Source organism: Paenarthrobacter sp. 10L420 (genome assembly GCF_056395385.1).
Genome location: NZ_JBFTJK010000016.1, coordinates 56,856 through 105,876 on the forward strand (window position 1 = coordinate 56,856; position 49,021 = coordinate 105,876).

43 protein-coding genes (1 of these 43 running past the window's edge) are annotated in these 49,021 nt (G+C 60.5%); 24 read left to right on the forward strand and 19 right to left on the reverse strand.

The genetic code is table 11. The features are described 5' to 3' along the window. A protein-coding gene (locus tag AC1DD5_RS19980) for a universal stress protein (protein ID WP_477522528.1) crosses the window boundary here: on the forward strand, positions 1-506 show its 3' portion. It extends 358 nt beyond the left edge of the window; 506 of the gene's 864 nt are visible here — the last part of the coding sequence; its start codon lies beyond the left edge, outside the window; it ends in the stop codon at positions 504-506. Here the strand turns inward: AC1DD5_RS19980 and AC1DD5_RS19985 are convergent. From AC1DD5_RS19985 to AC1DD5_RS19995, 3 genes are all read right to left on the reverse strand, one after another. Next, positions 490-723, reverse strand: coding sequence for a flavodoxin family protein (locus AC1DD5_RS19985; protein ID WP_477522529.1), 234 nt, complete (start codon positions 721-723; stop codon positions 490-492). The two genes, AC1DD5_RS19980 and AC1DD5_RS19985, sit on opposite strands and share 17 nt — an antisense overlap. Before the next feature lie 2 nt (positions 724-725). Next, complete coding sequence (locus AC1DD5_RS19990) at positions 726-1,190, reverse strand: universal stress protein (RefSeq protein WP_477522530.1); 465 nt, start codon at positions 1,188-1,190, stop codon at positions 726-728. An 86-nt stretch (positions 1,191-1,276) separates the two neighbouring features. Further along, positions 1,277-2,590, reverse strand: a complete 1,314-nt coding sequence (locus AC1DD5_RS19995) for a GAF domain-containing protein (protein ID WP_477522531.1) — start codon at positions 2,588-2,590, stop codon at positions 1,277-1,279. Positions 2,591-2,838: 248 nt separating this feature from the next. On the opposite strand from AC1DD5_RS19995, the gene AC1DD5_RS20000 reads away from it, so the two are divergent. Next, complete coding sequence (locus AC1DD5_RS20000) at positions 2,839-3,126, forward strand: DUF3040 domain-containing protein (protein ID WP_477522532.1); 288 nt, start codon at positions 2,839-2,841, stop codon at positions 3,124-3,126. Further along, positions 3,126-3,572: a universal stress protein gene (locus AC1DD5_RS20005; RefSeq protein WP_477522566.1), complete on the forward strand. Its 447-nt coding sequence runs from the start codon at positions 3,126-3,128 to the stop codon at positions 3,570-3,572. The genes AC1DD5_RS20000 and AC1DD5_RS20005 overlap by 1 nt, the downstream gene beginning before the upstream one ends. Positions 3,573-3,695: 123 nt before the next feature. Here AC1DD5_RS20005 and mgtA read toward each other — a convergent pair whose 3' ends face one another. Further along, a complete protein-coding gene (gene mgtA / locus AC1DD5_RS20010; RefSeq protein WP_477522533.1) occupies positions 3,696-6,371 on the reverse strand; it encodes a magnesium-translocating P-type ATPase in 2,676 nt (891 codons plus the stop codon). Positions 6,372-6,717: 346 nt separating this feature from the next. Here mgtA and AC1DD5_RS20015 point away from each other — a divergent pair, with 346 nt between their 5' ends. The 3 genes from AC1DD5_RS20015 to AC1DD5_RS20025 all read left to right on the forward strand — a co-directional run bounded on the left by AC1DD5_RS20015 (position 6,718) and on the right by AC1DD5_RS20025 (position 8,794). Beyond that, positions 6,718-7,434 carry a glycosyltransferase family 2 protein gene (locus AC1DD5_RS20015; RefSeq protein ID WP_477522534.1) on the forward strand — a complete coding sequence of 239 codons (717 nt, stop codon included), beginning with the start codon at positions 6,718-6,720 and terminating at the stop codon, positions 7,432-7,434. Continuing rightward, on the forward strand, positions 7,431-8,081 hold the full coding sequence (locus tag AC1DD5_RS20020; RefSeq protein ID WP_477522535.1) for a TIGR04282 family arsenosugar biosynthesis glycosyltransferase: 651 nt from the start codon (positions 7,431-7,433) through the stop codon (positions 8,079-8,081). The genes AC1DD5_RS20015 and AC1DD5_RS20020 overlap by 4 nt, the downstream gene beginning before the upstream one ends. 116 nt (positions 8,082-8,197) lie before the next feature. Next, entirely contained in the window at positions 8,198-8,794 is a 597-nt protein-coding gene (locus tag AC1DD5_RS20025; protein WP_477522567.1) for a class I SAM-dependent methyltransferase, read from the forward strand. On the opposite strand, the gene AC1DD5_RS20030 is transcribed toward AC1DD5_RS20025, so the two are convergent. Together AC1DD5_RS20030 and AC1DD5_RS20035 are read right to left on the reverse strand one after the other, a co-directional pair. Beyond that, positions 8,740-9,231 (reverse strand): hypothetical protein, encoded by a 492-nt coding sequence (locus tag AC1DD5_RS20030; protein WP_477522536.1) that lies wholly within the window; start codon positions 9,229-9,231, stop codon positions 8,740-8,742. The two genes, AC1DD5_RS20025 and AC1DD5_RS20030, sit on opposite strands and share 55 nt — an antisense overlap. Then, a complete protein-coding gene (locus AC1DD5_RS20035; protein WP_477522537.1) occupies positions 9,228-10,394 on the reverse strand; it encodes a molybdopterin-dependent oxidoreductase in 1,167 nt (388 codons plus the stop codon). Before AC1DD5_RS20035 ends, AC1DD5_RS20030 begins: the two co-directional genes overlap by 4 nt. A 123-nt stretch (positions 10,395-10,517) precedes the next feature. On the opposite strand from AC1DD5_RS20035, the gene AC1DD5_RS20040 reads away from it, so the two are divergent. From AC1DD5_RS20040 to AC1DD5_RS20050, 3 genes are read left to right on the forward strand one after another with little or no spacing between them, the layout of a single operon-like run. After that, complete coding sequence (locus tag AC1DD5_RS20040) at positions 10,518-11,945, forward strand: glycosyltransferase 87 family protein (RefSeq protein ID WP_477522538.1); 1,428 nt, start codon at positions 10,518-10,520, stop codon at positions 11,943-11,945. A gap of 13 nt (positions 11,946-11,958) precedes the next feature. Continuing rightward, complete coding sequence (locus AC1DD5_RS20045; RefSeq protein ID WP_477522539.1) at positions 11,959-12,837, forward strand: MTAP family purine nucleoside phosphorylase; 879 nt, start codon at positions 11,959-11,961, stop codon at positions 12,835-12,837. Then, positions 12,834-13,895 carry an NAD-dependent epimerase/dehydratase family protein gene (locus tag AC1DD5_RS20050; protein ID WP_477522540.1) on the forward strand — a complete coding sequence of 354 codons (1,062 nt, stop codon included), beginning with the start codon at positions 12,834-12,836 and terminating at the stop codon, positions 13,893-13,895. Before AC1DD5_RS20045 ends, AC1DD5_RS20050 begins: the two co-directional genes overlap by 4 nt. A 96-nt stretch (positions 13,896-13,991) precedes the next feature. Here the strand turns inward: AC1DD5_RS20050 and AC1DD5_RS20055 are convergent, their stop codons facing one another. Together AC1DD5_RS20055 and AC1DD5_RS20060 are read right to left on the reverse strand one after the other, a co-directional pair. Then, positions 13,992-14,792: an SMP-30/gluconolactonase/LRE family protein gene (locus tag AC1DD5_RS20055; RefSeq protein ID WP_477522541.1), complete on the reverse strand. Its 801-nt coding sequence runs from the start codon at positions 14,790-14,792 to the stop codon at positions 13,992-13,994. Then, the gene (locus AC1DD5_RS20060; protein ID WP_477522542.1) at positions 14,789-16,594 is read right to left on the reverse strand and encodes a flavin-containing monooxygenase; all 1,806 of its coding nucleotides are present in this window, start codon (positions 16,592-16,594) and stop codon (positions 14,789-14,791) included. Before AC1DD5_RS20060 ends, AC1DD5_RS20055 begins: the two co-directional genes overlap by 4 nt. A gap of 198 nt (positions 16,595-16,792) precedes the next feature. Here AC1DD5_RS20060 and AC1DD5_RS20065 point away from each other — a divergent pair, with 198 nt between their 5' ends. Then, complete coding sequence (locus AC1DD5_RS20065) at positions 16,793-17,245, forward strand: MarR family winged helix-turn-helix transcriptional regulator (protein WP_477522543.1); 453 nt, start codon at positions 16,793-16,795, stop codon at positions 17,243-17,245. A 67-nt stretch (positions 17,246-17,312) separates the two neighbouring features. Here AC1DD5_RS20065 and AC1DD5_RS20070 read toward each other — a convergent pair whose 3' ends face one another. Next, positions 17,313-17,942 carry a TetR/AcrR family transcriptional regulator gene (locus AC1DD5_RS20070; protein ID WP_477522544.1) on the reverse strand — a complete coding sequence of 210 codons (630 nt, stop codon included), beginning with the start codon at positions 17,940-17,942 and terminating at the stop codon, positions 17,313-17,315. Between the two features lie 185 nt (positions 17,943-18,127). Here AC1DD5_RS20070 and AC1DD5_RS20075 point away from each other — a divergent pair, with 185 nt between their 5' ends. The 13 genes from AC1DD5_RS20075 (at position 18,128) to AC1DD5_RS20135 (ending at position 35,542) form a co-directional block, all read left to right on the forward strand. Then, a complete protein-coding gene (locus AC1DD5_RS20075) occupies positions 18,128-19,480 on the forward strand; it encodes an MFS transporter (protein ID WP_477522545.1) in 1,353 nt (450 codons plus the stop codon). A gap of 32 nt (positions 19,481-19,512) precedes the next feature. Continuing rightward, the gene (locus AC1DD5_RS20080) at positions 19,513-22,179 is read left to right on the forward strand and encodes a family 78 glycoside hydrolase catalytic domain (protein WP_477522546.1); all 2,667 of its coding nucleotides are present in this window, start codon (positions 19,513-19,515) and stop codon (positions 22,177-22,179) included. A 54-nt stretch (positions 22,180-22,233) separates the two neighbouring features. After that, positions 22,234-23,466 carry a glycoside hydrolase family 1 protein gene (locus tag AC1DD5_RS20085; RefSeq protein ID WP_477522547.1) on the forward strand — a complete coding sequence of 411 codons (1,233 nt, stop codon included), beginning with the start codon at positions 22,234-22,236 and terminating at the stop codon, positions 23,464-23,466. Beyond that, positions 23,463-24,281, forward strand: coding sequence for an SDR family NAD(P)-dependent oxidoreductase (locus tag AC1DD5_RS20090; RefSeq protein ID WP_477522548.1), 819 nt, complete (start codon positions 23,463-23,465; stop codon positions 24,279-24,281). The genes AC1DD5_RS20085 and AC1DD5_RS20090 overlap by 4 nt, the downstream gene beginning before the upstream one ends. 120 nt (positions 24,282-24,401) lie before the next feature. Then, complete coding sequence (locus AC1DD5_RS20095) at positions 24,402-25,427, forward strand: LacI family DNA-binding transcriptional regulator (protein ID WP_477522549.1); 1,026 nt, start codon at positions 24,402-24,404, stop codon at positions 25,425-25,427. A 110-nt stretch (positions 25,428-25,537) separates the two neighbouring features. Then, a complete protein-coding gene (locus AC1DD5_RS20100) occupies positions 25,538-26,188 on the forward strand; it encodes a TetR/AcrR family transcriptional regulator (protein ID WP_477522550.1) in 651 nt (216 codons plus the stop codon). Between the two features lie 280 nt (positions 26,189-26,468). Beyond that, positions 26,469-28,025, forward strand: coding sequence for an ABC transporter substrate-binding protein (locus AC1DD5_RS20105; protein ID WP_477522551.1), 1,557 nt, complete (start codon positions 26,469-26,471; stop codon positions 28,023-28,025). 11 nt (positions 28,026-28,036) lie between these two features. Next, positions 28,037-28,978 (forward strand): ABC transporter permease, encoded by a 942-nt coding sequence (locus AC1DD5_RS20110; protein ID WP_477522552.1) that lies wholly within the window; start codon positions 28,037-28,039, stop codon positions 28,976-28,978. Then, positions 28,975-30,771, forward strand: coding sequence for a dipeptide/oligopeptide/nickel ABC transporter permease/ATP-binding protein (locus AC1DD5_RS20115; protein ID WP_477522553.1), 1,797 nt, complete (start codon positions 28,975-28,977; stop codon positions 30,769-30,771). Before AC1DD5_RS20110 ends, AC1DD5_RS20115 begins: the two co-directional genes overlap by 4 nt. Continuing rightward, positions 30,771-31,634 (forward strand): ATP-binding cassette domain-containing protein, encoded by an 864-nt coding sequence (locus tag AC1DD5_RS20120; RefSeq protein WP_477522554.1) that lies wholly within the window; start codon positions 30,771-30,773, stop codon positions 31,632-31,634. The genes AC1DD5_RS20115 and AC1DD5_RS20120 overlap by 1 nt, the downstream gene beginning before the upstream one ends. Next, a complete protein-coding gene (locus AC1DD5_RS20125) occupies positions 31,631-32,641 on the forward strand; it encodes a Gfo/Idh/MocA family protein (RefSeq protein ID WP_477522555.1) in 1,011 nt (336 codons plus the stop codon). The genes AC1DD5_RS20120 and AC1DD5_RS20125 overlap by 4 nt, the downstream gene beginning before the upstream one ends. Positions 32,642-32,663: 22 nt before the next feature. Beyond that, a complete protein-coding gene (uidA, locus tag AC1DD5_RS20130) occupies positions 32,664-34,520 on the forward strand; it encodes a beta-glucuronidase (protein WP_477522556.1) in 1,857 nt (618 codons plus the stop codon). Further along, complete coding sequence (locus AC1DD5_RS20135; protein WP_477520116.1) at positions 34,517-35,542, forward strand: SDR family NAD(P)-dependent oxidoreductase; 1,026 nt, start codon at positions 34,517-34,519, stop codon at positions 35,540-35,542. The genes uidA and AC1DD5_RS20135 overlap by 4 nt, the downstream gene beginning before the upstream one ends. Positions 35,543-35,595: 53 nt before the next feature. Here the strand turns inward: AC1DD5_RS20135 and AC1DD5_RS20140 are convergent, their stop codons facing one another. Genes AC1DD5_RS20140 through AC1DD5_RS20165 form a run of 6 tightly spaced genes read right to left on the reverse strand, consistent with a single transcriptional unit; the run spans position 35,596 to position 43,796 of the window. Continuing rightward, complete coding sequence (locus tag AC1DD5_RS20140) at positions 35,596-37,905, reverse strand: beta-L-arabinofuranosidase domain-containing protein (RefSeq protein ID WP_477522557.1); 2,310 nt, start codon at positions 37,903-37,905, stop codon at positions 35,596-35,598. 7 nt (positions 37,906-37,912) lie between these two features. Then, a complete protein-coding gene (locus AC1DD5_RS20145) occupies positions 37,913-39,511 on the reverse strand; it encodes an alpha-N-arabinofuranosidase (protein WP_442005541.1) in 1,599 nt (532 codons plus the stop codon). Between the two features lie 31 nt (positions 39,512-39,542). Next, positions 39,543-40,562: a LacI family DNA-binding transcriptional regulator gene (locus tag AC1DD5_RS20150; RefSeq protein ID WP_442005542.1), complete on the reverse strand. Its 1,020-nt coding sequence runs from the start codon at positions 40,560-40,562 to the stop codon at positions 39,543-39,545. Positions 40,563-40,573: 11 nt separating this feature from the next. Beyond that, complete coding sequence (locus AC1DD5_RS20155; protein WP_477522558.1) at positions 40,574-41,488, reverse strand: carbohydrate ABC transporter permease; 915 nt, start codon at positions 41,486-41,488, stop codon at positions 40,574-40,576. After that, on the reverse strand, positions 41,489-42,403 hold the full coding sequence (locus tag AC1DD5_RS20160) for a carbohydrate ABC transporter permease (protein ID WP_477522559.1): 915 nt from the start codon (positions 42,401-42,403) through the stop codon (positions 41,489-41,491). A 49-nt stretch (positions 42,404-42,452) separates the two neighbouring features. Continuing rightward, positions 42,453-43,796, reverse strand: a complete 1,344-nt coding sequence (locus AC1DD5_RS20165) for an extracellular solute-binding protein (RefSeq protein ID WP_477522560.1) — start codon at positions 43,794-43,796, stop codon at positions 42,453-42,455. A gap of 332 nt (positions 43,797-44,128) precedes the next feature. Here AC1DD5_RS20165 and AC1DD5_RS20170 point away from each other — a divergent pair, with 332 nt between their 5' ends. Further along, a complete protein-coding gene (locus AC1DD5_RS20170; protein WP_477522561.1) occupies positions 44,129-45,100 on the forward strand; it encodes an AraC family transcriptional regulator in 972 nt (323 codons plus the stop codon). Positions 45,101-45,195: 95 nt separating this feature from the next. On the opposite strand, the gene AC1DD5_RS20175 is transcribed toward AC1DD5_RS20170, so the two are convergent. The 4 genes from AC1DD5_RS20175 to AC1DD5_RS20190 all read right to left on the reverse strand — a co-directional run. Further along, complete coding sequence (locus AC1DD5_RS20175) at positions 45,196-46,680, reverse strand: carboxylesterase/lipase family protein (RefSeq protein ID WP_477522562.1); 1,485 nt, start codon at positions 46,678-46,680, stop codon at positions 45,196-45,198. 38 nt (positions 46,681-46,718) lie between these two features. Then, positions 46,719-47,444: an alpha/beta fold hydrolase gene (locus AC1DD5_RS20180; protein WP_477522563.1), complete on the reverse strand. Its 726-nt coding sequence runs from the start codon at positions 47,442-47,444 to the stop codon at positions 46,719-46,721. 140 nt (positions 47,445-47,584) lie between these two features. Beyond that, entirely contained in the window at positions 47,585-48,151 is a 567-nt protein-coding gene (locus tag AC1DD5_RS20185) for a cysteine hydrolase family protein (protein WP_477522564.1), read from the reverse strand. A 15-nt stretch (positions 48,152-48,166) separates the two neighbouring features. After that, on the reverse strand, positions 48,167-49,021 hold an 855-nt coding region (locus tag AC1DD5_RS20190), incomplete at its 5' end, for an aldehyde dehydrogenase family protein (RefSeq protein ID WP_477522565.1).

Sequence of the window (49,021 nt, forward strand, 5' to 3'; positions counted from 1 at the left end):
AGGTTGCCGCAGTGGCGAAGTGCCCCGTAGCTGTGATCGGTGAACATGATATGACCAGTCGACGCGGCGTTCTGGTCGGAGTCGATGGTTCCGAAGAGTCCACTCAGGCCGTGGCATTTGCTGCCGCAGAGGCAGACCGTGAAGGCCAGGAGCTAACCGTCCTGCACGCTTTCCGGACACCGGATCCATGGGTAGATCGTGGAGTGCCCCACGGCAATTTCTTTGAACTCGTGACCGAGGAGGAACGGGTGGTTCTTGCGGAAACGGTCGCGGGCTTGGCGGATAAATATCCGGATCTTGTTGTGCACCAGAACTTGGAGACCCACATGCGTCCTGCCGAGGCGCTGGTAAATGCCGCCGCAACAGCCAGCCTCCTGGTCGTCGGCAGCAGGGGCCGTGGCGGCTTCAAACGTCTACTCATGGGATCTACGGCCCACGCAGTCCTTACCAAACTGCCGTGCCCCACAATCATCACCAGGATCCAGCCGGTCAAGCATTCCAAGTAAGTAGCGAGCAGCAGGCCTGGAGCCCAGTGGCTCCCAGGGCCTGCTGCGTTGGTCCTCCGACGATCAGCAGGGCACAATTATCCAAGTCATCGGCGACGACTTCGGCAACGGGAACCGCTCTGGCCCCTGGCTCGCCATCAAAGCCGCTGGCAATTGCTTCAGCTACCCTGCGGGTATTTCCGTACATTGTTTCGTAGACCACCAAGATTTCCATCATGGTCACCCTTTATTGGCTTCGTTCGAGTGGTCCTCACGTACGTGGACCACGAGAACCGGACAGTGGGCATGAGCTACGCACGCTGAGGTGACTGATCCCAGCAGCATCCCACCGAAACCACCGTGTCCACGTCGCCCCACAACAATCATGTCTGCCTTCCGGCTCGCTTCGATCAGTCCTTGTCTGGGATGACCCTGAACAAGGCGGGAATGGACGTTGTCGGGCTGGGTCGGGCCGAAGGCCGTTTCCACGGACTGCTTCAGGATTCGCCCGGCGGCTTCCTCAAAACCGGTGATGCCCATCGCCACATAGCCCTCGTACACGGCGGGATATTCCCAGAAAGCCGTGGCAATCACGTCAGCGCCCAAGGGCTTCGCCAACAATTGGGCTTCTTGGAGTGCAGCTATGGACGCATCGGAGCCATCGACTCCGACAATGATTTCTCCCGTTGAGCCGACTTTGTCCATGACTTCTCCTGCCAAATGAAAGCTTCGATCCCTCCAGAATGGCGCTGGGGAGCGTCCTTAGACAGGGTCCAAAGTCACGGAGAGGCCTATTGCATGGGCGGCGATTCCTCGGAACGGAGGTCTTCGATTGTCTTTCTAAGAGTGCGGATGGTGTCATCCAATTCCGACGTGACGTGCATCATCCGCTCAACGGCTGCAGGTTCCACCAGGAATCGCTTCAAGTTCTGCGTTCCTAAGCCGGCCGCAAATATACGCTGAATGACCAGGTCATGAAGGTCGCGGGCTATGCGCTCCCTGTCTGAGAGCAACAAGGCCTGCTCACGGAGAGCGCTTACTTCCGCAAGATCCAGTGCGAGGCCGATCCTGCTGCCAAACAACGCACTGGATTCCAGATCAGAACGGGTATAGGCCGGGCCGCCAACGGCCCGGGCCATCAGCAGAACTCCGTTTCCCCTCCCCCTGTGGCCCAGGGCCGCTATCAACACAGTGCCCAGCTTCTCCGAAACCTCGGGACCGAGAACTTGGGTAGCATCCTGCACGAGGCGGGAGTCGCCAGTGGCAAGCACTGATGCTACTACTTCGGAGCCCGGCAGTTGCTGGCCCGTGTTCAAGCCCTGCACTCCGACCGCCGATCTGCAACGGACCTCTCCTCCAGGCGTTGGCATGGCAACGACACCGAGGATGGAGCCGGAAGCACGGACGGCCGCCTCCGCCACAAGATCCAGGTTGCCGGAGTCGTCGTCGGGCTTGCTTGCAATGAGGCGGCTGCCAAGCTCCATACCCGCTTCCAACCATCGCTGCCGGCGATTGCTTTCGTCGAACAGGCGCGCATTTTGGATGGCGACGCCGGCTGCTGCCGCCAGTGCGATGGCAAGCTCCTGATCATCTTGGCTGAAGTCCTTCCCGTCCCGCTTCTCGGTGAGGTACAGGTTGCCAAAAACAATATCTCGGACCCGAATTGGTACTCCGAGAAACGACTTCATGGGAGGGTGGTTTGCCGGGAAGCCCACAGCCATTGGGTGAGCGGTGAGATCGTGAAGACGGAGTGGTTCGGGTTCGCGGATCAGGTGTCCCAGGACACCATGCCCGGTGGGAAGATCGCCGATGGATCCAATGGCGTCCTCATCCATGCCGACCGTAATGAAGTGGCTGAGCTGCTGATCCTCTCCGATGACACCAAGAGCTCCGTATCGGGCGTCAACCAATTCGCATGCCGACCTGACGACCCGGTCCAGGACAGCTTCCAGGCTGAGGTTCTCGGCAATGGAAATTACCGCTGAGAGCAACCCGTTCATTTGTTCCTGTGCATGGATCATCTCATCCGCACGCTGCACGAACTCGCGGAGGAGTGTTTCAACGCGCCCCTTCAGCGGGGAGCGCCAAGGGTGATCCGTACCCATAGGCCTTTGCCTCCCTGAACTGCTATGGACTGCCTCTCCCGAGTCTAGGTGAGTCGTCGGATTACGGGTACAGATCCGGGGGCAAGGGCCCGAACACCTCCAGGGCATGACCTTCGACCCCACACCCGCAACAATGAGACCGGGATGATGCCCAATACACGCGGCTATGTTGTGACCACTGTGACTTTTGGCCCTGTTTCATTACATGACGGCCGCCCATGCTTGACAGGAGAGCAGGAGGCAAAGCCGTGGAACTCTCCAACTTTGAAAAGCTGGCATTGGACAAGATTGCTCGGGGTCTCGAAGAAGAGGATCCCAAGCTGGCCACCCTAATGAGCCTGGAAGATCTTGGACGAATCCGCTGGAAGCATGCCCTCCGGGGTGCCTTTGTTGGCCTGGCGGGACTCGGTTTGCTGCTGGCCGGAGTGGCGATGGGGGACCCAGTGCTCGGCATAACGGGCTTCATGCTGATGGGCTGCGGCACCTACTGGGCGACTCTCTTCATGAACGCGCGTTCAACCAAGAGGAGTCCATGATGGCCGGTCGCTTGAACCCCAGCAAGATCATCGTTGGCGTCGATGGGTCCAAGGCGTCAGTGGAGGCGCTGCGCCAAGGCCAACACCTGGCGATGGCCCTCAATGCGCCCTTGGAGGCGTGGGGCTGTTGGGAGCTTCCGCTCGGATACGAAGGATATCTGGCGATGGGCATCGATGGCTTCGCCCATGATGCAGAGCGGCACGTGAAGGACGCCCTTGAGGAGGCATTCGGAGCCCATCTGCCAAACAACGTCAGCACACGACTTGTCCAAGGCTCAGCAAGGGCTGCCTTGGTGGAGGGCAGCCAGCATGCAGCACTCGTCGTCGTCGGCCGCCGCGGACATGGTGGCTTTGGTGGCCTCCTTCTGGGTTCAGTGAGTTCGGCAGTCGTAGCTCACGCCCACTGTCCCGTCGTCGTCGTCCATTCGCCCGAAACCGCTCCCTGAGATGGACCGGGCCAGCAGACGCGCCTTCCAGTCCAAGAGCTAACGGATCGGGACGCAGCCAGCCCAGGTTGGCGGACTTCTGGACGAACTGGTCCAGGATTTATTGGGCTTGACGGGGGCTTCTCAGGGGCCGGGGGTTTTCTCTACTGGCCCGGATAGTTTTGCGGCGATGCTGAAGCGGGAGGCCCGCCTGCTGATGTGGTGGCTTGCCCGACGCCGGGGAATAGGTAACGCTGCGGCAAGGGATTGTTGCTTGGCCCGGGAGAAGAACCATTTTTTGGCTATCTCGACCAGTATCAGGTAGACGATAACCATGCCCAGGAGGGCCAGGAAGAACGGTGCCGGTAGTGGATCGAAACCTAACCACGGTCCTATCGGTGACAGGGGCAAGGCCACCCCGACGGCGACTACCGTCAAGGACGCGACGACGAGCCCGGCCGAGGGCCTGCTGCGAAGGAACGGCACCTTGCGGGTCCGGATGACGAAGATGATCAGGGTTTGGGTGGCGATTGATTCGATAAACCATCCGGCACGGAACTCCCCGGGCACAGCATGGAACACTGTCAGCATCAGGGCGAAGGTGGCGAAGTCAAAGATTGAGCTGATGGGCCCGAAGAGGAACATGAATCGTCGGATGAAGGCGATATTCCAGTGGGCAGGGGCACGGAGTTGTTCGTTGTCGACTCTGTCGCTGGGAATGGCCAGTTGACCGGCGTCATAGAGCAGGTTATTGAGCAGGATCTGGCCCGGGAGCATGGGCAGGAAGCTCAACACCACTGAGGCAGTCGCGGCACTGAACATGTTTCCGAAATTGCTTGATGTTCCCATCAGGACGTATTTGATCGTGTTCGCGAAGATCCGGCGGCCCTCCCTGACGCCATCGGCAAGGACGCCGAGGTCTTTGTCGAGCAAGATGACGTCGGCCGCATCCTTGGCGACGTCGGTGGCCGTATCCACCGAGATGCCTATGTCGGCTTTGTGTAGGGCCAGGGCGTCGTTTACCCCATCTCCCAGGAACCCCACGGAGCCGCCGCTCTGACGCAGAGCAGTGATGATTCGTGCTTTTTGTTCCGGCGAAACGCGGGCAAAAATTGAGGCCGTGTGGGCTGCGGGAACAAGTTCCGCATCCGACATCCCTTCGATGTCGGCCCCTGTGAGCGTGCCCCCGGACAGCACGCCGATGTCGGCACAAACTTTCTCGGCTACCTTGGCATTGTCTCCAGTGGCAATCTTTACCGTGATCTGCAGGGCTTCCAGCTGGTCCAGTGACGCTTTTACATTGGCTTTGGGCTGGTCCAGGAAGATCAGAAAGCCCGCGAAGGTGAGGTCGTGTTCGTCGGCTTCAGTAACTTCGACCAGTCCTGGGACCTCACTGTAGGCGACCGCCACGACCCGGGATCCTGCCTGGAACTGTTCATTCAGCGTGGCCAGCACCGCGGGTGGTGGCGGCCCGCAGAGGGTGAGGACTTCTTCCGGGGCGCCCTTGGTGATCAGCAGCCTCCGGCCTGCGTTTTCTTGGACCAGCACGGTGGTACGCCGACGTTCGTGGTCAAAGCTGATCAGGTCCAGGCGTTTAAAACGTTCAGGGTCAAGCTTGGCCGCTTGAGGGCTGGCCCAAAGGGCGGCATCCAGTGGGTTCTGTCCGGCAGTTGAATACTTGGCAGTGGTGTAATCCGACTCCGTGGACAGCAACCCCAATGTGAGCAGATAATCCTTTGAAATCGGCGAGGTCGCTGGAAGCGTGTCGGTGAAACTGATCCTGCCTTCTGTCAGCGTGCCGGTCTTGTCGGTGACCAGGATGTCCATGTCGCCCAGGTCTTCGATGCAGACGAGCCGTTTGACGAGTACCTTCCGTTTGGCCAGCAACCGTGTGCCGGTGGCCAAACTGGTGCTGACGACAGCCGGGAGAAGTTGGGGAGTGATACCGACGGCGATGGCCAGTGAGAACAGCAGGGATTCGATGATCGGTCGTTGGAGCAGCAGGTTGGCTATGAAAATCAAGGTGGTCAGGCCGATGGCGACCTGCAGCAGGAGGAATGAGAAACGCCTAAGCCCGATCTGGAACTCCGTCTGCGGCTGACGTTCTCCCAGTCCGGAGGCGATGCGGCCAAATTCGGTGCCGCTCCCGGTGGCCACCACCACGCCGGTTCCACCGCCGGAGTGTACGACCGTGCCCATAAACGCGCACGATGCCAGATCTCCCAGGGCTGCGTTATCCACTGCGGGAGACGGGTCTTTCAACGCCGGTAGGGACTCCCCCGTGAGAATGCTCTCATCGCACAGCAGATTGTTCGTTTCCAGCAGCCGAATGTCCGCAGGAATGATTGTTCCCAGTCCCAGCTGAACGATATCGCCAGGGACGATGTCCGTCACGTCCACTGGAAGGGTCCTGCCATCCCGAAGTACCAAAGCCTGATGGGTGATCTGTGAGTGCAGGGCTTCCGATGCACGTTCAGCCCGGAATTCACTGCTGAAACCCAGACCAACGCTGGCCAGCAGAATTGCACCAATCACTATCGAGTTGGCCACGTCCCCCAAGAACATCGATACGGATGCTGTGACGAGCAGCAAGATCAGGATTGGGCTGGCGAGCTGACGTCCAAGCACGGCCCAACCGTTGGCCTTATGTGACAGGACAGCGTTGGGCCCCACTATGGCTAGTCGGGACGCGGATTCCTGATCCGATAGTCCTGTCATGCCCGAATCAAGCTGGTTCAGGACCTGATCAGCGTCCAATCTGGCCGCGCCCACAACGGGAAGCTGAAGGAAGCTCTTCTCCCGACCATCAACAGAGGTCACGTCAGGTCCGTTCCGTTCGTGGCAGTCGTATTGCAGACAAGACCCGGCTCTCTTGGAGGAAAACGCCGATGCAGCCCCAGGCGCGACTGCAGTCATAGCAGGAGTCTGCCACGACGTCGGGATCCTGGAAACAACAGGCCGCCGGCTTAGTCCCCAGCCCCGATCGAACCTCTGTGACCTTTAGCCCTGATGTGGGTCGCATGCGGTGCAGGCTGTTGAGGAATTCGGTGGCTTGAACATTGTGGAAGTGCCGCCGCACCTCAGATGAGGACCCCAGCAATTTTCCGTCCACATACCGTAAGGATTTAGCCGCCTTCAGGCGGTCCATGATCCGTAGCCTTGGAGCATGTTTGAAGCGACAGAGCCACACGTTGATGTAGTTCTCCCCTGTTTGAATGAGGTCGGCGCCCTACCGTGGGTACTGTCAAGGCTTCCGTCGGGATTTCGTGCCATCGTCGTCGACAACGGATCCACGGATGGTTCGGCCGAAACGGCGGCCAGGCTCGGCGCGAAGGTCATCACGGAGCCCCGTCAGGGTTTCGGAGCGGCTGCCCACGCAGGGCTCCTCGCAGCAACAGCCGACTTTGTCGCCTTCTGCGACTGCGACGGATCACTTGACCCGGCCCAGCTGCCGAGGCTCCTGGCGCCGATCCTGGAGGGCAAAGCCGATCTGGTGCTCGGCAGCCGGCGACCTCGACGAGGATCCTGGCCCCTCCACGCGCGCCTGGCCAACAAGGCCTTGGCGTGGCGGCTGCGGCGCCTGACCGGACACCGGGTGACGGACCTTGGGCCGTTGCGTATTGCCCGCCGCACCAGTCTGCTGTCCCTGGGGTTGGAGGACCGGCGAAGCGGCTACCCGCTGGAAATGTTCCTCAAAGCAAGCCTCCGCGGATGGCAGATCATGGAGCTTCCTGTTGGCTATTTGCCCAGGACCGGGAAGTCCAAAGTCACAGGCACCCTGAAGGGAACGCTGACCGCTGTGAAAGACATGTCCGCCCAACTCAAGGAGGCCGTCGCAGCGGCGCAGCCCCACGGGGCCCCATCCAAGGAACAAACCAGATGAGCGCGATCTGGGATCTCACCATTGCCGTCATCGCCAAGGAATGCCTCCCCGGGAAGGTGAAAACCCGGTTGAGTCCTCCGTTGTCGCCGAGGGAAGCAGCCATGCTGGCGCAGGTCAGCCTAAGCCAAACGCTGGACACGGTCCGGCACCTGCCCGTGAGGGAGCGGTGGCTGGTTATGGACGGAACGCCATCAGCTTCCGATGCCAAGGACTTTGTCGTGTTGCCGCAAGCCTCCGGAGGGTTGGATGAACGGTTGGCCGCTGTCTGCGATGCCGTGACTGGACCCTTGCTCATCGTCGGGATGGACACGCCCCAGTTCTCTTCGGACCATCTGGCCGCCGTGTTCCGTGACTGGGCAACGGAAAACAGACAACATGCGGCCTGGTTTGGCCCGGCCGCAGACGGTGGCTTCTGGGCACTTGCCCTGGCCAACCCCCGTGCTGCGTTGATCCGTGGGGTGCGAATGTCGAGAGATACCACCGGGGAGGAACAGCTCGCCCGGTTGACTTCCGCAGGCCTTTCCGTGGGAATGCTTCCGGAATTGCGGGACATGGATTTCCTCCACGACGCCGTACATATTGCCGCCGAAATTCCCGGGAGCGCTTTTGCCGGGGCAGTTACCGGTCTCAGGAACACGTTGCCATGACGGGAACAATAACAGCGCCCACAACCCACTTCGGCGAGGGAGACAGCGAGCCATATGCCCGTGCACTGAGGACGGGATCAGGGACGCTGACCCTGCGGCCCGAGACCAACCCAGCCATGGCAGGGCCCGTCCAATTTGATGTCAGCTCCTGGTGTTCCGACGCGAATTTGTTGGAGAGATCCTTACTGTGCAGCCTTCAGGGGCCGCTCTTGGATGTTGGGTGTGGACCGGGGCGGATGCTGGCGGCAGCACGCTCAGTGGGGATGTCCGCCCTCGGCATCGACACCAGTTCCGAGGCGGTCAGCCGGGCGAGGGGGCAGGGTGGCCGCGCCATTCAACAGTCCGTTTTCGCTGCGGTACCGCACACGGGTCAGTGGCAGAGCCTGCTGTTGCTGGATGGCAACATCGGCATCGGCGGGAGCATCAGCTCGTTGCTTCGCCGCTGCCGGCAACTGGTCGCTCCCACCGGGGTCCTCATGGTCGAGGTGGAAGCTGACATGGATCTGGATACTTCCTATACGGCCGTCATTGAGGATGAGGAGGGAAACCGGAGCGACGCCTTCGGCTGGGCCCGAACGGGCAGCACAGGACTGGAGTCGCGGACAAAGTCCTCAGGTTGGACGGTATCAGCCAAACAGCATGTTCAAGGCCGCGTCTTCTACCGGCTCGTCCCACGGCTGGAACCGCGCCGGTACCCGCGTTCGATCGTATAGATCAGGCCCGATGCCACGGTGAGCAGGACAGCCCAGAACCACATCAGGTTGATGGCATAATCGCCTTCGAGGGCGCTGGTGCTTCGAGCCACAGTCTGCGCTTTCAGCAACACACCAACGATGAGGGTTACCACGGCGCCGGCCATGAGGGATCCGCGCATCACGGCCGCAGACGCGGGACGAAGCCTGGATCCTGAGCGCCGAAGGCCAAAACCTGCCAGAGTGGACAGCGGGACGATGAGGCCATCATGAATCAGGATGGCGGCGGCCATCCACACCAACAGCCCCAGAAGCTGCGACGGTCCCAGCTGAGTGGGAAAGCCCATGGCTCCATAGCCCATGAGGGCCAGCCCCGCCGCTCCCAGCATAAAGCGAACAGCCCACGCCGTTCGTGTAGTTGCCGGCGTTCCTCCGTTGGATTTCACCGTGTCCTTCACAGCACCTCCATTGAACTCAGCCATTTGGTTTGCAGGACGCCCGGGCGCCCTGGCGCGATGATCCGGGCCGGATAGCCATGGTCCAGATCCAGGATTTGGCCGTTCAATTCCAGCGCCACCAAAGTCTGCTCGTCCTGGACATAGGCGGCGGGCATCAGCATGGTCCTGTAGGCGCCTTCCGGTTCCAGGCTAGTGACCCGCAGTTCGGCGGAAGGAGGGCCTCCTACCGCGCCCACGAGATCCCGGACCCGGACTCCGCGCCACGTGGCAGTTTGGCTCCAGCCCTCCACACAGGCAATGGGGAGTTCGTGCTCATGCTGTGGCAGGCCTTGGAGATCCGCCAGCGTGAACGGCCTGCTGATGCCCGCGTACGTGACGGTCAGGATCCAATCAGCTGCGCGGGCAAGGTCGGTCACCTTCGCTTCGGCCGCCGTGCGGTTCACCGGTACCGACTGTGGCCCAGTCCCCATGTTCCTGGGTGCGAAGAGATTAAGCGGGTCCAGCCAGGAAAACGACTGTCCCGCCGTCGTCAGCACTACCGCTCCGGTTGTTGTCCCGACGGCGGTAAGAAAGCTGCGCCGCGACCATCGCCCGGGTGCCGGGCCGGCTTCGTCCTGGGCCGCTTTCTGGGCACTGGCGGCGGATTCCGGGCGTCGGCTCCAATGTTCGAGGATTGGGGGGAGTTTGACCGCGATGTGCAGCAGCAGCGATCCCCAGATGACCCATGCCAGCCAGTAGTGCGTTTCGCGGAAAGGGAAGGGCCAGGGATACCACTTGTAAGTATTGATCAGGCCGGTAGTGAGTTGGATGAGTGACGAGGCGATGAATAAGGCAATAGTGCCCCGCTCCAGCGCATGCGGGAAGGACCTGATGGGGGGCCATTTCAGCAGTTCGGGATAGACAGACCACAGTTTCGCCAGGAGCAGCGGGATGGACGCGATTCCTGCTGTCACATGCAAGCCTTGGGACAGTTGATAGATCCAAACCGGTTGGGTAGGGAAAAACATCCATCCCGGCGGGTTCTGCAAGCCGTGACTCAGGAGGCCGGTCAGGAAACAGACAGTAAAGGTGACGCCCAGCCATCGCCCCAGCACTACGGTCAGCCGCGTGCTGCGCGTCGGCGAAGCAAACTTGCTTGCCAAGGCGTTGGTGAACTTTTCCATAGCTCGATCACACCACCAAACCGTGCTTGGGGGGTTGCCCCAGATCTTACGATTCCCGGAAGCCTCGCCCGTGGGGTTCGGAAGTGCCCCAAATAGCATTCGGCATGCGGCAGGATCGTTAGGGTGACCCCCACTGCACACGAGCTGGATGGATCCCGCCGAACCAAGCTCGTCATCGCCCTTCCGGCGGTGTTCCTTGCTTGCGCGGCTTTGCTGTGGTGGATGGTGTGGCCCGGGAACCCCGTTGACTCTGCGCCGTTCGTAGGATCGTGCCTCTGGTGGTTGGCGCTCCTGATGGTGGTTAAGCTCCTGGGAAATGTCCCGCGGCGCCGGTTGGGCGCGGTGATCATGGCAGGCTCGCTCCTTTTGGGACTGGTGGCAGTAAGCGCCCCGCCGCGGACCAGTAATGATTCAGCCCGGTATGCCTGGGACGGCATCGTCCAAAAAGCAGGAGTTTCCCCGTACTCCTACGTGCCAATTGACGAAACCCTCAGCAACATTCGGCCGGACTGGCTTTTTGCCCCTGGTGCCGCCGGGGCCGGCGGAAGTCCGGCATGCCCCCCGGAGCTGTTCGGCACGGAGTCCGTAGCGGCGACGGGGTTTCCTTCAGGGGACCCACTTTGTACTGCGATCAACCGCCCGAACGCACCCACCATCTATCCACCAACCGCCGAACTCTACTTCCTGGGCGTGCGAGCTGCCGTTCCGGACTCGCTTGGCTATCTTCCCTTGCAGCTTGGTGGCCTCCTCATCAGCTCGGCCGTGACACTCATGCTGTTGCGCGTGTTGGACAGGCGGAAGATGCCCTTGCAATTGGCCGTCGTGTGGGCCTGGAGTCCATTGGTCATGCTGGAGGCCGTTAACAACGCCCACGTGGATGTGCTGGGCGCCGCCCTGCTCCTGCTTGCCGGTATGTTTCTCGTGGCCGGAAAACCGCTTGGATCCGGGGTGGCTTTCGGTGCCGCTGTGGCCACAAAGTTCATACCGGTTATCGCAGCGCCGGCTCTCCTGTTTCGCCGGCCTGTCCGGTTCGTCGCAGCCGCGGTGGCAACGTTCCTGGCTCTCTACGTTCCGTACCTGGTGGTTGCCGGGCCGGCCGTCCTGGGCTTCCTGCCTGGGTACCTCAAAGAAGAGGGGTACAGCCAGGGCGGCGGCATCAGGTTCGGCCTCGCCCAACTCGTGTCTGTGGGCATATGGCCCGCGGTCCTGAGTGCGGCAGTGTTGGCCATCGTGGCTCTCCTGGTGCTGAAGCGGTCAAATGGGAGTTCGATGTGGCCCCAACAAACCGTGATGATCGGCCTCACGCTGCTGATCGTCAGCCCCAACTACCCGTGGTACTCCTTGATGCTGCTGCCGTTCATCATGCTCAGCCGCAAGTGGGAGTACCTGGCAGTAATCCTGGCCTTGGGCTTTATCTACATGGTGCCCAAACCCGGGCAATACAGCATTCCCATCAATCAAAGCGCCCTGCTTGCCGCTGCCGCCGTACTCATGGCCGCTGCGTGGCTGCGGCGCCGTCACGAGCTTGAACAGACCCTTCCGCACGAATGACAGGATGACAACCATGCCACAAACCCCCGGAACAACCCGCGCCCGCATCGCCATCATCGGAGGCTCCGGAACTTACCGCCTTCCCCGGGCCACTATCAAGGCGACGCTCGACGTCGAAACTCCCTACGGGCCGCCGTCGTCCGCTGTGACGTTGGCGGAGGTCGCCGGACGGACCGTTGCCTTCCTTCCCCGCCACGGCGGGAGCCACTCACTGCCACCCCAGAAAATCAACTACCGGGCCAACATGTGGGCGCTGAAGAGCCTCGGCGTGCAAGCGGTGATGTCCTCGTCAGCGGTTGGCGGCTTGCGGGAGGGCTACGGACCGGAGACGTTTGTGGTCACCGACCAATTGATCGACAGGACCTGGGGCCGGGCCGATACCTTCTTCGACGGTACGGTGATTGAGGGTATGGCCCCCGCCGGAGTACAGCACCTGCCAGGCTCAGAGCCGTTCTGCCCCACATTGCGCTCACACCTGACCAGCGCGCTGGCCGCCCGCCCGGTGAAGTTTGCACCGCAGGGAACTGTGGTGGTGGTCAACGGCCCCCGCTTCTCGACGAAAGCGGAATCGGCCTGGTATGTGGCCGGCGGTGCCGACATCATCAGCATGACCCAATACCCTGAGCCGGTTCTTGCCGCCGAACTCAACATGGGCTTCGGCAACCTGGCGTTCGTCACGGACTCGGATACAGGCCACGATGGCTCGGAGCCGGTGACCGCCGAGGCCGTATTCGCACGCATTAAGGACGCCCAAGCCAGTATTCTTTCCGTGCTTGAAGCCACCATTGCTTCGATTGGGGACAACTACGTTCCCCGGCAATTGATGAATCCCACCGCTGTTGAACGAATCATGGCCCTCCCCGTAGCCAGGCAGGCGGTGTCCGCCCTGTGAAAATCCTGGTGACCGGTGGGGCAGGTTTCATTGGTTCGCATATCGTGGATGCCGCCTTGGACAAGGGGTGGGAGGTCCGGATCCTGGACTCCCTGGACCCCGCCCTCCATTCCAGCCCGCCACCGGTGGACCCGCGTGTGGAATTGATCATGGGAGATGTCACTGATCCCGCTACCGTGGACCGTGCCCTGAAGGGCATCGAGTCCGTCTGCCACCAAAGTGCCAAAGTGGGGCTGGGTGTCAGCTTCGCCGATGCGCCGGACTACATCCGCAATAACGACTACGCCACGGCCGTCCTCTTGTCCGCAATGGAACGGCACACAATCCAGCGGCTCGTGCTGGCATCGTCCATGGTGGTTTACGGGGAGGGCGCCTACACGGACCCCTCCACCGGGCGTCCCGTCAGGCCGGGTCCGCGTGCCGAAGCTGATTTAAGGGCGGGCATTTTCGAGCCACGTAGTCCTGACTCCGGCACGCCACTCGAACCTGCCTTGGTCACGGAGGAGGCACCCCTTGACCCGCGGAACGTCTACGCCGCCTCCAAGGTGTGCCAGGAACACCTCGCCGCCTCGTGGGCACGAAGCACGGGAGGCAACGCGATAGCGCTGCGCTACCACAACGTGTACGGGCCCAGGATGCCGCGGGACACGCCCTACGCCGGCGTGGCGTCGCTGTTCCGTTCAGCGTTGGCCCGCGGAGAGGCGCCCCTGGTCTTCGAAGACGGCGGCCAGCGCCGCAGCTTCATTCACGTTCGCGACGTAGCGAGCGCAAATATCGCCGCCCTTCAGTCCCTTCCCCAAAGCCAGGAAGGATGTTTCCGCGCCTACAACGTGGGCGCCGACCAAGCCCACACGATAGGCGACGTCGCCAAAACCTTAAGTGCTTTGAGCCACGGGCCGGCACCGGTGGTCACCGGCCAGTACAGATCAGGCGACGTCCGGCACATCGCAGCGTCCTCGGAACTCATAAAATCCGAGCTTGGCTGGACTCCAACTATCAACTTTGAGGAGGGAATGCGGGAGTTCGCCTCGGCTCCCCTGCGCGGCGAAGCCCGCTGAGGCGCTAAGAATCGGCCCACTCAGCAGAAGGTTTCACACCTCATGTAGCCCTACCCGCCATTTGACTGCCTGATCCCCCCAGCAAGAGACCGAAACCTATAAATCCATCCGCCTTCTTTTCCGCTGACCGTTACGTAGGCATCGGTGGTTCACGTGAATCGCGGGGTGTGCGGTCTTCACTTCACGCCCGTCTTCGTTTAGCCGGATGTAGTCGATCCGGTTCGCTGTGTTGTGACTGACCCACAGCCCATCGAAGCCAGGCGTAAAGGCGAGCCCGTTGGGGGCAGGCAACCCGTAGGCCAGGACCGTTGCCTCCGCTGTTCGACCATCGATTCGAACCAGACGTCCTTGTGGCTTCCAGTACGGGTCCTGGGCCCCGGTTGAATCTGTGATGTAGAGGTTTCCAGCTTCGTCGAAACTGATGTCGTCCGGATTCATGGGTGCCCCGGCTATCGGACCAGCGAAGAAGACACGTGGATCTTTGCCGTCCGGCGTGATGCTCACGATGGAGCCGAGGAAGTCCGTCAGATACAGGCGTCCGTCGAGGGGGCTGAATTGGGCGGAGGTAAATGCGCTCGTGTCGTCTGTGTAGACGGACCGCTTTTCGCGGGACCCCGGATCGATTGCCATGACCTTTGGGGATCCTGCCGGTGCGGTTACGTCCACGATGTACAGGTCTCCATCCGGCCCCAGTGTGGGCCCTTCCAGTAACGTCATCCCGGTGGCTTCGTGGACCGACGTTGCCTGAAGGAGCTCCGTTGCCATCCCTTTGGATGGGACAGGGGCCTCAGTAGTCGAGGAAGGGGTAGCCGCAGTGCAGCTGGACAGTGCAACGGTGATCGCAACTGCCGCCGGGACAACTGACGCGTTGGATCTCTGTCCGCGCGACCGCTTCATACTTCAGTCCAGGGTCTTGCAGGGGCAAGGACGTCGCTCATGTCACCTTCGCGCCAATCCCGAAGGATGCGGTGGAAGGCTACAGGACCGGGGCTAAACGAAGAACCCGTGATGGCGCGGGTTCCCTCGCCGTTGTAGTAGCCCGGGGTGCACTCTGCCTGGAAGGCGCTGTTGTCGGACGCCGTCTCGACGACGGTCCTGACCCAGGCGGCCTCGGATTCGGGAGTGGGTTCGATGACTTGCACGCCGGCGGCACGTCCCCGTGAGATGACGGCCGCAATGTGCTCCGCTTGCTCCTGAAGGATGTGCACGAAGTTGACGGAGTTCGCGTTCTGCAGGGCTCCCAGATGAAACAGGTTGGGGAATCCATGGCTGTAGAAGCCATGCAAGGTGCGCAGTCCCCCCGCCCATGCTTCCAGCAATGAGCGGCCGCCGCGCCCCCGGACGGGCAGGGTTCCGGAGAGCACTCCAGAGACGCCTACGTCGAAGCCGGTAGCGAAGATGATGCAGTCCACTTCGTAGTGGGTCTCGCCGACGACGATGGCGGTCTCAGTGAGACGGGTGATGCCTCCAAAGTCTGCGGTGTCCACGAGCGTCACGTTGGGTCGGTTGAATGTCTGAAGGTAGGTGTCACTGAAGCACGGGCGCTTGCACATGTACCGATACCACGGCTTGAGGAGCTCGGCCGTCCCGGAGTCATGGACGATCTCGTCCACGCGAGAGCGAATCCGGCCCATCGTCTCGAAGTCGGCAAGTTCGTCCCGCAATTCACGTTCCGCCGGCGTGAGGGTGGTGTCGACCGCACCGGAGAGGATCTTGCGCTGCAACTGGATGGTTTCCGTCCACCCGTCCGTGATGAGGCTTCCCTCTACCGGTTCCCCCGCAAGCACCGAAAGGAAGTTTTCCATGCGTTCGCGCTGCCACCCTGGCTCAAGTGACGCTTCCCAGGTTGGGTCCGTCAGGCGATTATCACGCACACCGATGGTGGACGGCGTCCGTTGAAACACGTAAAGCTGCTCCGAATCACGACCGAGATGCGGGATGACCTGAACGCCCGTGGCCCCGGTGCCAACGATGGCGACCCGCTTTCCGGCCAGTCCGGCCAAGCCGCCCTCGGAAGATCCACCGGTGTACGCATAATCCCAGCGACTGGTGTGGAACGTATGCCCTCGAAAAGTCTCGATGCCCGGGATGCCCGGCAGCTTGGGCTGTGTGAGTGATCCCGAGGACGTGATAACGAAGCGTGCTCGGAACCGGTCCTCGCGATCGGTCTCGACAATCCACACCTCGGCTGCTTCATCCCAGGTCAGGGCTGTTGCCCTGGTTTGAAACAGCGTGTCCCGATACAGATCAAAACGCTTGGCAACCGCGATGGCGTGCTGCCTGATCTCCTCACCGGGGGCATAGCGCCATTTGGGCACGTAGCCGACCTCTTCGAGCAGCGGCATGTACACGTACGATTCGATATCGCAGTGGATTCCCGGATATCGGTTCCAATACCAAGTGCCACCTACGTCGCCCGCCTCGTCCATCATTCGAATGGACTGCACGCCCGTCTCCCGAAGCTTGGCGGCCGCGAGCAGCCCGCCAAAGCCGGCGCCGATGACGAGTACTTCCACGAAATCCGTCTGTGGGTCCCGATCGATCGGCTCGGTATAGGGATCCTTCGCGTAGTAGCCGAACTCACCGGCTGCACTTTGATACTGTCCGAGGCCCTCTGGCCGGATCCGCCTGTCGCGCTCGGCGCGGTACTTGGCCCGGAGCGCTTCGATATCAAGCCGTTCCGTTTTCGTTTGACTCATGGATCGTCCTCGCTTCGCTTCTGCGCCATGCGCACGTTTACGCGAACGCCCCCAATGTGCGCCCGCGATCCAGGTCCGGGGAAATAGCCCACAGATGCTTCCTGTACGCGTCGACACGACTACGGGTCGACTTACGAAAAAAGCTTAGCCTGAAGCTAAGCAATTCGGCAAAGCGAAGTCCCGGGATATCTTGGTGTCATGGCGGAATCACACGACAGGGATGCGGTACAAAAGAGCATTGACGCTTTGGCTATCGCCATCACCATCCGCTCCATCCCCCGCGTCCTTCAGCCGCTTCTGACAACTGACCTGACAATCCAACAATTGAAAGTCCTGTCTGTTGTGGTCACCACGGAGCCTGGAGCGACCGGCGTCGGGCTGGTCGAAACATTCGGCGTCTCCATGGCTTCCATGTCCAAACTTGTCGATCGCCTTGAGGCCGCAGGACTGGTCACCAGGTCCCTCGACCCTGAAGACCAGAGGGTCCGGCGGATATACGCAACCGACCTGGGCCGTTCCGTTGTTCGTGAACTCATGGCCGCACGCCCCGAGCTTGGCGGAGAAGTCCTTGCCGGGCTTTCGGTAGACGAGCTCCGGGCACTTGAAACCGGCCTGCGGGCTGTAAGTCGCGAGCTGCGCAGCAACGCCTGAGGGCAGCAAAGCGCCGGTAGGAACGTTGCGGAACGCCCTGGAAAGAGGGGTCGCTACTGGTGGCTAGTTATGCCTCTTCCGGCGGCGTGTCGATGAACCGCATGAGCGTCTCCAGCAGATGCAGTGTTTTCCGATGGGGGTCAAGAAGGAATTGAATCCGGAGTCCGTCGATCATCGCCATCACCATGGTGACCTTGTCATCAGCAGTGAGCTCCTCACTGTCCTGGGCAGTGGCCAGTCGCTTGCTGGTGAAGTAGTCGCGCATTCGCTCACGGCGCGCGATGAAGAAGTCATGGGCGGGATGCTCGGGGTTGGTAGCTGCGATCGTGATAGACAGCCAATTTCGCATGTGCTCAGGGCGTGCAAATTCCTCTTTAAGAACACTGCTCAACACCAACTCCCGGGGCACCTTGGATTGCACAATGCGCCTGGCCAGCTCGGCGTCGTCGGTGTCCCGCTCCGCAAGTGCGGCAAGGAGAAGATCATCCTTGGTGGCGAAGTGGCGAAGCAGTGCCGCGTGGGTGACGTTCGCCCGTGCAGCGATATCCCTGAGGCTGGCCCGCTCATAGCCGTGTTCAGCAAAGCTGGCCGAAGCCGCGCGTACAATCTCCGCCCGACGAGCCGGTGTTGTGGCATACGGGCCGCGCCTGCCGGAGCTGACTTTCTTCCCGGTTTCCTGCTCAGAAGTGGTAGTCACGAACGGCCTTCTCTCATGAACGGAAATCTCTTTTTTGCGTTGGGTCTTGTCAATTGTAACCACTGTGACTACTATTCACGAATAGTAACCATTGTGGTTACCTTTACTGGTACCCGACCTTACCGTCGTCCAGTCCTCGCCTGCGATGCCGCAGGCGACCAACTACCTTTATAGAGGAGTCATTGGTGACTACTGATAAGCACGGGGCTCCACGTCTCGCCGGTGGCATTGCAGCCGCCGAACCATCGCCGGGCAGTCATCTGCCAGTTGGCCCCGTCGAACAACCTGGCCTCGTGGAAGAGCCCCAGACCCCCGTGAGCAAGGGCTACATTCTGTGGCTGATGCTGGCCAGCTTCGGGGCATCAATCGCAATGATGGTGCCACTCTCCTACGGCATTGCCGTTCGGATCACCGAACTTGCTCCCGGCCAGGAACAGATGCTCGGCTTCATCACAGGGACAGCGCAGGGCATCTACCTGGTCGTCAGCCCGATAATCGGCATCTGGAGCGACCGCACGCGGTCCCGCTTCGGCCGCAGGGCTCCGTTCATCTTCCTGGGCACAGGCATTGGCCTGGCGGGGTTGGTGGTTATGGGTCTCGCCCCGGACCTCCTGTTGGTGGGTGCAGGGTGGGTCCTTGGAATGGCCGGCTGGTCCATTTCCGGTGCTGCAATCCAGAATCTGATGGCTGACAAGTTGCCGGAAGGCCAGCGCGGCCGCGTCTCGGCACTGACGGGACTCATGACGCAGATTGCTCCCGTCCTGGGCATTGGTGTTGCCTACGCAGTTTCTTCGAACACTTTCCTGGTGTTCGTCGTCCCGGGCGTGATCGGCGCCGTCCTCCTGGCACTCTTCCCGCTCATCAAGCCGGAAGGAAGTTCACAGAACATTACCGTGGACAACCGGGTCACCTTCCGTTCGGTGATCGCAAGCTACGGATTCAGTATCCGTAAATATCCGGACTTTGCATGGAACTGGCTGGGCCGTTTCGTCTTCTTCATGGGCCTGTATTTCAACACCACTTTCGGCACGTTCTTCTACGCCCAGCGTCTCGGGCTCCCCGTGAGGGAAGTGGCCGGCGTTGTGGCGACCATTGGAATGCTCGGCGTGGTGGCTGCTGCGGCCGGTGCACTGCTGGGTGGCTTCCTTTCCGACAAGCTCAAGCGACGCCGCTTGTTTGTGATCATTGCCGCAGTTCTCTTTGTGGGTGGAGCCTTGGCTGAAGCCTTCGCATGGTCGCTCCCCCAGCTGATCATCGGCGCAATTCTCATGCAGACTGCCATCGCCGTATTCGCGACGGTAGACCAGGCCATCGTCTTCGCGATTCTGCCCAACCGCACCGAAACGGCACGGTACATGGCGGTGGTTGCCTTCGCCCAGAAGATCCCAAGCGCCGTGGCCCCCCTGGTCGCCTCCGTGATCATCACCATCGGCATCACTGGAGCGGACAAGAACTACACCTTCCTGTATCTCTCAGGCGCTGTACTGGCGCTGATCGGTGGGCTCGTGATCGCGCTCAAGGTCAAGTCCATTCGATAATGCCCGCATCGGCAGAAGAAAGAAGAAAAACTATGGGCGAAGCGCCCTATGACCTCATCGTGGACAGCGGTGGAGACCAGTTTCCCGTCACAGGCCCCTCTCCGAGGCTCTCGTGGAAGATTCCCGCCGACGTTGCGGCGACGGCTTACGAGCTGGAAGCAACGGTCGACGGCGTGGCGCAGCCGACCTCGACGACGGCCAGCCGCCTTTACGTTTCATGGCCATGGCAGGAACTCCGCAGCCGGCAGCGTGTCACCTGGCGCGTACGGGTTGCAGCAGAGATGGCCGAATGGTCGGCGTGGTCTGCTTTTGAAACAGGTCTTCTCGACGGCGACTGGACGGCTTCCTGGGTTTCCCCGGTCGAGCAAAAGGACAAGCCATACGGCCAGCGGCCCGCCCATGTTTTGGCCACAGAATTCATGGTGGACGCGGAGGTTAAGGCGGCCCGTCTCTACGCCACAGCCCTTGGTGTCTACACCGCGGCGATCAACGGAGAACGGGCCGGGACCGCGGAACTGTCCCCCGGGTCGACGTCGTACGACCATACTCTCTACGCCCAGGCGTCGGACGTGACGTCCTCGCTGGCCCCCGGACTCAACAGGCTGGCCATTGAACTTTCCGACGGCTGGTACCGCGGGCAGGTGGGCGCGTTCCACTACCCCGCCGATTGGGGAACCACGTTGGGTGCCCGCGCGGAACTGCACATCGAACGCGTCGATGGATCCCATCAGATCATCGTGACGGATGGCGACTGGACCAGCACGCCTTCAACCACGACACGTGCGGACCTTATGGACGGACAAACGGTGGACTTTACCGCCCCGGCCGCACCGCCGTCGAAAGTCCTGCTCAACGTGGTGGATGCCCCCGGCATTGACTGGTCGCCCGCTCCGTCAGTGCGGGTCATCGAATCGCGGACGCCCGCAAGCTTTGACGAGCTTAGGCCCGGCGTGTGGATTGCGGACTTCGGCCAGAACGCCTCCGGATGGCTCCGCCTCGAGGATCTCGGGCCGGAAGGAACGCATACGGTGATCGAATACGGTGAGCACGTTGACGGCGATGGCGACCTCTCAACTTCACACCTGGATTCGCACCGGCCAGGAGAACCAGCCAGGCTCTTCTCCCAGCGCGACGAAGTAACTGCGGGCGCGCTAGGCCAAGTCTTTGAACCCCGCCACACTGTCCACGGTTTCCAGTACGCGCGCATCACCCGCGACGGAGCAAGCCTGGACCCGTCCAAGCTCAGCATGCAGATTGTGCACAGTGATCTCCGCGGTACAGGTGAATTCGCGTGCAGCAATGAGGATCTCAACCAACTTCACAACATCGGGCAGTGGAGCTTCCTGGGAAATGCGGTGGATGTTCCTACAGACTGTCCAACCCGCGAACGCCTGGCGTGGAGCGGTGACTATCAGGTGTTTATCTCCACAGCAACGCGCTTGAACGATGTACTCGGGTTCAGTCGGAAATGGTTGAGGTCGGTGCGCGACGACCAGCTTGCCGATGGGCGCATTACGAACTTCTCCCCTGACGGCCGTGGCATCAAGAACCACTTGGACGATCAGTTCGCCATGATGACGGGGTCTGCCGGGTGGGGAGATGCGATCGTCACTGTTCCGTGGGAGCTGTACGAGGCCTACGGAGATGAAGCCGTCCTCGCCGAGAATTGGGATGCGATGCTCCGCTGGGTCCGGTGGGCGCTGGAGATGGCGCGCACAACGCGGCATCATGCACGGGCAAAGGCATCCCCGGAGCCTGAGCCCTACGAGCAGTATCTGTGGGATGGCACTTTCCATTGGGGCGAGTGGACGGAACCCAAGGAACGCGACGCCGACGGACGCCTGATCGATCCCGTCCAAGACAATCCCATGGCCTGGTTCATGGAAGACAAGGGCGAGGTAGGTACGGCCTATCTTTACCGCTCGGCCGCAACGCTCGCCCGGATTGCCCGCGTCCTCGGACGATCCGCGGAGGCGAGAGAGTTTGAGGAGGTTTCCGATGCTGTCCGCGATGCTTGGCGTGCAGCATATCTGCGTCCCGACGGAACAACCAACGCCGACACCCAGGCAAGCTACGTCCGGGCCCTCGCGTTCGGCCTGCTTCCTAGGGAATCCCGCGAACGTGCCGCGGAACGGCTAGTGGAACTCATCCGCTCCGCAGACACGCATCTGGGAACGGGGTTTCTCTCTACGGGCTACCTGCTCCCGGTTCTGGTTGAAGCCGGCAGGGCCGACGTCGCCTATGAACTGCTTCTTCAGCGCACGGCGCCGTCGTGGCTGTACATGGTGGACAAGGGCGCCACCACGATTTGGGAATCGTGGGAAGGAATCGACAACAAGGGCGACGCCCATGATTCGCTGAACCATTACAGCAAGGCAACAGTGCTCCGGTTCCTGCACGAGCACACCCTTGGATTGCGCCAGGCCGAGGACTCAGTGGCCTGGCACTCCATCATCATTGCCCCCACGCCCGGACCGTCGGTTACGTGGGCCAGGGGCTCTCATGAAACACCCAACGGCACCATCAGCCTCCACTGGCAGCTCGACGGCGACGAGCTCCGCATCGACGCCGACATCCCGGCAGAGACGACCGCCCGGATCCTCTTCCCCGACGGATCCGAATACACAGCCGGTCCGGGCAGGTTCCGCGCCGCGGCGCCTGCGGCTTCGCACGGCATCAGCGTGCCAAGTCCCGCCTGAGACACCTTCAATCCGCCTGCAAGGGCATTACACCTTTCAAGAAATGAGTAACCCATGACAACTTTCCCTGCCAATTTTCTCTGGGGCGCGGCAACCGCCGGCCACCAAATCGAAGGCAACAACGTCAACAGCGACTGGTGGGCACGCGAACTGACCATGCCCGGCATGGAACTCTCCGGCGACGCGTGCGACAGTTACCACCGGTACCGTGAGGACATCGATCTTCTTGCCGACGCAGGCCTGACCTCGTACCGTTTCAGCCTCGAATGGTCCCGCATCGAACCCGCCCCCGGCGCCTTCTCCAAGGCCGAACTCGCCCATTACCGCCGCATGATCGAGCACTGCTTCGCAAGGAACGTCACCCCCGTGGTGACCTTGCAGCACTTCACCACTCCTCAATGGTTCGCGAACGACGGCGGCTGGTTGGCTCCGGACGCATCGGAAAAGTTCCAGCGCTACGTCAAGGAAACCACCACCATCCTGGACGGGGTGGAGTGGGTAGCGACCATGAACGAGCCGAACATGCAGGCAGCGATCATGACGGCCATGCGCCGAATGCAACTGGCCGAGGGCGGCCAGTGGCAGAGTCCGACGGTCGAAGGCAGCGAGGAGACCAAACAAACGCACAGTGACTTCCTGACCTATGCCGATCCGGAGATAGGACGGACGTTCACCGCCATCCACCACGCTGCCAGGGAGATTATCCGCGCCAACACCGACGCGAAGGTGGGATGGACCATTGCGGCCGGAGCGCTCACAGCCGCACCTGGCGGGGAAGAGAAGCTGCTGGAGATCCGCTACGGCAAAGAAGACGTCTACTGGGAGGGTAGCCGCGGCGATGATTTCGTTGGAGTTCAGGCCTACTCCAGCCAGCAAGTCGACGCCAATGGGCTCGTCCCACATCCGCCGCACCCGGAGAACACCCTCGTGGGCACGGCATACCGGCCCGACGCATTGGCCATGGCAGTGCGCCACGCCTGGGAGATTACCGGGGGCGTGCCCGTGCTGGTCACTGAGAACGGCATCGCTACAGCGGATGACCAGCAGCGGATCCGCTACACCACAGAGGCACTGCAGGGCTTGGATCAGACGATGAATGAAGGAATCGACGTTCGCGGCTACCTCCACTGGTCCCTGTTGGACAACTTCGAGTGGGGGCACTGGGAACCGACGTTCGGCCTGATCGCCGTTGACAGGGAAACTTTCGCCCGCACACCAAAGTCCAGCCTCGCCTGGCTTGGCCGCGTCGCCCAGAGCAACCAGCTCGACGTCGAGGTTTCCGCATGACCACCGCATTCGCCGATGCCTCGCTCACCTCTGTCCGGGACCTGCTTTCCCTGGCCGGACGCCGGGCCGTCATTACCGGCGGCGCGCAAGGCCTGGGCAAAGCCATTGCACTCCGCTTGGCAGAAGCCGGTGCGGACATCCTGATCGGGGATGTGAACGGGGAACGAGCCCTCGAGACCGCTACAGAAATCGCCAACCGCTTCCCCGTACGGACACTTGGCCTTGGCATGGACGTTACCGATGCCGAATCCGTCCGCCTCGGCGCACTGGAAGCCGTGGAGTCATTTGGAGGTATCGACATATGGGTCAACAATGCGGGCATCTTCCCCAGTGTCCCGGTCCTGGAGACGACTGACAGCATGTGGGAGCAAGTCTTTGCCGTCAACACCCGCGGCGTTTTCAATGGCTCCCGCGAAGCCGCACGCCATATGTCCAGCGGAAATCATGGCGGGGTCATCGTCAACATCGTTTCCACCGCAGGATTCGGCGGGACGGCACCAGGCTTGTCCGCCTACGTCGGATCGAAACATGCTGTCCGTGGCATCACCAAGCAAATGGCCCTCGAATTTGCCCCATTGGGAATCCGCGTACTCGGTGTTGCCCCAACCTTTGTGCCAACCGAGGGCAACATGGCCGCCGCAGCAGAGCACGCCCCCGCAGATGGGACAGCGGCCATGGACGTCATGACCAACAGCCTCATTGGCCGGATCGGAACACCGGACGACATCGCACGCGTGGTCCTGTTCTGCGCAAGCGACCTGTCCACCATCATGACCGGCAGTACCCTCCTGGCCGACGCAGGCCAGACCATCTAACGCCAGCAGCCGGATCATCCTCCAGTCAGGCACGTGCGCGGCAGAAAGATGCGCACGTGCCTGGCTGGGCGCAGCTCTGTGCTGTCCTCCACTGTCCTCCATTGTCCAAGGAAGTGAAAATTGCCGTCGGAAGGGACAAAAGCGCAATCGAGAACAGCCAAGGCAACTATCTATGACGTAGCCCGGCAAGCCGGCGTTAATCCATCAACAGTTTCCAGGGCACTCAATAATCCCGAAAGAGTCAATGCCCGCACGAGACGCTTCATTGAGGCAACCGCCCTTGAACTCAATTTTCAACTGAACCATGCCGCCCAAGTACTGCAGACAGGATCAACAAAGACGCTCGGGCTAATTGTTTCCGACGTCACTAATCCAACCTTCTTTGGCATTCTTCGCGAGGCAGGAAGAGTCGCAGCACAACGCGACTACACCGTGGTTCTGGTAAATGCAGCCGAGTCCGCGAGCAAAGAGCTCGCTTCGGCCAACCGTGTTATCAATGCCGTGGACGGGCTGATTTTGACCAGCCCGCGCATGAATGACGCGGATATCCAGCATCTAGCCAAGACCACACAGGTAGTGGTGATAAACCGAGAGGTAAGTGGCATTAGTTGCGTCATTCCTGATCCAGACAGGGGTGTTAGCCAGGCAGTCCGCTTCCTGGCAGGGAATGGGCACAAAAAGGTCCTCTTCGTCGCGGGGCCAGAACTGTCCTGGATGTCCGCCCGCCGATGGGACGCTATCTGGGCCGCCTGCGAGTGGTGCCATCTCGCAGCCGAACGCATCGAGTCGGTCGCGCCAACCGTTGACGGGGGCAGGCGGGTTGCAAGGGCCGTCAAAGCCTCGGGAGCAACGGCCGTCATCACCCACAACGATCTCCTGGCGATTGGCCTGATGCACGAACTCCAAAACGCGGGGCATGTCATACCGGATGCCCTCAGCATCATAGGCTTTGACGATATTTTCGGCGCAGACTTCACCACGCCGTCGTTGACAAGCATCAGATCCCCGCTGGGGCAGTGCGGATCGTTGTCCGCCGGTCTGACCATGGCCTCCCTATCAGGCACTGTAAAAGATCCCCAAACCCTGCTCGTAGACACCGAATTGATCATCCGGGGGTCTGCGGGCCCTTGGAAGAGCGTTTCCTAAAACTGAGTCTCGCTCTTTTTCTATGGACAGAGTCCCCCTCTGATTGCAGCGTCCCGCGAATCATGCCCACTTCTATGGTGTAGCACTCAATTTTGCACTATCGTTGACTTATGGAATCTGCAACAGCACCGCGGAAGCGCTACGCAAAGACACTTGAGCGCCGCTCAGCCGTAGCCCGGGCGGCCCTGGACATCGTCCTGGAGAAGGGACATCGAGCTTTGACAACGGCGGAGGTGGCAGCGCGGGCCTCGATGAGCGAGACCGCCATGCTCTACCACTTCCCGACGCGCGACCACATTCTTGTCGCGGCCATGGAGCTGGCCGATGAGGATTATCGCGCCATCCTTACGGCCGAGTTTCACGTCATGGATGGCGGCAACGCCGATTGGCCTCCACCCGCAATGGCTCACCTGACCCTTGATGACCAAGCTACGACCCGCCTCTTCCTCGCGTTAAGCGCAGAGGCAGTCAATCCCGAACATCCGGCCCACGCGTACCTGAAGGCCCACCATGAGCAGGTGATTTTTGAGTTCACTGAAGGAGTCAAAAGACGCCAGGCCAAGGGAATTGCTGATCCCAAACTCGATCCGGACAGGGTTGCCCGCCAAATGATGGCCGCATGGAGCGGTCTTCGCATGCAATGGCTTATCGACCCTTCCCTGGATCTGACGGCGGCAGTATCACAATCATTCCTTGCCCTTAACGGTTACCCACTTATGAAGTTCAAACAAGAAATGACTGAATTCATGTCGCAAAGCTGATCTCAGCGGCCCGCAAACGTCCACCGCAGGACTTAGCAAGACCTGACCGCCCCGAATTCCGTACACTCTATTTCCGAATTCCTGGTGGTCATTTAGCGTGCCTGAAATGCAACAGGTTTTCTGGGCAAAATTAACTTTCTTAAAATGATGGCAATCGGTTGCCTTTTCGCTTTTCTAGTGCTTTGCTAGTGATATCGGTCACCCCAGACTAAACGGCCCAAACAATGGCCCCCCAAAAATCTCCAGAAGCTTTTCCTCAATGACAAAGGAGTCTCAAGACATGTTTCCTGTCTTGTCCCGAACCACATCACTGACCCGTGCGGCAGTAGCCTCTGTCGCGGTCGCAGCGCTACTCTCCACGGCGGCATGTTCCTCTTCCGCACCAGCGTCGGAGCCTACCAATTCCTCGCGCAACGAGGAGCTCAGCATTGCCGTTCAAGCCCAGCCGGCTTCGTTGGACCCGGCCCAGCTCGCTGAAGGACAGCAGTCCTACATCTGGGCATCAATTTTCGACACCCTTCTCATGGTGGACAAAGACAACAAGATCCGTGCCAATGCGGCTGAGAGCTGGAAATATTCAGATGACCTGCGCACGCTGACGCTCAAGCTTCGCGGCGACCTGAAGTTCAGTTCAGGAGACGCCGTCACGTCCAAGGACGTCGCCGCAACCTTGGAGAGGACCAGGACGACACCTGGCCAACAGCAGCCCAAGCTCGCCAAGGTGTCCTCAATTTCCGCCCCAGATGCGTCGACGGTAGTCATTCAGCTTTCCGCTCCTGAACCATCGCTGCTGAACTATCTGGCGCAAGCCACTGGCGTCATTGGTGACGCGGACACGTTGGCGTCAGACACCACCAAACTCCGCCCAACGGGCTCCGGACCCTACGTCCTGTCTGACAAGACTGTGGACGGCACCGAGTACGTCATGGAACGCCGGGATGACTACTGGAACGCCTCGGCCTATCCCTTCAAGACCGTGAAGGTCAAGGTCATCCAGGACAGGACGGCCCAGTACAACGCGCTCCAGGCAGGGGAAGTAAAGGCAGCCCTGATTCAGGCCCCGCAACGCAAGCAGGCCGAAGGTGCAGGATTCGCAGTCAAGGAAGTGCAGGCTACAGCCGCTCTCGTTCTCGTCCTGGCCGACCGGAAGGGAGAACTCGTTCCTGCCCTGGCCAATGTAAAGGTGCGCGAGGCTATCAACATGGCCTTTGACCGGGCACAGGTGGTCAAGGCGCTCCTCAATGGACTGGGTAAGCCCACGGTGCAGGTGTTCGACCCCAACAGTGGAGCATACGACCCCGGGCTTGAAGATGCCTACAGCTTCGATCCGGCGAAGGCACGCAAGTTATTGGCTGAGGCAGGATACGCCGACGGTTTCTCCATGACGATGCCAAGCACGGTCATCTCCCAGTCCTTCGAGCCGGTGATCACGCAGGCTCTTGCGGACATCGGGGTGAAGGTGACGTGGGAACCTGTGCCTCCGCAGAATACAGCATCATCAATAGCCTCGAAGAAGTACCCGGCAGTTCTCTGGTTCTACGGACTCAACAGTGCAGGCCGTCAGGTGGGCGACATGTACGCCCCTGAAGCCTTCCTCAACCCCTTCAAGTGGCAGGACCCTGAATTCGACAAGTTGCTTCAGTCCATTGCCACCGAACCAGACGATACAGCCCGCGATGCTCTGTATAAGAAGGTCAACGAATACACCGTGAAGCAGGCATTGAATGCGCCGATCGCCTACGTAGGCACGCTCTGGGCGACAGCTCCGGGCATCGATTTCCTCCCTACAGGGGTGGTTTTGCCGACCGTACGTGACTTCGGCCTATCCGGAAAATAGGGCCGCGGGTCATGATCAGTTACGCCCTCCGACGTCTTGGTGCAGGCATTGTCCTTGCGCTGCTCGTCACCCTCATCACTTTCTTCCTCCTCAGCGGATCCTTGGAATCTGTTGCCCGCGAACGCCTGGGCAGTGCAGCCACTTCAGAATCCCTGAAAGCACTGATGACCCAGCTTGGCTTCGATCGGCCGGCCATCGTCCAATACCTGGACTGGCTCGGCTCGGTACTGACCGGTAATTTCGGTACTTCTCTTTTCACCAGCCAACCGGTAGCGCCTGCCGTTGCAGCGCGTCTGGGCGTCACGCTGTCGCTGGTCGTCACCGCGCTCATCATCACAGTGCTCGTCAGCGTTGCGCTGGGCGTCTGGGCGGCAACCCGAGGAGGACTGGCCGACAAGGTTTCCCAAGGCTTGTCCTTGATAGGTTACGTCGTCCCCGGGTTGCTCATCGCCATAGTCCTTGTGGCTGTGTTCGCCGTGAATCTGAAGTTGCTGCCTGCCACCGGTTTTACTCCCTTTGCCCAGAATCCTGGAAAGTGGGCGGCATCGATCACTATTCCTGTCATTGTGCTTGTCATTGGTGGAGTGGCCAGCATGGCTGCACAGATCCGCGGCACCATGATCGGTGAGCTCAGGAAAGACTACGTCCGTACCCTGCGGACACGAGGTGTACCGACGCGGTCGATCGTGCTTCGCCACGCGCTTCGGAATGCTGCAAGTCCTGCCCTGACTGTCCTGTCCCTTGAATTTATTCAAATGCTCGGTGGTGCGCTCATCATCGAGAACGTGTTCGCGCTTCCTGGCTTTGGCGCTTACGCATTCAACGCCTCGCTCCAGGGCGATATCCCCATCATCATGGGCATCACTTTGTTCAGCGTCATGTTGGTTGTCACGGTGAACCTCATCACAGACGTAGTGAACGGCTGGCTCAACCCGAAGGCGAGAATCTATTGAGCATCGAAGAACTCAGCGTGACTTCCGGGTTGGCAGCCCCACCCCGGAAGTCTCCGCTACGGAAACTCGCCACCGATCCTCAGGCAGTGATTACTTCGGTCCTGCTTCTGGTCATCATCATCCTGGGGCTTCTCACTCCGTGGATCGCCCCGCACGATCCCAACGAGGCACAACTCAATGCGATAAACGCCACACCCGGCACCCCCGGATACCCCCTCGGAGCCGACCAGAACGGACGCGACATCGCTTCCCGCCTTCTCCATTCAATCAGCACCAGCCTGATCGCAGGTCTAATTGGAGCAAGCGTTGCACTGGCTATCGGAATTACTTTTGGCCTTATCGGCGGGTACTTCGGCCGACGGCTCCGAAGCGCGACAGAGTGGGTCTTCAGCCTCATCATGACGTTCCCCGGGCTGCTGCTGCTGATCGTCCTGATGCCAGTGACCAAGGGCGACTACCGGGCAACCATGCTGATCTTTGGCGTGCTGCTCTCCCCCGGGGTCTATCGCATCGTCAGGAACCTGGTCCTTGGCGTGAAGAACGAACTCTACGTCGATGCCGCCCGCGTGTCCGGACTGTCCAACCTGAGAATCCTGGGCCGCCACGTGCTGTTCGCTGTCCGTGGCCCCATCATCGTCGCCGCCGCGTTCCTGATAGGCTCGGCGATCAGCCTGCAGTCCGGCCTGGCCTTTCTCGGCGTTGGGTCCAACCTCGTTCCCAGCTTTGGTGCAATGATCGCCGACGGCTTCACAAACCTTTATGTCGACCCCACCCAATTCATCTGGCCCAGCGTCATGCTGGGCACGCTTACTGCGTCCCTTGTATTGCTCGGAAATTCCCTCCGGGACGCCTTTGAGGGAGCAAAGCTCAAACCATCAAAGGCTTCGGCGCCCGCAGCAATTACACCCAGAACAATTACCCCCGCTAGGGACAGCATCCAAGGCCAAGCGGCGGACCTGCTCTCGGTTGACGACCTGGCCATCGCTTACCCCACTCCAGCAGGCCAGCTGAGGGAAGTGGTGAAGGGAGTCAGCCTCAGCCTGCGAGCCGGTGAAACCCTGGGCCTGGTGGGTGAATCCGGCTCCGGAAAGACGCAGACCGCCTTTGCCATCCTCGGTGTGCTTCCGCCCGAGGCCGTGGTCACACAAGGCTCTATACAGTTGGATGGTCGCCATTTGATCGGCCTTTCGGAGCAAGGGCTACGCGCCCTGCGAGGACGTGAGATCGCGTACATCCCGCAGGAACCTATGTCGAATTTGGACCCCTCCTACACGGTTGGCGCCCAACTCGTCGAAGGCATCCGCGCCTCTGCCCGGATGTCACGCCGGGAGGCAAAGGCGAAAGTGATGGCGCTGCTGGCACGTGTGGGTATCCAGGATCCACAGCGAACGTTCAATTCCTACCCGCACCAGATCTCCGGCGGAATGGCACAACGCGTCCTCATCGCCGGCGCCGTGGCAAGCCGCCCCAAGCTCCTCATCGCCGACGAACCCACGACGGCGCTTGACGTCACAGTCCAGGCCGAAATCCTGGATCTGATACGGGACCTCCAGGCCGAGCTGAACATGGCTGTGTTGCTCGTAACGCACAACTTTGGAGTCGTGGCAGATATCTGCGATCGGATTGCCGTGATGCAGGACGGCCGGGTTGTCGAATCAGGAACCGCGCTGGAGCTCTTCCGGGAACCGCAACATTCATACACTCAAATGCTTCTGGGCTCCATCCTCGACGAGAACACCGTTCGGACCGACCAGCCCACGCCGGTCGTGACGGCCACCGGGGGAAAGAACTGATGACAACACCGCTATTGAACGTAAAAGACCTCCGCGTGACCTTCAAAGGCCACGGATTCCGGTCTCGTGAGGTGGAAGTCCTGCACGGGGTTTCCCTAACAATTGCCGAGGGTGAGACGCTCGGCGTCGTGGGCGAATCCGGATCCGGAAAGACCACCATTGGGCGGGCAGTCCTGGGTCTTGTAAAACCCAGTGGTGGGCGCATCACCTTCCGGGGTTCTGACATTACCCATGCCACTGCGAAGGAACGCCGTACCCTCTCCAAAGACATCCAGGTAGTCTTCCAGGACCCCTATACCTCCCTCAACCCGTCCCTGACCATCGGTGACACCCTGAGCGAGCCCCTCATCGTCCAGGGAACAAGTGCCACTGAAGCCCGGGCCCGCGTCCGCATGCTATTGGATCAAGTCGGCCTGCCCGGTGACGCGGCCGAACGTTTGCCCCGGGAGTTCAGTGGCGGACAACGACAACGAGTCGCCATAGCCAGGGCGCTAGCGCCGGAACCCAAACTCATTGTCTGCGATGAACCGGTCTCGGCGTTGGACCTTTCCACACAGGCCCGCGTCATGGACCTTTTCATCGACATCCAGCGGCGCACAGGCGTTGCCTACTTATTCGTGTCCCACGACTTGGCCGTAGTTCGGCACATCAGCCACCGCGTCAGCGTCGTGTACAGAGGGGACATCGTTGAAACGGGCCCCGCAGACCGCGTGACTTCCACACCAGAGCATCCCTACACCCAGAAGCTGTTGCTCGCGGCGCCCATCGCAGACCCTGTGGAGCAAGAAAAACGCCGGGCAGATCGCCATCGCCTTGCGGAGCTGCACCGGGAACAGCATCTCCAAGCAGGAGTGTCGGGATGACGGATAGAACCGTGGATGAGACACGGCGTCCCCAAACTCCATTGCGGTGGGCTATCGCCGGGGCCGGTACTATCTCCCGGAGCATAGTGCCCGATCTGCAGCTCTTGCCCGGAAACCAAGTGGAAATCATCTTCAGCAGGAATCCGGCGAATGCAGCCAGCTTCGCAGAGCAGTTCGGCCTGGACCGGTGGACCGACGACTTCGATTCCCTTGTCAGGGACCCTGGCGTTGACGTTGTGTATCTGGCGACGCCATTCGCTACTCATGCCGCCATGGCGCGCCAGGCGCTGCTTGCCGGTAAACATGTAGTTGTCGAGAAGCCCATGGCATTGAACGCGGATGAGGTGCAAGACCTCTTTGCGCTGGCCGAAAGCCAAGGACTCTTCCTCATGGAGGCAATGTGGATGAAGTTCAACCCCGCATTCCAACACCTTTTCGAGCTGCTACGCAGCGGAATCATCGGAAAGCCGTCCAGCGTCCGCGCCGGATTTGGCTTTCCCCTGATCGCCGATGGTGGCAGCAGATGGGACCTTGGGCGCAGCGGAGGAACGCTCCTTGATCAAGGGATCTACGCGGTGACATTGGCCCACTCAATCTTCGGTGAGCCAACATCCATAACGGCCCATGGCCGCCTTAGAGCCGACGGGCTGGACTTCGCCGAACATTTCACCCTTGACTTCGCGGGGGGCGAGTTTGCGCAATGCGCGAGTTCAATGACCGAATTCGTCGATCCCTCCGCCGCTATCAACGGCGCCAAGGGCTGGATCACCATCCCAGGCATGTTCTGGACATCCACCACTCTCCAGATTCACGCCGGTTCCTGGGAAAACATGTTCGCCCCTGAACCCATCGATCACACCCGCGAGGGCAACGGCTACGTCCCCATGCTCAGGGCCGCCAGCGAAGCAATCCGGGCCGGGGAAATCCACCACCCAATACATCCGGCGAAAGACACAATTGCCGTGTTCCACACCCTGGACACCATCGCCAGCCAGTTATCTCATTGACAGCCAAGCAGGAGAAAATACATTGCTTAAGCCCCGCCCTACAATTACCCGAGAACTTATCAACCTGGACGGTCTTTGGCGCTTTGCCCTTGAAGATGCAGACGTTCCCGAGCCTTGGAGAGGCGTCTTGGGAGGGAAACTTGAAGCACCCGTCCCCTCGAGTTATAACGACCTCTTTGCTGACCAGAAGATCCGGGACCACGTGGGCTGGGTGTGGTACCAGCGGACCGTGCGTGTACCGCGAGGCTGGACCGGGGAAAGGGTTTTGCTCCGTTTGGACGCAGCCACGCACGAGGGCAAGGTCTATGTTGACAACGTCTTGGTAGCCCAGCACGTCGGTGGCTACACACCCTTTGAAGCAGACATCACAGAGCACGTCTCACCAGGAGGTGAATTCAGGCTCACCGTTGGGGTGAACAATGAATTGACCAAGGCCACCATCCCCCCGGGCAGCATCACCGTCAGCCAGGACGGGCGGCGCCAACAGACCTACTTGCATGACTTCTACAACTACGCTGGCTTGGCGCGGTCAGTGTGGCTCTACAGCAAACCAGAGCGCCACATCAGCGACATCACCGTTGTTACCGGCGTTATTGGCCGCACCGGCGTCGTCGATTATTCTGTCGAAACCAATCACCAAACGTCGGTCCGCGTCCGGGTTTTGGATGCCTCAGGCCAGGAAGTTTCATCGGCAGAAGGCAGCCAAGGAACACTCAGTATTGAGGATGTCTCGCTGTGGCGACCAGGCGCAGCCTACCTTTACAACCTGGTGGTAGAGCTCATCGACGGCGAAGACGTGATTGACAGCTACACGGAGCCGTTTGGTGTGAGGACTGTCGAAGTCCGCGGGACGCAGTTCCTCATCAACGGAGAGCCCTTTTACTTTACGGGCTTCGGCAAGCACGAGGACACAGCCGTCCGGGGCAAAGGTCACGACAACGCCTACCTTGTGCACGACTTCCAGTTGCTGGATTGGGTGGGAGCCAACTCGTTCAGGACCTCGCACTACCCCTACGCAGAGGAGGTGCTGGAATTCGCCGACCGCCACGGCATCGTCGTCGTCGATGAAACCGCCGCCGTCGGACTGAACCTGGGGGTCCAGGGAGGACTGACAGGGGTGGGCCCCAAACCCACGTTTTCGCCCGACACCTTCAATCACGAAACCCAGGCGGCCCACGCACAGCACCTTCGCGAGGTCATCTCACGCGATAAGAACCACCCAAGCGTTGTCATGTGGAGTATCGCCAACGAACCGGCCTCGAACGAGGACGGGGCCCGGGAGTTCTTCAAGCCACTCGTTCAGCTCGCCCGTGAGCTCGATCCAACGCGTCCCCTGACCTACGCCGCAGTCATGTTTGCAACGTACCAAAACGACAAAATCGCAGACCTCTTCGACGTCCTCAGCATTAATCGCTACTACGGCTGGTACGTCTTTACGGGGGATCTTAAGACGGCAGAAGATTACCTTGAACGTGACCTCCGCGGCTGGCTGGAGGCCTTCGGCAAACCCATCATGATGAGCGAATACGGGGCAGACACCATGCCCGGACAACACTCCATCTGGGACATGCCTTGGAGCGAGGAGTACCAGCAGTCCTTCCTCGCCATGAACCACCGCGTCTTTGACAGGATTGACGGCTTTGTAGGTGAACACGTCTGGAACTTCGCCGACTTCCAAACGTCAAACGGGATCCACCGCGTGGACGGCAACCGTAAGGGCGTTTTTAGCCGGGACAGAAAACCAAAAGCGGCAGCTCACACCCTGCGTGCCCGATGGACTGGTCTCAACGGTGCCAAGCCCGCCATGGACGAAACAGAAGTTCCCGAAAACATAACAAGCGAGCTCAATCCAGCACCGGCCCTCGAAGGAGCAAAATGACCAACAACATCAAAGCACTAACCGGCTCGCGTCCCATTCGGGAATGGCTCGCCCATCCCGCTGGCGGTCCCCTCCTTCGGGGAATGCTTAACGAGGCCGGACAGGACGAATCAGCCCTGAAACCCATCGATCACCTTGCCCTGCAACAGCTGGTTGAACTCGGTGGCGGACAGTTCCCGCAGTCCCTGCTTGATCATCTGGTGAGGGAAGCAAATGGTGGAATCGAACCCGAGGAGGACGCTGAGGACATCGACGACGCCCTGTGGCAGGAACGCATCACCGACGGCAGATTCCTGGGCAAGACTGTCATCGTCACGGGCGCCGGCTCCGGGATCGGCCGCGCCACTGCTTCCAGGATTGCCCGGGAAGGGGGAAGGGTGATTGCCGTAGACATCGCAGCTGCCCGGCTCGACTCACTGGCGATGGATCACCCGCAGGCTGACGTGGTAACAGTGCAGGCCGACATCACCAAGGATGAAGACATTCTGAGGATTGTTGAAGCGGCTGGAGACCGTATATATGCCTTGGCAAACGTCGCCGGAATCATGGACGACATGACCCCCTTGCACGAGGTGGCCGATGACGTCTGGAACCGGGTATTCGCGGTCAACGTCGACGGAATGTTCCGCCTGACCCGCGCCGTACTACCGGCCATGCTGGCTGCCGGACGCGGTTCCATCGTGAACGTTGCCTCCGAAGCCGCGCTCCGCGGCAACTCTGCAGGGCTCGCGTACACCGCGTCCAAACACGCAGTTCTCGGAATGACCCGCAGTACTGCCTTTATGTACGCGCCCCAGGGAATCCGCGTCAACGCAGTCGCCCCGGGCCCGGTTGCAACAGGCATCGAGGCCACCTTTGGCTCGGAGCTCGGGGCGAACCGGTTGGCTCCGTTCATGCAGATAATCCCACCTGTTGCTGTGGCCTCGCAGCTGGCTGCCTCCATCACGTTCCTCCTCAGCGAGGACGGAACCAACATCTCCGGCGCCGTCCTGCCATCGGACGGTGCGTGGTCGGTCCAGTAAGAAAAGCCCTTGGGGTTCCTCACTGCAGATGATGCAGTGAGGACCCCAACTTTTCAGGCCAACGAATCCGCGGCATCGGTCAAGAGCAGCAGGCGCCTTAGCCTTGGCATCGTGTGGCCCGGCCGAGGAGCAATGACCAGCCGGGCCTCCGAGCTGCCGTTGCTGTTGAACTGAATCTCACTGGTACCGTCCGGCCCTTGCCTGACTGTTGCTGCCGTCCCGTTGTCTGCCCCGGAGAGAAGGAACGATTCCTGATCCTCCCCCGGCACGCTTTCAATGCGAAGGCTCGTGCCGATCATCGTCCAGTCACGCAGCACCAGTGTGAGCGGCTCCTTGGGGCGCAGCCAGTGTGCCCCGTCGGGTGTCATTCCACGCTCAGCATGCTGGGCGCTAACCTCATGATCAAGTTCAGGCTGCTGTTCCCCGAAGGTGACCCCGTCCACTACCCGTGCTTCCAAGGCGGTAGATGCCCTGTCTTGCTCCGCCAACTTCCCCTGGATTTCGGTGATCTGCATTCCGTCCTGAGCCATAGGCCAGGAGAGCCTGTACCGGGCATCGTGGATCCTGTGCAGAGGCTTTAGCGTCAGCCTCTGCCCATCCGAGGCGAGAACCGAGAGCTCTTCGCCCCCTTCGGAGTGCGTTTCCAGCCCACTGGCAAGCAGAACAGGCGTCTCAGCCAGCGGCCTGAGCGGCCCTGAAGCGATGTGGGCGGCCCTGGCCCCCGTTGCCCGGTAATGCAGTCCATTGTCCGGGATCTCTTCGGCAAGGACCGTGGGTCCGTATCTGATCCAGGCCCATGGGGAATCATCCGCGGCCCGCACCATCTGCAGTTCACGGTCCAGACTTAGCAGAATCTCCTCCGTCCCGTCCCACACGCGGCGCAGTCGCCACCAACCCGCTTCTTCCTCGAGCCTGCCGCCGTCGATCCTGCCGCCGTCGCCCAGTGTGGCCTTGGCGCCTCGCGCCCATTGCGGTAGGCGGATGGCGAGGGTGAATTCCCGCGGCTCCTCCACTCTCACGCGGACGGAGGCGGTGTTCCCTGAGGGTAAGGCCGAGTCAATGGTGACCCGGACGCCCTGCTCCATCCAGTTCAGTTCCGTGGCCAAAAGCCAGCTGATACGGAGTTCGTCGCCATCAGCGACGTACACGTGCGCAGCATGCTTTGCGTGAGCCTCGTACCCGGAGCCCATACAGCACCAAAAGCCGTCCTGTTCCGGCGAATACATCCGGTAGTGGCCCGGACGATGGGAAGTGAAGTAGACCAGGCCACCGTGCCCAGGGTGCTGCGTGGATAGCACATGGCTGCACTGAGTGACCTCGATGTAGTCCAGGTACCGGTCCTCTTTATCCAGGAGATAAAGCTCGGCTGCCAGCTTGACCATGTTGTAGCTGTTGCAGCTCTCAGGGCCCTCCCGGCCGAGGAACATTGGCGAGAAGTCGTCCCTGCGGTGAAAATGCTCCCGAACACTGTTGCCGCCAATGGCGCTGCTGCGCCACGCAACGACGTCGTCGAAAAAGTCTCGGGCGGCCTGCCCGATGCGCGCGGTCGCTGCATCTTCCAACCCCAGTTGGCGGGCGGCCCTGGCAATTGCGGCGTAACCCACCACGACGGGAATTTGCGTGTTGGCGTGAAGGCCCGCAAGTGAGTCCTGCGGTATTTCGCCCGGCAAAGCCAGCACCCGGGTTATCAGCTCTTCCCGAATGAACCTCATGGACAGCTGAAGGTAGCGCCCATCCTGCCGGAGAAGCGCCAGGCGGGCGAACGCTTCAGTAAGTCCGCCGAACTCGGTCTGCATCATGAGCTCGAGTGCTTCCTGGTCCAGTCGGTCGATGGTTTCCAGCCACCAATTGGCCAGTTCATCCAGGATCTGGTCCGCCTCCACGGAGGGAACATTCCATGCGACATCCACCAAGCCCGCCAGCGTCTTGTGCAGGTTATACAGGGGAACCCAGCGCCCGTTGAGCTCAAAGGGAGAGGCTCTAATGTCTCCCTGAATGAGCTCGTCCCAGAGCTGCCGCCCTTGAGGTACGCCGCCCAAGTATCCTGTGCCGGAGGCCTGCTGCACTTCCCGCAGTCCGGACAGCAGGCTTCCAAGCATCTTCTCCAGGCGTGGGTCACCGTCCCCGGCTACAGCGTGGGCAAGCGCTGACAGGACGTGCCCTGCCGTGTGGCCGTTGAGTCCCGTCGATTCCCAACCGCCGTAGAGCTCCGCCGTAGCCGGAAGGCCCGCTTCGACACGGAAGGGCGCCAGAAGACGATCAGGATCCAGACGCAGCAGTGCTTCACGGTTCACACGCTGGGCTTCAGCAAAGACGCCCTCGCGAAGCCGAATTTGGCTGAGGGGGCGGTAATCAAAAGTCATGGTCATCTCAACAGTTCAAGCAGGGCTTGCTGCCCGTGGTGGGGCTGGACGTCGCGGCCGCTGCAGCAGTGACTACAGGGACCTGACCAGACAGTGTTCCCCGAACGGTCGCGAAAGAGTGGGCTGGAAGACGCAGTACCAACTGGCCCTCGCGTTCTTCAACTTCTAGGAAGCGCGGCGTGACGGCGTCGGGGTGTGCGGGCGCGTTGAACGCTGAAACTTTGTCGCCGGAAAGCACGAGTGCTTCCACCTGCTCCAGGGAGCCGCCGCGAAGGTCCAGCACCACCTCGCTTTCGTCCTCCAGTTCCAGGTTGGCCATGGAGATCAGAACCTGGCCATCTTTGGTGCTGGCGGAGGCAGTGAACGTGGGGACCTGCTCCCCCTCCAGCGTGTGCGAGCCGTCAGAGTCAAGGTGGGTGTGCAACACGGTGGCATCCTGATGCCCTGCGTTCATGGCGAACACGTGGAACGTGGGCGTCTTTACGAGCGCTCCGCTCTCTGGATCCGTGAGCAGCATGGCTTGCAGGACATTTACTGTTTGGGCGATGTTCGCCATGACCAGCCGGTCTGCATGATGGTGAAAGGAGTCAAAGTGGATTGCTGCCACCAGGGCGTCGCGGATGGTGTTCTGTTGATAGAGGAAGCCCGGGTTGGTGCCGGGCTCTACGTCCCACCATGTGCCCCACTCGTCCAGGACCAACCCCACCGCCTTGTGCGGATCGTAGACGTCCATCATGGTGGAGTGCGCAGTCAGCAGGGTCTCAATGTGATGGGCGGCCTTGACCGTCTTCCAGTACTCTTCCTCATTGAATTCCGTGGCGGAGCCTTTGCTGTCCCAGTGACCGGACATCGTGTAGTAGTGGAGCGAGACACCTTGATATGGGGAGCTCTTGCGGCCTGGCCCGCCCTTGTCATGAAGTGCTTCCATCAGGGCTTTGGTCCATGCCACGTCGTCGTCGTTGGCGCCGGCTGCTATCCGGTAAACATCGTTGCCGTTGTGGGAGCGGACAAAGGTGCTGTACTGCCGGGCCAAGTCTGCGTAGGCCTCAGCCCGGAAGTTGCCACCGCATCCCCAAGGTTCGTTGCCGATGCCGAAGAAGGGGACTTTCCAGGGCTGGTCGCGTCCGTTCTGTCGCCTCAGGCGAGCCATAGGTGAATCATCGGCGCGGGTGAGGTATTCGATCCATTCGCTCATTTCCTGGACCGTGCCGGAACCCACATTGCCGTTGACGTAGGCGTCCGCGCCGAGCATTTCGCAGAGGTCCATGAACTCATGGGTGCCAAACGAATTGTCTTCTACGACATCGCCCCAATGGGAATTGACCATCACGGGGCGCTGCTCACGAGGGCCGACGCCGTGACGCCAATGGTATTCATCGGCGAAGCAACCGCCGGGCCAGCGAAGATTTGGGATGCGCAACTCGCGCAGGGCTTCCACCACGTCATTCCGGATGCCACGGGTGTTGGGTATTTCGCTGTCCTCCCCCACCCAAAAACCACCGTAGATGCAACGGCCCAAATGTTCGGCGAAATGACCGTAGATGTGACGGCTGATGGTGGGACCCGCAATGTCCAGATTGACGACGAGCCGGGGCGAAGATGCCATGGTCAAGATTTCTCCAAAGTCTATGTGTGATTCAGCTGGTTGATTCCCGGACGATGAGCCGGAAAGGGGCCACGAGCTCGCGCCCGGGGCGGGGGGAACGGTCTTTAATCCGTTCGGTGAGAAGGGAGAGTGAGGACCGGACCATCCAGTCATGGTCCGGTGCGATGGTGGAAAGGGACGGAACGGAAAATGCTGCCTGCTGGACGTCGTCGAAACCGATGACCTTCACGTCCTCCGGAACCCGCAAGCCGGCGTCCTTAAGACCTCGAATCACCCCGAAGGCGACCGCATCGGTAACGGCTACCACGCCGTCGAATTCAATACCGTCGTGGACCAGCTTCTTGATGCCATCAGCGGCATGCTCCATGCTGGGTTGATCCATGGGCACGTGCAGCGAGGGGTCGTCGGTGAGTCCTGCGTCAGCCAAGCCCTGTCGGTAGCCCTTAAGACGATCCAGTACAACATTGTGGAGCTCGGTTTCGGGAGAGTAGTTACTCGCCCACGCGATGCGTTGGCACCCTTGCTCCACCAGATGTGCGGTGGCCGCCTTGGCTCCTTCTGCGTTTGGCATCACCACGTGATCAACGGCATCGCCGTATATCTTTTCGCCGAGGAGGACCAGGGGTATGGACTGGTTCAGAAGGCTGGCTTCCTCCGGCCCCAGTACCAGTGCAGAGAGAATCAGGCCGTCGTATTCCAGATTGCGCGACATTGCGACGGCGTCGAGTTCGTCTTCGATGTGCAGACCGGTCTGCTCAACGGCCACGCGGTATCCGAGCTCGGCGGCCTGGGCAACAACCCTGCCACTGAGCTCACCGAAATAGGCGTGGCTGAGGGCAGGAACCGCCAACCCGATCACCCCGGTGGTCCCGGTGCGCAAAGTCCTTGCAGAACGGTTCATGACGTAACCGCTCTCCTCCACTGCCTCCAGGACACGCCTGCGGATATCCAGATTTACAGACCGCCGGCCGTTCACGACGTTGGATACCGTCATTGTTGACACTCCTGCCAGCCGCGCTACGTCAGACATTGTGACCATTGCAGACCCCATTTCCACAAAATTTATTTGATGCCGGCAGAACTAAAACTTTGCGTGTAGCGCTGCTGGACGAAGAAGAAGACCAGAACTACAGGTATCACGTAAAGGATGGATCCTGCGGCTATGAGGTTGTTTAGTGGGAAACCCCTTTCATTGACGTACCCGGATGACAACGCAACTGCCAAGGTGGTGTTGCTCTGATCCAAGAGAAGGTTGGGAGCTATGAAATCGCCCCAGACCGCCAGGAATGACATGACGAAGGCGGTGACGACGATCGGTTTGGAGATAGGAAGAAAGATCCTGGTGAATATGCGGAATTGTCCGCACCCGTCCAGGATGGCCGCCTCCTCCAGTTCCTTGGGAAGGCCGGCAAAGAACTGACGGTAGAGGAAGATCAGATAGGGAGATCCCACCAATCCCCAGATCACCCAAGGCCAGTAATTCCCCACAAGTCCCACCTGCGAAAACAACAGATAGGTGGGAATGAGTGTCACGATGCCGGGCATCATCATCATGGCGATGAGTACTCCGAAAAGAATTCCCTTTCCCGGCCCGCGGAGCCTGGCAAAACCGTAACCGACCAATGCCGAAGACAGCGTAGTAAGGACTCCGTTGACCGTGGCCAGGAACAGTGAGTTCAGCATGTACGGAAGGAAGGGGATCCTCGTTAGTGCCTCTACGAAGTTCTCGATGTGCGATGGGAGCGGCCACAGAACGGCGATCCCTGAGTACAACTGCTCAGGCGATTTGAATGCCGTGGCCAGCACCCAGTACATGGGAAAGGCAACAAGGGCAGTGATGAACACGAGGACGGCCGTGACCAGAATGGTCGACCGTCGCCGAATGCCCGATAGGCTTCGCGTGCCCCGCTCATGACCAGGTGACTGCACCGGGTAGGGATGCGCCCGTTTGGATGACTGCAGTTCCTTGAGAGTCATCTACTTCCCTCCATCGCTGGAAGGATCCACGGAATAGAAGACAGTCTTTCGGCTCGCACGGAAGAACAAGACCGTTACCACCAGGATGGCCAGGAAGAACAGCCACAACATCGCTGAGGCATAACCGTAGCGGGAGTAGGCAAAGTACTGTGCATAGACGTCGATCATGAAAATCCTGTTGGCTTCGGGAACCGCCGTGACAGCAGCTGCGCCAGTGGTCGGGGAAAGCAAAAGGGCGGGAACGAAAGTTTGCAGAACGCCGATGGTCGAAGTCACGGTCTGGAAGAGGAGCACTGGCGAGATGGTGGGAAGTGTCACTGCCGTGAACCGGCGCCAAGGTCCGGCTCCATCCAACGTTGCGGCCTCCAGGAGCTCCGGGGAAACATCCTGCAGCGCAGCGAGGTTGATGATCATGCCGGCACCAATGCCCCAAAGCATCACGGCCAGCAGGACCACGAACACTTGCTGCCCCGTCATCCAGTTCACGGCGTCCTGCCCGAACCAGGCACGGACAGCGTTGATGGCGCCGGAATCCCGGTCAAACACCAGCTTCCAACTCAATGCCGACGCCACTGGGGGGAAGACGGCGGGGAGGTAGATCATGGTCCGCCAGAAAGACCTCAGTCGCACCTTCTGGTTCAGCAGGATGGCCAGACCGAGACTGCCCGCCACCGTAAGAGGCACTACAACAACAGCCAGGACGGCAGACCGCGACATGCTCGCCCACGTTTCAGGGTCACCCAGGACATCGAGATAGTTCTGCGCACCCACCCAGCGAAAACCCGGGCTCACGCCGTCCCAGTCGGTCAAGCTGACACCCAGGGCGTAGGCGAGCGGAAAGATCGTGAGCAGGACGGTGCCGATGAGCCAGGGCGAGATGAAGAGGTAGAAAGCCCGGCTACGCCGCTTAGTCAATGGGCTGCCCCGCCGTACGGGACGGGCAACGCTTAGCGTCGAAGCCATGTCAACCGCCGATACGCGAAACACCCTCGGCGAGGAGTGCGTTGCATTTGGTGTTGACTTGATCGGCGAACTGCCCGGCCGTCAGGGATCCCTGGACCAGCTTGGGGAACTGCTCCGAAACTGCAGCTGTCAGCGCCGTGACGGTTGCGTATGGGGAAAAGCTCAACACCTTGGCGTACTTGTCCTCGGCCGTCTGCGTTTCCAGAGCTGACTTCTGGTACGCCTCCTTGGCAGGAAGGCTGGAACGAAGGTTCTTCATGACGGGGAGACCACCACCGGTTGCTGCACGGTCCTTTGCGGGCTGCCCGGCAGTGAACCATTCGAGGAAGGCGAAGCCTCCGTCTGGATTTTTGGCCTTGGCGGGAATCCAATGGCCTGTGGCGCTGGTGGTGGGGCTTACCCGCTCCTTGCCCAACAAGGGCGCAGGTGCCATACGGGCAAAGTCGGGCGCCTTCGTGTCGCCGGACACGACGCCGGTCAGCCAGTATCCGGCACTCTGCATGGCCTGCCGGCCTGAACTGAACGGGGGCCAGTCCCAGCCGTCGGGGTTGGGATCCAGGAGTGTGTAGCCAGCTTTGGCTTTCGCTACATCTGCCAGCCAGCCGACGGCCTTCTGAGCCTCGGGCGAACTGAAGTCCACCTTCTTCAAATCTTCACTGAACAGCGAGACTCCGGTTGTGGCGAGCATCCCTTGAAGGAACGCCACATCCGGTGCTGTAGCGAACAAGCCATAGCGGGAAGACTTACCGCCGGAGGATGAGGTCATGCTCTTGGCAACGTCCAGCAATTCGTCGTAGGTGAACGGATTGGCACTGTCAGGGACCCGGGCACCCACTTCCTCGAAAACGGACTGGTTGTACCAGAACATCATGTCCAGGCTCCAATCCTTGGTCAGTCCGTAGGTGCTGCCGCTGCCCTGCCGGGTACCGTCCCACTTCCACACATCATTGATTGCTTCGAGGTCGCCCGAGTGGATGAGGGAGCTGCCGGAAAGGTAGTCGTCCAGCGGTTTCGCAATCTTTCGGGAAGCCAGATACGGAGTCACTTGGGCACCAGCGCCGCGGACCAGGTCCGGGGGTGTGCCGGCAGCGAGCATTGCGTTGAGGCGGGTCTCGTCGTACTTGATAAACGTGATGGGAGCATCGGCGTTGAGTTGCTGCCAGGCGGAAATCACGTCCTTGGTGATCTCACCATCGTTGCCCATGATGGTCAGTGCACCCTTGCCGGAAGAGCTGCCTCCTGCTGGGCTCGACGTGTTGACCTTGCAGCCACTAAGAGCTGCGGCTGCCACACCGGCGGCCGTGAGGCCCAGGAATCCCCTGCGATTAATGGGTTGGATTTTCATAAACTGCGCACCTTCCTTGCTACGCGTACATGCCCAGCGAAAAGCAAGGCATGTAACGATAAACGGGAGATCCGGATGCATCACGAGAAAGTGTGCTTTAGGATGCGTTTATCGTTACACGAGGTTGTGGAAGCGTCAAGACTTTTTCCCAACTTCGTTTCCTGTTACGGGCTGGGAGGTGCGCATGCCAGGGCGTCCCGAACCGACCGCGATGGCAAAGATAATATATTGAATCCATGACGATAATCACATAAACTCGATATACCTCCGGCGCTACTCCGGCAAGCCCGTATCGGGATTATCGACCCAAATCGAAAACTTTGGAGCACTTGATGCATACCCACGGGCTTGGTACAGGAGGTAGTCCCCTCGTCCTGGACACGCACGACCCCTCTGAGGCTCGCGAGGCACTCAGTAACGCATACTGCCCCCACATCCTGACTGTTTCCCAGCCCCGGGACTTCCATGCTGTCCAGGAAGAGGTCACATTAGGCCCTCTTTCCATCCACAGGCTGAGTTACGGATCGGAGGCGTCTGTGGATGCTGAACCGCTCGCCTCATGGATCTTGATCAGCATGGTGCTCAAAGGCCGGCTGGCCGTAAGTTCGGGCGGCGCTGAACGTATTCTGACGTCAGGGCAGACGATTGTCTTGGACTCGTATCGAAACTTCAGGCTCGTATTTGGGGTGAACTCCCAGCTCCTCACCTTTCGGTTTGACCGTGCATACGTGGAAGAGGCCCTGCATGATTTACGCGGTGACAAAACAACGCCCCAGGTACGGTTTGGCTTGCAAGGGCCCAAGTCTTTGCGGGCCGCTGCCACTTGGAATGCAGTATCGTCACTGCTGGTTCGGGAGTCCAATGCGAACACTTCCGGCGCCCGCTATCCCTTATTGCAAGACCAGCTGATCCGTACCGCCGTCGCCGCCCTCGCAGACACCCACCCGCTGGCGATCGACGCCGGGGAGGAAGTTGGCTTGCAAGCTGACTCAGCCGCTGTCCGTCGGGTCATGGCGATAGTTGAGGCCCGGCCGGAGTATCAATATCAAGTAGCCGACCTCGCAAAAAGTTCTGGGTTGGGTGTCAGGGCGCTTCAGGAGGCTTTCCGGAACCAGCTGGGGACAACTCCCATCGGATTCATTAGAGACGTGCGGCTTCGCAGGGCCCACGACGACCTCCTGTCGGGCCGGGGCAGGACAGTTGCAGAAGTGGCAGACCGTTGGGGGTTCTCAAACTTGGGCAGGTTCGCCGCGCAGTATCGGGAACGCTACGGATTCCCGCCATCCGCCACGCTGCGGCGCTGACATTTCGCCTATGACAATTGACGAGTGCTGGAATGACGAGGGAATGCCCGCGCCATTCCAGCACTCGACGGTCAGATCCTTACGAAGGAGGGACTCTACGAGGGACGTGACCCATCAAGGTTCCGCCAGGGTCTTCCAACCTCAGTGCCGACCCGGATGTTTTGGTCAATCAGAAGCAGTTCGCCCTGTTCAGAGGTATATTTCGGCCAAGCAAAACCGTCATGCTTTGGGTTTCCCGTAACAGCAAAGGAAATAAAAGCCTTATGCATTGACGTCCCGATCCTCTCAAAGACAACTTCCTCGATGCCCTGAATAAATCCTGCCCCCGACCATTTATCGACATTGTTGAACGTAAATGGCAGGTCCAAGCAATGAGTCGCGCCCAGCCTGCCGTCAAATGCCGGCGAATCGAGTCGGAACTCATACGCGTACACCGGAGCGTCTACAGCCCGTTTTTCCACTAAGTCCAGCGCGCTCCGCCTAAAGAGGTTGTCGCTGACAACACCGGAAAGTACCTCTTGTGGGGTGCTTCGTCCCGAGCTGGTGTAGGCCCCATAGATGCCGAGGGCCTCCTCGCCCTCACCGCCCAACCAATCCAACACCTGGGACTGGCTTGTATCTGCATACTGGGGGTCCAACGCGAACGCGAAACTAGCCTCATCTTCGGTCCAGCCGACCAGCAGCTCAACGTCAGATTCCGCCAGCGCCTGCAGTGGATGAACCGGGATACTGTCCTCGTCGATAACCGGCAGGAATGCCAGCGGCCAATTTCCAAACGCCGCGTTGTCCATCAGTACTCCCAGGGAGCCCTCAACGAGACGTTCCCCTGGCTCATTCCTTAGCGCTTCGACGTCGTCGTGGCCGAGCAGGGTGGCGAGTTTCCGGGTGCGCCCGAATGCCTCCGAAGGTGTTTGAAACTCGATGCCCAGGGGGATGCTTTGCAGTATCGCCCGATGAAAAAGGCCACGGGAAGTGGGGTGCTGTACAAGTCCTCCTATTGAGAGGGCACCACCTGATTGACCGAGGAGAGTGATGGCGTTGGGGTCACCACCGAATGCTGCGATGTTATCTACAATCCAGCGCAGGGCAACGGCTTGGTCATCGAGCCATAGGTTCTCGCGGTCACCCATCCCGGACAGGTACCCCAGGGCACCGAGCCGGTAGTTGATCGTAACAACCACCAAGTCGCCGTTTTTCGCAAAAGTATCGCCAGCGTAGTAGGGAATATTCCCAGAACCGATGAGCAGTCCGCCACCGTGAATCCAGACCAGGACCGGCCTCCGCTTGTCATCGGCAGAGGGCGTCCAAATATTTAGACTGAGGCAATCTTCATCGAATGGTGGAGACCCGTGCTCCCCCAAAATAGGCGATCCGCCGGGGACAAATGGCTGGAGCGCCGACGGTCCATAATTTTCAGCGCTCCTTATCCCCGCCCACCCCTCGTGGGGGCGTGCAGATTGCCACCGCAGATCGCCGACTGGGGGTGCGGCGTACGGAATTCCCCGGAAGACACTCAGGTCTTCTTCGAAAACGCCCACCACATCGCCGTACGACGTTGTAACTACAGGTGAATTACTCACGGTTACCGCTTTCATGTTGTTGGAACCACGATGTGGAATCAGTCCTGCCCGGCATCCACAATTTTGGAGGCCAGCAATTCGGGGTTAGTAAAGACGACTTCGTGACTCCCCGGCATTTGGACCAGTCGGTGAAGCCCAAGTCGGCTGGACATCCGCGGATGCCAGCCCCATTCTCCAGGAGGCAACGCAGTGTCTTCGGTCCCGTTGAGGTAGCTCTTGGGAATTGCTGACTGGTAGAAAGCGGTGAGGTCCAGCTGGTCAGCAAAGGGCTGGAAGGGTTCTGGAGACAACAATTCGAAAGTAGATTCCGCGAGTTTCAAGTCCGCGTCCTGAATGAATGCATCACGCCAGATTGAAAACGGCAGCGCTACCGTATTGTCGTCAGAACCGGCAGCCAGCGAGCTGAAAAGTTCGCGGTAGTGTGGGGGCACTTCGTCAAGCAGAGAATTCCCCGGCTGTGGAACGAATGCGTTCCAAAAAATGAGCCGTCGCAGCCGCTCTGGGATCTCTTCCGCGACTCGCGCAATTACTGTGCCGCCGAAACTGTGGCCTAAGAGAACCACGTCCGTCAGATCATTGTCCGTAATGAACTGAACTACAGACTGCACACAATCGTCGTGGTTCACTTCCTTATTGACGCCGATGCCGTGGCCGGCGAGAGTGGGACCGTAGGCCCTGTGTCCAAGGGATTCCAGATGCTCAATGACGGAATCCCAAGAAGCTCCGTCGTGCCATGAGCCGTGAACGAGAACGAATGTTGTCATAACTTCTCCTGTAATAGCAGCGATTTTTCAGCGCCGTATATTGATTGGATGACGACAATCGTATGAACTCTATATCGCTTCGGCTACCCCGATAACGCATTCCTTGGCCAATAAACGATCCAGACTAAAAAGTCCTGACGCTACAGCTGGAGCAGGGTTTCGCTTTTGACCACGTTGATCATCGGCGACAGCAGTTGCATGAGGTTGAGCGCCTGATCGTGCGCGTCGTCGTTCTGTCCCGCGCACGCGTCCTGGACCACAGTGACAAACCGGCCTGCGTCCGCGGCACCAAGGGCCGTGGCGAGGACGCAGCAGTCGGTTGCCACACCTGTCAGGATGAGCTCTCCGCCCACAGGAATTCGATCGGCCATCGCATCGCCCCACTTGGTGAACGTTGGAAGATCAATGGAGCTTGGGGCGTCGACGCCCGGAAGCGCGAGATCCCAAAGGTGATCCTCGGGTTCCCGGCGCATGCTTGACCACCGGTCGTAATAGGACAACCACGAACCCGGTTCTGTCGTGTCTGGGACGAACCGGGTGGCTATTGGTTGAAATCCTGCCCCTGCCAGCCGTGCGATGGTCTGGGCCGCTTCGTCGTACCGCGGGATGTGCCAGTCCCCCACTTCACGGAAGGCGCGCTGCATGTCGATAATGACCAGCTGGCCTTTTGCTGCGCTGGTTGAAGCTCCTCGCGTGGGGCTATTCACGGTTTCTCTGCCTTCTTAGTCCGAGTAGGGGTCGGCGATGCCGATGTATTGGGTGGTGGTGTACTCGGCGATGCCTTCGGAGCCGCCTTCGCGGCCGAGGCCGGATTGCTTGACCCCGCCAAAGGGTGCTGCGGCATTGGAGATGACGCCGGCGTTGAAGCCGACCATGCCGAACTCGATCTGCTCAGCGACGCGCAGGAGCCGGTTGAAGTCGCGGCTGTAGAGGTAGGACGCGAGCCCGTACTCGGAGGCGTTGGCCAGGCGGATGGCGTCTTCCTCGGTGGCGAACGTGGTCACCGGGGCGACAGGGCCGAAGATCTCCTGGCCCAGGATCGCCGCGTCGTTCGGGACGTTGGCCAGGACGGTGGGCTGGTAGAAATACCCGGGTCCGTCCACGGGCGCACCGCCGGTGACAGCAACAGCTCCGGCCTCGACGGCGGCACTCACCAAAGCGTGCACATCCGCCCGGGCCCCGGCGTCGATCAGCGGACCGACCTGCGTGTTGGGTTCGGTGCCGCGGCCGGTGGTCAGCGCGCCCATGGCGGAAGCGAACTTGGCAGTGAACTCCTCAGCGACCGAGGAATGGACGAGGAATCGGTTCGCGGCGGTGCAGGCTTCGCCCATGTTCCGCATCTTCGCAGCCATCGCGCCTTCCACGGCGGCATCGATGTCGGCGTCTTCGAACACGATGAACGGGGCGTTCCCACCGAGCTCCATGGAAGTCCGCAGGACGTTCTGTGCGGCGTCGGCCATGAGCCGCTTCCCGACCGGGGTGGAGCCGGTGAAGGAGATCTTCCGCAGGCGTGAATCCTTCAGCAGCGGCCCGGAAATCCCGGACGCGCTGGAGGAGGCGACGACGTTCAGGACTCC

Excerpts from the sequence above, each read along its gene's own strand:
- AC1DD5_RS19990 (WP_477522530.1), bottom strand. The coding sequence starts at position 1,190 with ATGGACAAAGTCGGCTCAACGGGAGAAATCATTGTCGGAGTCGATGGC.
- AC1DD5_RS20080 (WP_477522546.1), top strand. The coding sequence starts at position 19,513 with ATGGGCGAAGCGCCCTATGACCTCATCGTGGACAGCGGTGGAGACCAG.
- AC1DD5_RS20035 (WP_477522537.1), bottom strand. The coding sequence starts at position 10,394 with ATGGAAAAGTTCACCAACGCCTTGGCAAGCAAGTTTGCTTCGCCGACG.
- AC1DD5_RS20155 (WP_477522558.1), bottom strand. The coding sequence starts at position 41,488 with ATGACTCTCAAGGAACTGCAGTCATCCAAACGGGCGCATCCCTACCCG.
- AC1DD5_RS20085 (WP_477522547.1), top strand. The coding sequence starts at position 22,234 with ATGACAACTTTCCCTGCCAATTTTCTCTGGGGCGCGGCAACCGCCGGC.
- AC1DD5_RS20105 (WP_477522551.1), top strand. The coding sequence starts at position 26,469 with ATGTTTCCTGTCTTGTCCCGAACCACATCACTGACCCGTGCGGCAGTA.
- AC1DD5_RS20020 (WP_477522535.1), top strand. The coding sequence starts at position 7,431 with ATGAGCGCGATCTGGGATCTCACCATTGCCGTCATCGCCAAGGAATGC.
- AC1DD5_RS19985 (WP_477522529.1), bottom strand. The coding sequence starts at position 723 with ATGATGGAAATCTTGGTGGTCTACGAAACAATGTACGGAAATACCCGC.
- AC1DD5_RS20015 (WP_477522534.1), top strand. The coding sequence starts at position 6,718 with ATGTTTGAAGCGACAGAGCCACACGTTGATGTAGTTCTCCCCTGTTTG.
- AC1DD5_RS20125 (WP_477522555.1), top strand. The coding sequence starts at position 31,631 with ATGACGGATAGAACCGTGGATGAGACACGGCGTCCCCAAACTCCATTG.
- AC1DD5_RS20060 (WP_477522542.1), bottom strand. The coding sequence starts at position 16,594 with ATGAGTCAAACGAAAACGGAACGGCTTGATATCGAAGCGCTCCGGGCC.
- AC1DD5_RS20140 (WP_477522557.1), bottom strand. The coding sequence starts at position 37,905 with ATGACTTTTGATTACCGCCCCCTCAGCCAAATTCGGCTTCGCGAGGGC.
- AC1DD5_RS20110 (WP_477522552.1), top strand. The coding sequence starts at position 28,037 with ATGATCAGTTACGCCCTCCGACGTCTTGGTGCAGGCATTGTCCTTGCG.
- AC1DD5_RS20145 (WP_442005541.1), bottom strand. The coding sequence starts at position 39,511 with ATGGCATCTTCGCCCCGGCTCGTCGTCAATCTGGACATTGCGGGTCCC.
- AC1DD5_RS20120 (WP_477522554.1), top strand. The coding sequence starts at position 30,771 with ATGACAACACCGCTATTGAACGTAAAAGACCTCCGCGTGACCTTCAAA.
- AC1DD5_RS20180 (WP_477522563.1), bottom strand. The coding sequence starts at position 47,444 with ATGACAACATTCGTTCTCGTTCACGGCTCATGGCACGACGGAGCTTCT.
- AC1DD5_RS20005 (WP_477522566.1), top strand. The coding sequence starts at position 3,126 with ATGGCCGGTCGCTTGAACCCCAGCAAGATCATCGTTGGCGTCGATGGG.
- AC1DD5_RS20165 (WP_477522560.1), bottom strand. The coding sequence starts at position 43,796 with ATGAAAATCCAACCCATTAATCGCAGGGGATTCCTGGGCCTCACGGCC.
- AC1DD5_RS20135 (WP_477520116.1), top strand. The coding sequence starts at position 34,517 with ATGACCAACAACATCAAAGCACTAACCGGCTCGCGTCCCATTCGGGAA.
- AC1DD5_RS19995 (WP_477522531.1), bottom strand. The coding sequence starts at position 2,590 with ATGGGTACGGATCACCCTTGGCGCTCCCCGCTGAAGGGGCGCGTTGAA.
- AC1DD5_RS20055 (WP_477522541.1), bottom strand. The coding sequence starts at position 14,792 with ATGAAGCGGTCGCGCGGACAGAGATCCAACGCGTCAGTTGTCCCGGCG.
- AC1DD5_RS20150 (WP_442005542.1), bottom strand. The coding sequence starts at position 40,562 with ATGGGGTCTGCAATGGTCACAATGTCTGACGTAGCGCGGCTGGCAGGA.
- AC1DD5_RS20065 (WP_477522543.1), top strand. The coding sequence starts at position 16,793 with ATGGCGGAATCACACGACAGGGATGCGGTACAAAAGAGCATTGACGCT.
- AC1DD5_RS20045 (WP_477522539.1), top strand. The coding sequence starts at position 11,959 with ATGCCACAAACCCCCGGAACAACCCGCGCCCGCATCGCCATCATCGGA.
- AC1DD5_RS20100 (WP_477522550.1), top strand. The coding sequence starts at position 25,538 with ATGGAATCTGCAACAGCACCGCGGAAGCGCTACGCAAAGACACTTGAG.
- AC1DD5_RS20170 (WP_477522561.1), top strand. The coding sequence starts at position 44,129 with ATGCATACCCACGGGCTTGGTACAGGAGGTAGTCCCCTCGTCCTGGAC.
- AC1DD5_RS20025 (WP_477522567.1), top strand. The coding sequence starts at position 8,198 with ATGGCAGGGCCCGTCCAATTTGATGTCAGCTCCTGGTGTTCCGACGCG.
- AC1DD5_RS20090 (WP_477522548.1), top strand. The coding sequence starts at position 23,463 with ATGACCACCGCATTCGCCGATGCCTCGCTCACCTCTGTCCGGGACCTG.